We start from the raw sequence: 47,041 nt of genomic DNA on the forward strand, positions 1-47,041 counted from the left end.
ATCTTTGCTGGGCACTAGTCTGTGTCGGGATATTCGTTCAAAATTGGGCTTCGATTCATATTTTGGGGGCCATGCACATTAGCTTTGAGGGAATGTACGTAACGATATTAGCCTTGTTCGAATATTATTTGGTTCGCCCACTGGCGGTTCGATAGAAATTAAGAAGGAAAAATTCTAACTTGTTTGGAACGAATCTTCTTTCTTTTCACACGGTCAACAGATCATCAAACCAAAGGTTTTCACGCAATAAGTTCGCGTCAGAGATGTCGCGTTTCATAATCATTCATCGGTCTGGCTTGAGAGTTCATCTAACTCCTGTTTGATGTTTTTCCTGGCTTGTTTTTCATATTTCTCGTAAAAGTAATCTGTTTTGTAAATTCTATCCATCGTTAAAAAGTAATGGAGCACTTTCATGCGGCCGGCTTTATAATCGCCATCAGAATAGATGGAATACTCTTTTCTAATATTCTGGCAATAGTCGGAGTAAACGATTGAGTTCTCTCCTAAAATAGATAAGTCCGCATCCAAAAATAGCTTTGTATCGGAATTATCGCTATTCGAATGCCCCTTCGTAGCTACAATTTGAGAAGAACATAGCCGTAAGCTATCCTCCGGATAATGAATGGAACGAAGTCTTGCTTCCGCAAGCTCAGCGCTTTTTTCTTCATTGTCAGTAGCGGACACGTCATAAACAATATCATGATATACGATTGAAAATAGGACCGTGTCCCAATCTTGGATCTGACTTTTTACCTGGGAAAGATTGTTTGTTAAGTTTTCAATATGACTTAGATTATGATAAAACCGATTTGGTTCCGAATAGTGTTGTACTACTTCCTGCCAAATAGTTTCAATCAGTTGTTCCTGCTTTTCATACTTTTGCACAGTCTCTAGAAACTTTTGTCTAAGCATATTTTCTTTTGTTCAGCCTTCGTTCTTTACCCTAGGCATCTACCAACGTTCACTCCAATTCCATGTTTGCCATTGTCCGCCGAAGCAAGTTTGAAATTCCACTGGTGTACGATCTTCCGTAGAAGCATTGCGTGAACTAACACATAGAGGCAGTAGATAGGCTGGTGTTGGACCCGGACCTGCGATAGCACCTGTTCTTTGAATTGCAAACTTTTGGAAGGAATTCGTCTCGCTGCAAGCCTGAACCGTAAACTGGACTCCGTTTTCACCGGTCCCGGCATCCAAGCAGAGTCCGTCTCTGTAGTAGATAAGACCCTGAGGATAAATGACCCATTTCTGCGCCACAGTCCCATTGCAAATATACAATTGGACGGGAGTTCCGGGGTCTGTTCTGGCTCCTTCCACATCCAAACATTTTCCACCAGGGCCTTTAATCACAGCTGGGAAAAGTTTTTCCAAATAAGCAGTCCGTTTCCAGTAGGAGTCAAATACAAAAGTCTCAATCGGATAAGGACTTTCGGATCGTATCTTGCTTTCAATCCAGTTGAGTTCCCTTTCCACTAAGTTTCCAGACATGATATTGCTGGTTTCATTCCTGCCATAATGCACAGCGAAAACCATCGGGAGAAAATCAACATTCTCGCCTACGCTGCGATAAAAAAAGTAAGGAGATCCTGAATCGCCATCACAGGTATGAGAGTTGGAGTATCCTTCCCCTCTAATCATGTTACCATTTAAATAGTTAAGTAGATGAGCTGTGGAGAAACGCTTTATACCGCTTGTTCCTGCCTCGCAAGGAATATCTGAACCGGAATCTGATCCTAGTCCATAACCCGAAAAGTAGTAAAAATTAGATTCATTCCGATTACGCCAGTAAGCTCTCTGGTCAGCAAAGATCTGCCCTTTTGGGAAATAAGGAGAGAGTAGTGGACCTCTCAACTGAATCAAAGCCAAATCTTTTTGCGAGGTACTGGGATTATAGTTTGGGTGAATAAAGTAGTCAGCTGGATTTACATGAATCTCTACATTCGATCCACCGAATGGTGTATAAGAAACCCAAATTGTGTCGGTACCAGCGGTGACACAATGGGCGGCGGTCAAAATCCAGTGCTCTGCGATCAGAGTTCCGGAGCAAGGGCCACGTCCTGATGCTTGGAATTTTACGACAAAGGGCCAAAGACCGTTTCTCTCGGGTACTCCATTTACAATATGATTTGCGCCCTCTTCAGGCAGATAAAAGTGCGGAGCAGACTTTGGTGTTTGTGCGAGAGCTAATATCTCGGAATTCAATTCACCAGATTTTGAATTGTTGCAATCGAAAGACAAGCAGGTGAGGACAACCACTAATAAACACTTCCATATATTTGTTTTTTTTCTCATAGGCAACTCCTTGCACGGTTTCTCGTTATGAATTCAATAGGATCTTGTCATTTAACAAAATGTTAGGTGATGATTTGAGCGAAAAAAAGATGGAAGCCATTAGCTATTAGTTAATTAGATATACTCGTTGTTAGGACAGCTGCTTCGGTGGACAAGGAACGGATCCGTAGGAACAAAACACGCAGCAATCTCCAGGTTTTGGTTTTAGCAAGCTGCCGCAATGTTCACACTTGTAAAAATACTGACAAGCGTCCAGAGGCATGATTTCCTCTTTTTGAAAGTTGCATTTCGGGCAAGTGAGAATGGAAGCTGTAATTAGGTTCATCGCTCGATTCCGGTTTCTTTTATGGAACTTTGGGATCCAGGAGTTCTTAGTTTGCTAAGAGGTTTCTTCAAAGATATACCTGACATCTTATCACATTGAACGAATGATTCGACCAGAGAAATCTGGGCTAAAAAGATGTCGGAAAATTGAGCAAGTAAAATATAGTGCTCATCTCTGTAGGAGCTCCTACAGCCTCTCCGCTCGTATTCGGCTTGCCAAAAGATCGGATCTATGGCATGCGCGACTTCGGAGGGCCGCTCGAGGGGGCCCGCCTTCCCACCACCATCCCCCCACCCACGAAGGGCGGGGCCCTTCAAGACCCGATTCCACTTGACCGCACGGCCACTTGTGAAAAAATAGTGCAAAATCTATTCTTCTGCTCGCCGCAATCACGCAGACGGGCTTTTAACCATAGGAGAACCTTTTGAGAAACTACGAGATAACTACAATTACGCGCGCAAACGCGAAAGAAAGTGCAAAAAATGAGGTAACAGACCTCTTTAATAAGCACTCAATCAGCGTTACTGCGGAAGAAGACTGGGGCCAAAAGAAGCTCTGGCATCCTATCCATCACCAGGATTACGGTGTCTTTACTCATTTTAAAGTAAATGCCGATCCAACTGCCATCGACAAAGTGGAGCACGAGTTCAAACTCAATCAGAATGTTCTTCGCTCCATGATCGTTCGACTCAATGGCTAACGATATCAATCGGGTGACCCTAGTAGGTCGCTTAACCAGAGATCCTGAATTTAAGACCGTGAACGGTACGTCTCTGGTAAACTTTTCCCTGGCGAATGGTAGAACCTTCGTTTCAGGTGGAGACAAGAAAGAAGAAACTCATTTCTTCGATTGCGAAGCCTGGGGAAAAGGAGCGGATATTATCCAGCAATATTGCAAAAAAGGCAAACAGCTGATCATTGAAGGTCGGTTGAAGCAGGATACTTGGGAAACCATGGACGGCAAAAAAGCCTCTCGCATCCGTATCGTCGTGGAGAACTTTCAGATGATCGGAAGCAAAGACGGAGGAGGGAGCGATTCGAATTACGGATCAAGCTCTTCTTCTAGCGGATCTTCTTATGCACATTCTCAAGAAGAAGTGGGAAGTTCCGGAATGGACGACGATATACCCTTTTAATTAGGAAACGAAACTATGGCAGAGAACGAAATCCAAGAAGAAACAGGAAGACCAGAAGCTTCCGCAGAAATGCAAGGCATGGATGAAACCGGTCGTGCACCGAAAAAGCAGAACAAATACAAAAAGAAAGTTTGTCGCTTTACTGCAGACCCGGAACTTGCAAAACAAATAAATTACAAAAACATTGAGTTATTGGAAAGATTCATCACGAATCGTGGGAAAATCATTCCAAGAAGAATCACAGGTACTTCTGCAAAATACCAAAGAATTCTTGCTCGTGAAATTCGTAAGGCTCGGAGCATCGGCCTCCTTCCTTTCAAAGTGAACTAAGGAGACTACGAATGAAGGTTATTTTACAAAAAGACGTATCCAACCTAGGCGACGCCGGAGATATCAAGGAAGTTGCGGACGGATTTGCTCGTAATTTCCTTTTCCCAAAAAGATTGGCAGTTCGCGCGAGCGAAGGAAGCACCAAGATGGCTGTTCACCAGAAAAAGCTGGCTGAACTGAAAAAGGAAAAGCGTCAGAAAGCAATGGAATCCGTATCAGGAAATCTGAACGGAAAAGAATTCAGCATTCTTGTTAAGACCGGTGGCGGGGACAAACTCTTCGGAGCAGTAACCCCAATGGACGTGGCTTCACTTTTGAAAAAAGAAGGCTACGAAGTCGAGAAGCGTAAGATCGAGTTTCCAGAACCGATTCGCTCCCTCGGTACTTATAAGTTGAAAATCCGCCTTGCAGAAGGAATCCTTCCCACCATCACGATCCACGTGAAAAAAGAGGAAGGTGTCGTAGCCGAAGGTTAATTTACCTTTAGGTCTGAATGCAAGCCGACTCTCTTTTCGAATTGGAATCCGAGAAGTCTTTCTTAGGATTCCTACTACTAAAGGGAGCGGACAATCTGATAGATATTCCTCTGGAAGCAGAGGATTTCTATCACGATACCAACCGAAGAATCTACAAAGCAATCGCAGATCTAGTAGATAAGCGAGTTGCTGTCGACCCAGTCTCCGTTCTAAATTATCTAAAAGAAAATTCCCTCCTTAAAGATCCAGAGAAGGAATATGAATATATTTATTCTCTGTACAGAGATACTGTAGTCTCTCATCCACTGCATTATTATTCGGAGAGGATTCGTAGACTTTCCGAAAGAAGAAAATACTCCAAGCTTTTACTTCAGGCTTTGGACCTGATCCAAAAAGAACCCGGAGAAAACGAATCCGTCTTTAACCAGATCGAAAGAAGTCTTACCGAGGTTTCTCGCGCCGTAGACGTAAAAGGATTATTACCTGTAGCGCACGATAAGGCTGCGCTCTCTGAATATATTAAGGATATCATGCAAAGTCGGGGGCAGATCAAAGGTCTCCGCACGAATTTTACCCAGTTTGACGAAATGACTTCCGGTCTGAAAGAATACGAGCTGATGGTTCTCGCTGCTCGACCTGGAAACGGTAAAACCACTCTAGCGATGAATATCGCTTCGAACGTAGCTTTGATTCATAACAAACCTGTGGTGATCTTTTCTTTGGAGATGAGCCGGATGGAGCTCCTACTGAAGCTAGTTTGTTCGACTGCCCAAGTGGAATCTAGCAAACTCAAAAGATCCGAAGTCACAAAATCCGATGCACCGAAATTATTGGATGCAATTGTAAAAGTCACCTCGGCTCCGATTTACATAGATGATTCCGGTGCGCTGACTGTGGACGACTTTAAAGGGCGGATTCGAAAGCTTTTGACCACAGAGTCTTTAGGTCTCATCATTGTAGACTATCTACAGCTAATGAGTGATCCGAAGAGTAGGGACCAAGGAAGGCAGAACGAAGTAGCATCGATTTCTAGAACCTTAAAACAGATTGCAAAAGAGGCAAAATGTCCTGTGATCGCTTTGTCTCAGATGAATCGATCTATTGAGCAGAGGTCTCGGGACCAAAGACCGCAGCTCGCGGACTTAAGGGAATCGGGAGCTATCGAACAGGACGCAGACATAGTAACTTTTATTTATCGAGGAGAAAGGGGAAAGGACGACGAAGAAGATCCACGCATGAAAGGAATGGCGGAGATCATCGTAGCGAAAAATCGTTCAGGACCGACCGGTTCTTTTTCCCTTGCCTTCCGACCGGAGCTGAGCAGATTTGATAACGTATAATTCACCGACAGGTAATATAGGAACGGAAACTTCTTTGAAAGATTGGATTCAGGAAAATTACAAAAATAGATCCTGGGCGGGAGAGCTCACGGAGTCCATGGAAGGTAAGGTCGTAAATTTGTACGGCTGGTCTTTCCGTTTCCGAGACCAAGGCGGGGTCATCTTCGTTGATTTGAGGGACAGAACGGGCATCCTACAAGTAGTTCTAAGAAAGGAAATACTTGGCGATGATTTTCATTTAGCTGAAAAGATCCGCTCAGAGTATGTAATCGCTGTTAGTGGAACTCTGAAAAAGAGAGATGCGGAGAGCATCAACCCAAAGATGCCTACGGGCAAAATTGAAGTAGTTGTTGATAAATTAGAAATTTTGAATATAGCAAAGACTCCTCCTTTTGCGTTGGACGAATTCGAAGAAATCTCGGAAGAGAATCGATTGAAATACCGCTATCTCGACTTTCGAAGGGACGAGCTAAAAGATAGAATGGTAAAGCGTCATGAATTCGTGTTCGCGATTCGCAATTATCTAAACTCCAGAAAGTTTTTAGAAATCGAAACTCCGATACTAAATAAATCCACTCCGGAAGGAGCGAGGGATTTTCTTGTTCCATCAAGATTGAACCCGAATTCCTTTTATGCTCTTCCCCAATCTCCTCAGATATTTAAGCAAATCTTAATGGTTGGAGGAGTGGAGAGATATTTTCAAATCGTAAAGTGTTTTAGAGACGAAGACCTCAGAGCGGATCGTCAACCGGAGTTCACCCAGTTGGATATGGAATTCTCCTTTGTCTCGCAAGAAGAGATACTTTCCGAGATCGAAGGTTTATTTTCAAAGATATTCAAGGATGTTTTTGGAGTCTCCCTTCATGCTCCTTTCCAAAGAATTACCTACAAGCAAGCGATGGAAGAATACGGATCCGATAAACCGGATTTGCGCTTTGGGATGAAGCTCGTCAATGTTTCGGAAATCGTGAAAGATTCTGATTTCCAAGTTTTTTCTGCTGCGGTAGCGAGCGGCGGAGTGGTCAAGGCGATCTGCGTACCCGGCGGATCAATCATTTCGAGAAAGGAAATAGAAGACCTGACTGCTTGGCTTAACAGAGATTATAAAGCGAAGGGCCTCGCCTACATGAAACATGGCGCAGACGGGTTAGAGTCCACGATCACGAAGCGTTTTAGTAAAGAGCAACTAGAGAAAATCGCAAAAGCAGCGGGCTCTAAAGAGGGAGATATGTTGTTTTTCGGCGCGGACGAAGCCGCGATCGTGCACCATTCTCTTGGCGCGCTTCGACTCAGGTTGTCGGAAAGGTTTGACAAACCTCCTGAAAATAGCTTTCATATTTCCTGGGTTGTAGACTTCCCGATGTTCGAATGGAATAAGGATGCAAAGAGATGGGATTCTCTTCACCATCCGTTTACTTCTCCTTCGGACGAAAGTCTGGAAATTTTTTCTAGTCCGGAAAAACTTTCCAGCAATGCAGGAACTGCATTGGCAAAAGCCTACGATCTAGTGTTAAACGGAGTGGAAATCGGCGGTGGTTCGATAAGAATCCATTCCAAAGAAGTGCAGAATACTGTGTTCTCCGTGCTTGGGATTGGAAACGAAGAAGCGATGGAAAAATTCGGATTCCTTTTGGAAGCATTGGAATACGGTGCTCCTCCTCATGGTGGAATTGCGTTTGGCGTGGACCGAATTCTGATGCTAATGACTGGTGGAAAATCGATACGAGATGTGATCGCTTTCCCTAAGACTCAGAAAGGTGTTTGCCTCATGAGCGAATGTCCATCGGAAGTGGATGAAAAGCAGCTCCAAGAATTGAAACTAAGATTAGTAAAGGTATAACACCATTAGGAAAGAACAGTTTATTTTCGAAAGCCAGGACTTGTATCGGAAAATCTGCGGGATTAACGATAACGGAGTAAGAGTCCTGGAAAAGCAGTTGGAGATCGGCCTGATCCCCAGGGGAAACGGATTTCAAGTCGAAGGAAATTCTCAAAAGGTCGATTTTGCATTAGATTTTTTTAAACTACTGGAGACAAATTACAGGGATAGACCTGACAGGGATCTGACGGATTCTTTCGATTTCAGCTATCTACTGAAGCAAGCTACCAGGGAAAGAAAAAAGGATGATCGCTCCAACGAGCCGTTTAAGCCGACAGAAAAGATTCTTACTACATATCGTGGAAAGCATCTTTATCCCCGGACAAAAAATCAGGATAAATACATTCAATCTTTCTTAAATAACCTGATCACTTTCGGGGTTGGTCCGGCCGGAACAGGTAAAACTTTTCTTTCAGTCGCGACAGCTTGCAGATTTTTGCAAAATGGGGTCATTGATAGAATCGTGTTGACCAGGCCGGCAGTCGAGGCTGGCGAAAATCTCGGCTTTTTGCCAGGAGATTTGAATCAGAAAGTGGACCCGTATCTTCGTCCGGTCTATGACGCCTTGAACGAATGCATCGGTTTCGAAAAAACCCAAGAATATATCGCGCTTACCAAAATAGAAATCGCGCCGGTAGCATTTATGAGAGGTAGAACTCTTTCTAATAGTTTTATTATATTAGACGAAGCCCAAAACTGTACATTATCTCAACTTAAAATGATCATGACCAGATTGGGTCGCAACTCAAGAATGTGCATTTCTGGAGATGTAACTCAAATAGACCTGGAGCATGGGCGCTCCGGCTTTGATCGAGTCGTAAATTTGTTCCGAAATACCGAAGGAATAGGTTTGGTTTTCTTTGGAAAAGAGGATATAACAAGGCATCCTCTGGTAGAGACCATCGTCCGGAAGTTCGAGGAGTTATAAAACTTATGTTTCCTTTCGGTTCCTTCTTGGAAAACGGAATGGCCTGGATTACCGACACTCTTACGAAGGTTCGGCCGATTTCCTTTGTCCGAAAGTTCCAAGTAACTCTGACGATCATTACACTTCTTGTAGTGACTTGGATGCTCGCGATCCCTTTCTTCGGGCAGGATAAAATAGATCTATCTCCTGAAGGTGCGTATTCAGAGGGAAAAACTTCGGTCGAGAAAATCATCTCTACGAAAGATATCGTCTACGAGGACGAAGAGAAGACAAAGGCCAAGAAGCTGCAAGCTTATCAATCTGCTCCTTTCTATTTCGACAGAGATTATACGATTCTAACGGACACGATTCGACCTGTTCTGCAGGAAGATATGGAACAGTACAGAAATTTCCGTGCGAGTGGAGAGGGAAAAGGGCCAGGCGAATTGGTGGCCCTGATACCGCGTTGGAAAAATAGATCTAAAGAGGATTTGGAACTCCTACTCAAGGCTCCGTCTCGGGGGAGAGTAAAGGACCTGGTCCAACAATACTCCAACCTAGTCGTTTCTTCTTTTTGTGTACTCAGGGATGTTCCACCTGATTACTCTTCAATCCGTACCGGAGAAACAAGGGTCAGGAATTCTGGGATCGGAGCAAATAAGGAGCCGGTTTCTAGCTTAGAAGGGGGTCTGATCATCCCTCGGATGTACTTGTATAGAGATAATGCCACTGTACTCCTGTTGAATCAAATCGCTTCTGATAAATTGCCATCGACCGATCCTGCTCTTAGGACAGTGATTCAGAAGTTGGCTCTTACTTACGTATATTCCAATCCGGCTTGTTCCTACAATGATTCAGAAACAAAGATTCAGAAACAAGTGGCTATGGACCGAGCTGAGCCGATCAACAGTAGGATTACTGCAGGAGAAGTGATAGTAAAATCGGGAGAAATCATCACTCCGGAGATTTACAAAAAACTGGCCATCGTAAATAGATACGCTACTCGGGCAAATATCGCATCCATATTTTCCATTTTAGTAATACAGTCGATTTTCGTTATCATAGTTTATGCTTTCTTAAAGAAGTATAATCCTAAACGTTTGAACGATGTTTCGAGTAACGTGATCGTGTTTACTCTGATTTGGGCGTTAGTTCTTTGGGCTTATGCAGCTTCCAAGGTGTTTTATAATTTCGAAAATCGTTACGATGCGATCTTCTATTTCACTTTGGTGGTACCGGTCGGAATGGTCTGCCTACTGCTCGCGATGATATATGACGAGCAGCTCTCCATTGCTATCGGGTTTTATCTGTCCTTCTTTATTTTCGCGGCCTCGAGATACAATCCGACTTCGTTTATCCTTGCCTTTGTAGTTACGATTGTTGCGGCCACTTTCGGACGAAACATGAGAAAGAGGATCGATTTTATTAAAGCTGGTTTGTATATCGCTGCGGTAGAGATGTTGATTTCTTCTTCTGGATATCTGTTCGATTCTAGATATTATTGGGTGACTGTTCCTTCTGGTTCGGTGTTAAGAGATCTTTGGGAATCTAATATATTCAAATTGTATCTGCTCTGTCTAGTGAACGGCTTTGTTGCTTCCACATTGACACAGCTATTACTTCCGATTTACGAATACGTATTCAATATACCGACTCGTTTCAAGTTGATGGAGCTTGCGGACACAGGTCATCCGCTTTTGCAGGATTTATTGACCAAGGCACCATCGACATATACCCATACGTTTTTAGTTGCGGCGATGTCGGAAAGGGCCGCACAAAATTTAGGATTAGATTGGTTGCTGACTAGAGTCGGAGTATATTTTCACGATATCGGAAAAATTCCGAACGCAGGATTTTTTGTGGAAAACCAGCATTTAATCCCTAAGAAAGAAAATATAGATAAGAACAATCCTTCCAAGGCTGCAAAAATAGTCATCGATCACGTGTTAGATGGAATAGAGATGGCAAAGAGAGCCAGGTTACCTCGGGAAGTGATAGATTTTATTCCGGAGCATCACGGAACTTCAACGATGGCATTCTTTTATCATAAAGCATTATCCGAACTATCTCCTTCTCAAAAAAAGAAGCTGAGGAAAGAAGACTTTCAGTACCCAGGACCTAAACCTCAAAGAAAGGAAACCGCGATCGTAATGCTCGCAGATAGTTTGGAAGCAGCGAGTCGTTCGCTGGAAGATGTCTCTCCCGAATCTTTGGACGCATTGATCACCAAGATCGTAAATAGTAAACTCGCCGAGAACCAATTGGATGATTGTGGATTGACCCTAGGAGATCTAGAGATAGTCAAGGCTTCCTTTAAAGAAGTTCTACAGTCTAGCTTGCATTCTCGTCCTAAATATCCTAAGCCGGAGGATACAAAAGCCTTGGAAGAGAAAAAGAAGTCGGCGTTGATCAAGGCGGCAGAAAGAGAGAGGACCAGTCTGGCTTGATCGATCTAACCTACGACGTACCGCAATATGTGCTCCCTTTCTGGATGGAAGAGAGTCGTCTCATTGAACGGATCGAAAAGCTCACAACATTCGCGTTTCGTAATAAAGTCTGTTTCTTATCCGTGATGATTGTGGATGACCAAACAATTGCGGAAATCAATCGAGTTCGTCGCGGAAAAAACAAACCTACTGATGTGCTTTCTTTCCCGCTTTATTTTGATCAAGAACCTTGGATACTTCCACCGGTACCGGGAATAGAGAAGGGCAATCGCAGAAAACGGAGCTCCAATCCAAAACTGGGCGAAAGAGCAGTCGCCAAATGGGGATTATACGAGACTGGATTTTCACCCGAACGAAGCGGGAAAGATGCTAGACCAGAATTAAACGAATCTTTTTCTAGAACGAATAAATCCGAAGATAACGCTTCCTCACCGGAGGGAACTCGAAAAGAGCACGAGAATCTTAACTGGCGCGAGGAGGTTTCGAAGCAAAGCATCTCGGCTTCAGAACAAACCTTCTCGCTCGGTGAAATTGTGATTTCTTGGGAAACTACCGTCGCTCAAGCGAAATTTGTAGGTCACTCCGAAGAGGAGGAATTTTTCCGACTTTTAGTGCACGGGTTCTTACATTTGTTAGGCTACGATCACGAAAGAGGTGCGTCTGACGAAATGCTGATGAAGGAAATGGAAGATCTGTGTCTAACTCTAGTTCTGGGTCCTTAAAGAAAAATACGGGAATCGTAATGGAATCCAGAGTCGTTGGAGAAGGAGACGCTTTCATTCGAATCCTTCCTTCCGAAGGAGAAGTCGCAAGTTTTAAGATCAAAGGAATTAAGAAAAGTAAAACTAGACCGATCGCCGCCGTGGAACCGGGATCCTTGGTATCCATCGATTACTATTACGTACAAGGAAAAGACACGTTCAATGTGAAAGAGATAGGCTTGATCCAAAGATTCGATCAGGCGAAACAGGGATATAGTGGGACTGTCCTGGTATCCTATCTCGTGGAACTGGTTTCTTCCTTTTTGACTCAGGGGGGCGCTCATCCACAAGAATATAAACTTTTGCTCGCAGCATTGAAAGAACTAGACCAAGACGGTTTTCGGCCTGTCTTTTTACCTTTCTTTAAATTAAAATTATTGTATGCAGGCGGTTTTCTGTCAAAAGAACTGCAATGCTCGATTTGCGGTAAGGCTTTGGACGAAATGCATTCCTGCAGCCTTGAGGAAGATCAGCTAGAAATCGTATGCGGAGAATGCAAGACACCTCAGAAAAACAGGATCGGATTGGTTCGATTTGTGGAAACTTGTCTAAACAGAAGATACCGAGATTTGAAAGATGGACAGATTTCCCTTGAACTCCTCAGGGACGCGGATAGGCTGAGTAACAAGGCATTGAAACCTTTACTCGGAAAAAAATTGAAATCGGAAAGTTTGTTATACGAAGTCATGGGGGAAAAGTTTGGACAAATTCTTTAAGACCTGCTTTTTGCTGCTCTACGCGATCGGACTTGTATTCGCGATCGTATTGGAACAGCGTTGGGGAAAGAAGGACCTCCCACAAAAACCTGTATTCGGGGCCGAATCTAAAACTTGTGGAACTGTTGATTGTATATTGAGAGAAAAGATTGTGGTCTTCAGGTCCTTGGATGCTAGTTGGAAGATCGCTATAAGAAAAGGTCTACTTCCTGCTTGGGGAAAACAAGAATAAGGACTTCGAAATACAGGGCAAAGATTCAAAACCAAGAATGAAAGAAACGGAAACGATTAAATATACCGTATTGACCGCTTTGAGAGCGGCCATTGAAGATTATTGTAAAAAAGAAAAACCTGACTTGGATCCTAGTTCGCTGAAGATTCGAATCGAATATTCGCGCGAAGAATCATTTGGAGATTATTCTACTTCTTTCGCCCTGGAAAATTCCAAGCTTCTCGGAAAAAAACCGATGGAATCCGCCCAATCTCTGGTTGGGCTACTGCAATCAAAAACGGATCTTTTTGAAAAGGTGGACTGCACTCCTCCAGGATTTGTGAACTTTAGAATTTCACCAAAGTATCTGATCCAGGTATTGGAGAAAACGGTTCTAAAAGGGGAATCGTTTCCTCAAGTCGCCGATCCTTTGAAAATCAATCTAGAGTTTGTCAGCGCAAATCCGACCGGTCCATTAAACATAGTATCCGCAAGAGCAGCAGCCACCGGAGATGCACTCGCGAATTTACTGAAAGCAGTCGGACACAAAGTAGAAAAGGAATTCTATGTAAACGACTACGGGAACCAAGTATTTTTACTCGGAGTATCGACTCTGGTCAGGATTCGGGAAAAATTAGGTGAATCGTTTAGCGTCCAGGAAAATGAAGATGGAACTTCGATAGATCTATTGCTCGAAAAAAATACGATTCCTTCGGAAGGTTATAGAGGAGAGTATTTAAAGGAAATTGCAAATACTCTGTTGGATGATTCTAAGACTTCGCTCGAGATTCAAGATTTGCTAAAGGAAAAAAAATACAAAGAACTCGCGGAGAAATGTTCCAAGTGGGCCGTTGAGTCTAACCTGAAATGGCAAAGAAAAGATCTGGATCTGTTCGGAGTCGGCTTTGATCGCTTTTATAGTGAAACTACACTACACGATGCCGGAAAGGTCGTCGGAGTATTAGAAGATCTTAAAAAATCAAAAAAGATCTTGGAAGAAGACGGAAAGCTACTTTTTAAATCCGAAGAATACGGAGACGATAAAAATAGGGTCGTAATGAGAGAAGACGGGCGTCCTACCTATCTGCTTTCTGATATTGCCTACCACCAAGACAAGATACACAGAGGATACGACAAAATCGTGGATATCTGGGGCCCTGATCACCACGGTTATATCGCGCGCTTGTCCGGTGCTGTGCAAGCATTAGGTTTTCCTAAAGAAAGTTTTCAAGTGATTATCGCCCAACAAGTCAATCTGCTCATGGCCGGACAAAAAGTGAAAATGAGCAAGCGTGCCGGAGAATTTCAGACCATGGAGGATCTACTCGGATTCCTCGGTAAAAGCGGCAAAGATGTAGGAAGATACTTTTTTGTAATGAGGTCCTTGGATTCTCCTTTGGATTTCGATCTGGATCTCGCTAAAGATGAATCGGAAAAAAATCCGGTCTTTTATCTTCAATATGCACACGCAAGGGTGTGTTCCATTTTTAGGGAAGTAGGGGACCAATCGAGCGCTTCCGCTTTAGAGAAGTTGGAGCTTACAGAAGAAAGAAAAAGACTCCTATTTTGGTTGGCGAGATTTCCAGAGGAGGTCCTCGACGCAGCGAATAGCCTCGAAGCACATCGCTTGACGAACTACTTGCAGAATCTTGCAAGAAGTTTTACTCAATTCTATATCGCAAAGAATAATAGATTAAAAGATTCTGATACGGAAACGAGACTGGCTTTAGCTCGGATTTGCCAATCCGTAAAGGAAGTTCTATTTTTGGGACTACAACTCTTGGGTGTAACCGCGCCGGAACGGATGGAAAAAACATGAGTTCCAATCCTCGGATCACAGTCGTTTCCACGGGATCCGAACTGACGAGTGGTCGAAGTTACGACACGAATTCTGCCTGGATCGCAAACGAATTATTTGGCCTAGGATTTTCTGTAGAAAAGTTTATCGTATTGCCGGATGATCCGGTTTTGATTCGGAAAGAATTGGAGTCCTGCTTTGCGGGTGCAAGCGCGGAGAATCCCGTACTCATCGTTATGACGGGCGGACTCGGTCCTACTGAAGATGATTTCACTTTAGAAATTGTTTGCGAGTTGACGGATTCGGTTCCGGTTAGAGACGAAAAAGCATATTCCAGATTACAAGCTCTCTATCGACTTAGAGGAAGAAGCTTTGAAGAGGCGTTGACGACCGCGATTCGACAAGTATCGATTCCTTCCAAAGCAAAAGTTTTGGAGAACAAGGTCGGGATTGCCCCCGGTTTTTGGTCTGAGGTTCGACCTGGAGCCTACCTTGCCTGCATGCCAGGAGTTCCTGCTGAAATGACGGAAATGTTCCGGAAGGAACTCTCTCCAAAAATATCGGAGACTTTTCGATCCCAGGAATTAACTTCAGATTTTAGATTTATCTGGGGAATGAGTGAATCTCTATTTCAAAGCGAATTCATTTCAAACAGTTCTATGATTAAGGAAGGTAAAGCGATATGGGGAGTGGCCGCTAAAAGGGGATACATTCGGGTCACATACCAATCGCCTAACCGTGATATTGTTTCTCAGCTGATTTCGGAGACTGAGGGAAAATACAAAGAACTTTGCACCGGAGATGTTTTCGAAGAATTACCTGCGTTGCTTCTAAAGCATAAACTGACTTTGGGAACTGCGGAAAGTTGCACAGGAGGATTGGTCGCAAAGCTTTTAACGGATCGGGCTGGTTCGTCTGACTACTTTATGGGATCCGTTGTCTCTTATTCGAATTCATTAAAGGAAGCGATCTTAGGAGTAAAATCTTCTAGCCTGGAGAGCTTCGGTGCAGTCAGCGAAGAAGTAGCTAAGGAAATGGCCGAAAACGCGGTCAATGTATTGGGCACGGATTTAGCGATCAGTCTCACTGGGATAGCAGGGCCTGGAGGAGGAACTCAGACCAAAAAAGTCGGTACTTTATACATTGGTGTCCACATAAAAGGAAAGGGGACCACGGTCAGAGGCTTGTATTTTCCGTTTTCTAGAGAGAGTTTTCGGGATGCGGCTGCTACGACTGCTTTGTATTTATTGTATGATCGCTTGAGGAAGGAAGTATGATCGCTAAAATCATCGGGTTAAGCCTTTTCTTCTTAATCAATTTTTATTGTTTTTTGGGAAATCCGTATGAGCCAGCAAGAGGGATTCAAAAAACTTGGGCCTGGAACAAAGAGTCCACCTTGGGAATGTTCGTCGATCCTAGAGTTTCTTTTGAGCCGGAAAGTATATTAAATGGTTATAAATTAAAGAATTCGTATATTAGAATACCGGAGGGAAGCGCGATTTCGATCGACGACTCTAATCGAATCGAGTATCCTTTGATTTCCAAGGGATACCTATCTTATAGAAAGATCGGAGAAACTGTAGAATTTTATTCCCAGGCCGGAGAGGTTTTGTGGACAAAGCAATTTAGCAGTTATCCTAGGATTCATCCCGAAGGAAATCTTATACTGTTTTTGGCTGGGGATAATAACCAGGTCTTGGTTTCCGATCTGAACGGCAATCTGTTAGGCGCCCAGAAATTGGACGGAAGATACTTAACGGATATTGCATATTCTTTGAAAAGCGGCGAAAACAAGGGTGGGGCAGCAGTATTGTTTGCCGGAGGGGAATTGTTCCTTTTGGACGGGAGCGGTAATCTATTGTTTTCTGGAAAGTTAGGTCTAAAGGAGCCGGTATTTGCAAAGAGTCTAGGGCTTTCAAAGAATGGAGAAAGATTAGCAGTCCATTTTTTGAAAGGAAATCGGGACTTCATTCGAGTTTATGATAAGAACGGAAGTGAAATCTCGGAGTGGAACTTAGGACGTGTCTTGCCTCATAAGATCTATCTTTCGGTTTCTGCCGAAGGAGAGGTAATGGTAGGCTTTCCTGATAAATTGTGCCTCTATGACGATAACGGGAAAATAAAATTCGAAAAGAAAAGATCCAAGTCCGGTGGAGTGTACCAAACGGTATTTCATTCAGGGAACTATTTTGTAGGGGAAGTAGATAACGTTTTCTATTTCCTTGATGGAGACGGGGTCTTGCTCGATTCTGAAACTTTCCCGGCTTCCGAAAAGCCAATGAGATTTTTTCATGCACCGGAAAAGAGCGGTGCATTTTTAGAAAGTTCAAAAGAGATCATTCTTTTCCGGGAATTGGACCGAAACTAGTATCTCTCACTTGCCATAACATTTCTTTTTGTTGATATTAGTCAAATCTACCGAAAGACGGGAAAGCCGGCTTTTGAGTTGCTTCTCTGGGCTCGCTGCCGGAATTTGAAGGTAGGGATGGCTATAGTCAAATAAGATGCAAGAAGAAAAGAAATTTAAGAAATTAGAATATGTTTGCCCGATGCATCCCGAAATTCGGAAGGACCAGCCGGGAGATTGTCCGATTTGCGGGATGACCTTAGTTCCTCATGGTAGGGAAGAATCTACGTTAGAACAAGAAGACTCTCAAATCAGGTCCCTCTTTTTCAAGTTCTTATGGTCTACAATTTTTACGATTCCGGTGTTTCTTTTAGCAACATTAGAGATGATGTCTCCTCACTCCAATCTAGTTTTTGGCTACGGGGATTGGGTTCAACTGGTATTTGCCTCAATCGTATTCTGGGGGCCCGGCTTCTTTTTAACTCAAAAGGGATTCGTTTCTTTCCTTAGAAGAAATCTGAACATGTATAGTTTGATTATGATTGGAGTAGGTTCCGCCTACCTCTTTTCTGTGATCTCTTTCTTTTTTTCCGGGTACTTTCCGGATTCTCTAAAATCCCACGGAAAGGTCGCACTCTACTTCGAAGCAGCTTCCGTCATATTGACTCTGGTAATTCTCGGGGAATTCCTACAGGCTCGCGCGCAAAGAAGAACTGGTGGTGCGATCCAAGCATTACTGGGGCTTTCTCCAAAAACTGCACACCTGATCAAAGACGGTTCCGAGAAAGAGATACCAATCGAGGAAATTCGAGTCGGAGACAGACTGAGAGTAAAACCTGGAGAGAAAGTACCAATAGACGGGGTGATCGAAGAAGGCTCTAGTTATGTAGAAGAATCGATGCTCACAGGAGAACCGGTGCCGGTAAAAAGAGAAATCGGGGACAGGGTTTTCGGAGCCACTATTAACCAAACCGGAAGCTTTGTGCTTCGAGCGGATAAGGTAGGATCTGAAACCGCTTTATCACAGATTATTCATATGGTCGAGGAAGCTCAGAGAAGTCGAGCGCCTATCCAAGGTTTGGCGGACAGGGTTGCAGGTTGGTTAGTTCCTGTAGTGATTTTGATCGCGGTGATTACTTTCTTTTCCTGGTTTTTCTTCGGTCCTGATCCTTCTCTCTCTTATGCAATTTTGAATTCTCTATCGGTGTTAATCATCGCGTGCCCTTGCGCTCTTGGACTTGCTACTCCAATATCGGTTATGGTCGGAGTGGGGATCGGAGCTCAAAATGGGATCTTGATTCGAAACGCAGAGGCCCTGGAAAAGACTGAGAAAGGTACGATTCTTTTTACGGATAAAACCGGAACCTTGACGGAAGGTAGACCGGGAGTAACGGATATTTTTCCTGAGGAGGAAGAAATACTAAGAGTAGCCTGTTCATTGGAGTCCAGGAGCGAGCACCCGATCGCAAAGGCAATTGTTCGAAAAGCATATGAATCTAAATTACAAATTCCTGAATTAACCGAGTTTGCCTCTTTAACCGGAAACGGAGTCAAAGGAAAAATCGGATCCGAAGAAGTGTTTATAGGAAAAAAGACCGGATGGAAGATCGCAACCTTTCCTAAAAACATTGAGGAGAAAGAAAACGAATTTCTCGCTCAAGGAAAGACAGTCATTTGGGTCGCAAACCAAGAAAAATGGCTGGGTATCATCGCGGTCACAGATCCGATCAAACAGACTACCCCAAAAGCAGTTTCTAATATCCAGTCTTTCGGAATTCGAATTGTGATGCTAACCGGAGATTCCAAAGTATCTGCGGAAAAAGTAGGATCTCAGATCGGAATTACAGAAATCTCTTCCGAGTTGAGTCCGGAAGGGAAAAGACAAATCGTTAAGAACGCCAAAGGACCGAAGGAAGTCCTACTCGTTGCTGGGGACGGAATTAACGATGCTCCTGCATTATCTCTGGCCGATGTAGGAATTGCGATGGGTTCAGGAACCGAGATCGCGATCCAAAGTGCATCTATTACTTTAGTGAAAGGTGATCTTTTGGGGATTTCCAAGGCGATTCAACTCAGCAAAGAAACGATGAAAAACATTCGTTGGAATCTTTTCTTTTCCTTCGCTTACAACTTTCTAGGGATCCCGATCGCTGCCGGTTTATTGTATCCTTTTTTCGGGATATTACTTTCTCCTATGATCGCGGGAGCAGCTATGAGCTTAAGTTCCTTTTCCGTAGTCATGAATGCTTTGAGACTTAGAAATGCAAAACTCTGAAAGACTATGGCATATGCTTGGGGAATAGAACGACTGGTTTACCAGGCTTACTCTTTTTCTTGACGTTTTTGAAACTAGGTCGTCTAACAGTATAAGGATATGGTTTCCACATTTCAAAAAGGGGTTAGCATCGTTACGGCATTGGGATTCGCCGTATTCATAGGTTGCACCACTTTTGGCGGCAAAATAGAGACCTGTCCGATCGGAGTCTCCATCGGGATTTCTGAGAATACCGCTTCCTCCGCGGAAAACTTGCCTCCTTGTCACAAATCGAATCCGGAAGAATCCAGCCAAAAAACTCCGGAAAAGTCGGACTCTTGCTGCACCAAGACCGCAGATTCGATTTTATCCACCGAAATTTCCAAGGTTTCGCACCAGATCGATTCAGTTACTTTAGAAAATCTTTCGGTATTCGAAGCGACTGCGAATAGAGACCTAGTCGTTAATCAAAGAAATTTAATATTCCAATCCGAAATACAATTTTCGCGATCTAAAAACCTTCCTACCAATATCCTATTACAAGTATTTTTAATTTAGAAAAGATTCATTTTTTCCCAACGAATTAAGGAGAAATTATGAATCGTATAGCCATATTTTGTGGTTTTATCTCTATCCTCCTGGTCTTTCCAGTACAGGCGGAAACAAAGAAATTAGAAGAAATACTTCAAATTCTTGCTCAAGAACATCCGGAATCGAGATCCTTAGCCGGGTTATCGCACGCGCATAAGTCCCATTCTGATGCGTCGGGGATTTTGCCTGATCCGAAGATCGGTTTCGCGTATCGCAATTTTCCGGTACGGAACGGACCTTCGCTAAGTGATAAGGCCCCGGACACTCCGACGATGACCGGTATCGAGCTTTCTGTATCCCAGGAGTTTCCCTTTCCAGGGAAACTAGGAACCGAAAAGAGAATCTCGAAGATCATGGAGAACGAAGCCAATCTTTCCTACTTGGTGGGAGTCAATCGCTTGTTAGGTGATTTTTTGATCAGACTGAATCGGATCAAAAGAGCGGAAAAGAAAAGGCAGATCAACAATAGAATTGTAGAACTTTTAGGGGCACAGAGGTCCATTTCCGAATCTTATTATTCCTCCGGAGGGATTCCACTTACCGGTGCCATCAAAGCATCGATTGCAAAGACCGAAGCGATGGAAAGAGAGACCGAGCTGGCTACAGTTCAGAGAGACTTGTCTGCTCAATTAAAATATTATGAAATTCCAAATCAATTGTCCGTATCGGAATTGAGTAATTTGGATCTAGATCGTTTTTTTGAGGAGAGCTTCCTCAAGTTGAACAATATAGCCGTTAATACTTCCGGTTATTCTATCGAAGAAACACCGGACTATAAGATTGGGATAGCAGAAGAAAAGAGGCTCACTGAGCAAGCAAAACTGGCCAAATACTCGATCGCTCCGCAAACTGAGGTCTTCTTTTCCTACATGAAGCGCAGGTCTCAGACATTTGCGATCGATAAAGGTCCGCTTCAGTACGGCCCGATGGACGTGACTGAATACAGAGGAGATTTGTTTAGTTTTGGAGTCAATATGCGCGTTCCTGTTTGGTCCGCTTTGAACTGGAGTTCGGTTACTGGAGAGTCTGAGCATTTTGCGGCTGCGGGGAAAGATTCCGCGGAAAAAGTAAAAGCACAGATCTCTTCGGAGCTCCAGCGCAATCTAGAACTGCTCCGAGGAATTTCCAACCAGATACAAATCGTGGAAAAGAAATTGATTCCGGAAATGGAAAGGGCGGTACGAGTCAGTTCTACCCTATATGCTCCTGGAAAAGCAAGTATTCAGGATACATTAATGGCGCAAGCAGAGGTATGGAACGCAAAAATTCGCCTAGAAGATCTCAAAGAAAAGAAGAACGAAACGATAATCACTACGCTTAAATTGCTTAGTTTGATTTATGAGGCATCAGAAGTGCCGGCACACCAAAAACACGAAAATGGAGAACAAAAATGAGAAAATTTTTAACTATATTTGCACTTTGTAATATTCTAACGATCCAAAACATGTTTGCTCATGAGGGAAAAGAAACTTTTGTACTTAGAGAAGTGGCGAGGATACACTCAGAGCTTTATGAAGGAAAGACTGGAAAAATCGACACTGCAAAGCTAGTGCAATTGCTCAAGGGAGAAGCGGATCGCAAAAAGGATACAGAGTATTTTAAAAAGGCGATTCCTTTTGCGGAAAAATTGGGTTCTACTACGAACGAAGCTGAGAAAAGGGAGCTTTTTCACAAATTGTCTGTAGAGCTGATTCCAGTAGTTGGACACCACGATAAATCCGGAGTCTCTGTATTTTATTGCCCTATGGCCAAGAAGAAGTGGATTGCCTTGGGCAAGGAAGTGCGCAACCCATACGATCCTAAAATGAAGCAATGCGGGGAAGTGGTCCATGAATAGTCGGAGGGATTCTCGGATTCACTTTTGGATTTCGAGTTGGAATATGTTTAGGTCTACTCGAAGTCTCGTCCTGCTTCTTTTGCTTTTCTCTATTGCTCTAACGAGCTGCGGCAAAAAGAAGGATATTTACTACTGCCCAATGCATCCAACATACACCTCGGATCGTCCAGGAACATGCCCGATTTGTAATATGGACCTGGTCAAAAAAGAAGAGGGTAGCGATCATTCTTCTCATTCTGTTCAGAGCATCGAGAGTTCTACGGGCCATGATTTTCACTCAGATCATGGACAGGGAGTGGACGAGAAAACTTCGGATACTCAGTCTCCAGAGATTATACTCTCCGAGGAAAAGCAGCAATCGATTGGAATTAAGACTGATCTGGTTGGTCACAGAAATCTGGTCAAAAAAATTAGCGCATATTCCAATGTGGCTTACGATCCGGAATTATTTGCTGCCTTGAACGAATACAAGGAAGCGATCCGTACTGTGGATTTGATTTCTTCTGACTCTGGTGCTTCGAATGTGGTAAGGAGCCTTCAATTAAGACTTCGTCAATTAGGTTTATCTACTGAACAAATAAGAGTATGGACCTCCGGACAAAGAGATCCATCTGAACTCATTCTAGGCGGAAAGTCTGGAAGGGCTCACATATATTCTCAGATTTATGAATCTGATTTTGCGATCGTGAAAGTTGGACTTCCTATTCGGTTTAAAACTGATGTTTATCCCGACAAAGAGTTTCAGGGTAAAATCAAGAGTATCGATGTGATTCTAGACAAGAATAGCCGTACATTAAGACTTAGAAGCGAGGTTTCGGATCCGAAGCAACTTTTAAAGCCTCAAATGTTTGGAGAGTCCACGATCGAGGTGTCTCTGCCTTCTGTACTTTCTCTTCCTTCCTCGGCGATCTTAGACACTGGAAAGCAAAAGATCGCTTACGTTCAAACTGGACCGGATAGATTTAAGGCGGTTTCTATAAAAACCGGAAAGAATATTGATTCATGGACGGAAGTGGTCTCAGGCCTCGAAGAAGGTCAGAGAGTGGTGACCGAATCCACCTTCTTGATCGATTCGGAAGCGAAGATTCGTTTCGGATCCCAGGCACATAATCACTGAGTTCAAAAGGAATTAGAAAAATATGATTCGTTCCATCATTCGCTTTTCGGCCGAGAACAAATTCTTGGTAATTCTTATGACGGTTATCGTTTTAGTGGCTTCGTACATCTCTATGAAGACGATTCCTTTGGATGCGATTCCGGATCTTTCGGATACTCAAGTAATCGTTTACTCTCGTTGGGACAGAAGTCCGGATATTATCGAGGACCAAGTGACTTACCCGATTGTCACATCTCTTTTGGGAGCTCCAAAGATTAAGGTGGTCCGGGGATTTTCGGATTTTGGTTTCTCTTACGTCTATGTCATCTTTCAGGATGGCACAGATATTTATTGGGCGAGATCTAGAGTCTTGGAATATCTCTCTAGAATACAGCCTTTATTACCCCAGGGCGTAAAGACCGAACTGGGACCCGACGCGAGCGCGGTCGGTTGGGTATTTCAATATGCATTAGTGGACACATCTGGGAATAATTCCTTAGCAGATCTCAGGACTTATCAGGATTTTCATCTTAGATATCTTTTAAACGCAGTACCCGGGGTATCCGAGGTCGCTGGAATAGGCGGATTCAAACGCCAATATCAGATTACGATTCATCCAAATGCATTAAGATCTTATAATATAGGATTTGAAACGGTTATACAAAAAATCAGGGAAAGCAATCAAGAGACCGGCGGTAGACTGTTAGAAATCTCAGGAGCGGAATACATGGTTAGGGGAAGGGGATATCTTTCCTCCCTGCAGGATATTGAAAATATTCCTTTGGCAACAGATCTGAATGGAACTCCGATCCTTTTGAGAAACGTAGCTTCTGTCCAGTTCGGACCTGATATTAGAAGGGGAATCGCAGACTTAGACGGAGAAGGAGATGTAGTCGGAGGGACCATTGTGATGAGACAGGGGGAGAACGCCTTGTCAGTCATAGATCGGGTCAAAGCTAAACTCGGCGAAATCAAAAGAAATCTGCCTACCGGAGCCGAAATAGTAACCACTTACGATAGGTCTGAACTGATCAATCATGCGATAACAAATCTAAAGTTTAAGCTGATCGAAGAAATGATCATCGTTTCCTGCGTGATCCTGATTTTCCTCTGGCACTTTCCTTCCGCGATCATTCCGATCTTAACAATCCCGATTTCTGTAATCATAGCCTTTATTCCAATGAATTTATTGGATATTAACGCAAACATAATGTCTTTGGCGGGCATGGCAATATCGATCGGCGTCTTGGTCGATGGAGCAATTGTGGAGGTGGAAAATGCTTATAAGAAATTGGAAGAATGGGAGGCAGGCGGAAGAATAGGTAACTACCACGCGATTCGGCTTGAGGCGTTATTGGAAGTAGGTCCCTCGGTCTTTTTCTCTTTGCTCATCATAGCTGTGGCATTTTTTCCAATCTTTACACTCGTAGACCAAGAAGGAAGGCTTTTTCGTCCATTAGCTTTTTCTAAAAACATAGCGATGGCGGTTGCTGCATTGCTTGCAATTACCGTGGATCCAGCAGTACGGATGTTATTTACGAGAATGGAACCTTTCCGTTTGAAAAACGAAGTGGTCTCTAAAATCGCCACCACCTTGTTAGTCGGAAAATATTATCCTGAGGAAAAGCATCCTGTAAGTAAACTATTATTCAAATTGTATGAACCGGCCTGCCGTTGGGTTCTGCATCGACCAAAAATGATTATCCTCTCCGCGGCATCTCTTGTGGTTCTATCGATCCCGGTGTATTTCAGCTTGGGTTCGGAATTTATGCCTCAACTTTATGAGGAATCATTTCTGTACATGCCAACGACATTGCCTGGAATTTCTGTCGCGGAAGCCGAGAAGTTGATGGTCGCGATGGATAAAAAACTAAAATCATTTCCGGAAGTAAAACGAGTCTTCGGAAAGTCCGGTAGATCCGATACCGCAACTGATTCTGCTCCATTCTCCATGATGGAAACAGTGGTACTCCTTAAGCCCAAGGACGAGTGGAGAAAAGGAGAGCGCTTCTATTCTAATTGGCCGAGAATCTTCCAACTGCCTTTTCTTCCGTTTGTTCCGGATAGGATCAGTAAAGAAGAACTCGTAGAAATCATGAATCGCGAAATGCAATTTCCGGGAGCTACCAATGCTTGGACCATGCCGATCAAAACTAGAATCGACATGCTGAGCACAGGGATGAGAACTCCGATTGGAATCAAGATACTAGGTTCCTCGCTCGAGGAAATAGAGTCACTCGGGATCAAAATCGAATCTCTTCTGAAAGGTGACAAAGAAGTTAGAAGCGTATTTGCAGAAAGGACCGCAGGAGGATATTTTCTAGACCTGGAACTTAGAAGGGAAAGATTAGCAAGATATAATATTTCGATCGAAACCGCTCAACAGATTATTGTGGCCGCGATAGGAGGGGAACCAATCACCCAAACGATCGAAGGCAGAGAAAGATTTTCGGTGAACGTGCGTTATCCTCGAGAGCTCAGAGATTCTGTGGAAAAGATAAAGTCAATTCTGGTACCGACCCAGGAATTTGGTCATATTCCGATCTCTGAAATCGCAGAAATCAAAACGAAAACCGGACCGTCAATGATACGAGATGAAAACGGATTCTTGGCTGGTTATGTTTATGTAGATCCATCGACCTCGGACATCGGAGGTTTTGTGGATAGGGCCAAGAAAGTAGTGTCAGACTCCATAGATTTGCCGGCCGGGTATTCGATTGTTTGGAGTGGACAGTATGAGAATATGCTTCGAGTCCGCGATCGTATGAAATACATTTTACCGCTTACGATTTTTATTATATTCCTACTCTTATATCTCAATACAAAATCGTATGCAAAAACCATAATAGTCCTTCTTGCTGTTCCATTTTCTCTGATAGGTGCGATCGTGTTGCTGTATGTTTTAGGGTATCATATCTCCGTTGCGGTCTGGGTCGGAATGATTGCCTTGATGGGACTGGATGCGGAGACCGGAGTTTTTATGCTGCTTTATTTGGATCTGGCGTATGAGGATGCGATCAAAAAAAGACGCAGCCTGAATCAGGAGGAGCTAATAGAAACGATTATACACGGTGCAGTGCATAGGATTCGACCTAAAATAATGACCGTCTTAGCTGCGATGCTCGGGCTACTTCCAATCATGTGGTCAGATAGTACCGGCGCAGATGTAATGAAGAGAATTGCCGCGCCCATGGTGGGAGGTTTGTTCACGAGTTTTATTTTAGAGTTACTTGTGTATCCTCCGATTTACATGCTCTGGAAGCAGGGAAGGTTCAATTTTTTTAGATTTCCCCAAAGAAATACTGGGTCGTCCGCAACAGATTGGAAGGTTTACGGGTCCACAAGTATAGAAGAACCGAAAGGAGATTTTTATAATGAGGACAAGTCGCATGCGAATGATGTAGGAGTTCCGAAAACTTCCGGAAAGGTAAAACGAAAACAATCGAAGAATATTGCTAAAATGTAAATTATGAAATTAGGGGGAAATGAAATGATCCGAAAAGGTGGAACAGTATTTTTAGCGGGAATACTATTACTTTCGAGTATTTACTTATTTGCACAAGATGGAGGAAATAATCCTCCAGCCGGTGGTACCAGTGGCCAAGAAGGCCGCGGCGGAGAAAACGGACAACCCCCGAGACGTGATGGAGGAAGCGGACAACAAGGAGAGGGACGTGATCACCACCCGGGAGGAGGAGGTCACAGCGGAGGAAATCATGGCGGACATGGAGGTGGTCATGGCGGACACGGAGGTGGAAGATAATAAAAACTAGAATTACTAAATCTTAAAATTCCGGGGAGCGATGGAAACGTCCTTTTCTATTTCTCTGGTGTTACTTCTTAATTCCGAGGATCCCATAATGCCAAGGTTTTAATTGCCTAAGTTTCGGATTGGAAATTTGAAATCCGGCATTTTCTATCCTATCCAGAAGTTCTTTAGGTTTCGGTCGAATTTCCATTTTGGGACCCCTCGGTGTATTAACATCATACATCCAGTGAATTGCTCCTAACTTTCCATTCGGTTTTAGAATTCTGTAAGATTCGCTTAGTATTTCCTCTGGTGATTCGTGATGTAAAATATTGAATAACATTACATATTCCGCGCTGCTTTCGGGGAGTCCAGTTCCTTCTGCAATAAAATCACGAACCAGAAATTCGATATTCGTCAATCGCTCTTCCGAGGCCCTTTTGGAAGAAAATTGTATCATCTCCTCATCAATATCCAATGCGAGAATCTTGCCTCCGATTTTTTTAGCAACGGGAAGCGTGAAGGTTCCGTAGCCCGAGCCGAATTCCACCAAAAACGAGAGGTTCGAATCGATTTCCATTTTATCCAAGATGAGCTCTATGTCGAAAAGACTTTCCCAGTATCTGAATTCAGGCATTCCACTGTCTCGGACCTTCATATCTAAATTCAAAAAACGCTTGAAATATTCTGTCAATCAAATAAATGTTTGAATATTAGACCGTTTGTGATGAAAGGAAGAGAATACAAATCTTTAGTCTTTAAGGAATTATCCGGAATCGGAAAGGCTCTAGGGGACCCCAAGAGAATCGAAATACTCGATTTGATTAGCCAGGCATCCAAGAGTGTGGAGTCGATCGCTCAGGACTCGGGAGCAAGCGTTGCGACTGCCTCTCATCATTTACAGATCCTTAAGGAAGTTCACCTCGCAAGAAACCAGAAACTGGGAAAATACGTGTACTACGAAGCGAGCGAAGCCGGAGTCAGGCTATTAGATTGCCTTGGACAAATCGGTGAATCCTTGAGCGCGGAAATCGCTCTCGCGACTCGAACTTTTTTTGAAGAGATAGATTCTTTAGAGGCATTCGATTACGAATCCCTGCAAAAAGAAGTTAGAGGCCGAAAGCTCATGCTCATCGATGTAAGGCCTTTGCACGAGTACGAGGTTGGACATTTTCCAGGAGCCATCTCTATTCCGCTCAAGGAGCTGGAAAAAAATTTGGAGAAGCTACCAAGAAGTAAACATGTTGTGGCCTATTGCAGAGGTAAATATTGCGTTCTATCCAAAGAGGCGGTGCAGATTCTCAGTAAGCACGGATTCAAAGCTAAAAGATTGGAAAAGGGAATTCTGGAGTTCAAGGCTGGGGGCCATAAACTCGAAATCGGGGGAAAATAGAAATGGCTAGAATAGTGATTGTTGGAGCAGGTATCGCAGGACTTTCCGCGGCGGATGAGTTGCGGAAAAATATATCTAAAAAACATGAAATAATAATATTAGAAAAGGAAAAAGAATACACGTTTCAACCATCCATTCCTTGGATATTAAACACTAGTCGTAATCCTATTCGGATCAAAAAGGCATACAAACGCTCCAGACTAAAGGGTGTGGTTTTCGAAAACAAGGAGGTAATGAGTATCGATTTTTTGGCGAAAACCATTCGCACGGACAGAGGAGAGATTACCTATGACTACCTTGTGCTTACTCCTGGAGCCAAGTATGCACCTGAAAGACTCTCGGGATTCAAGGAATGCGCATCGAATCTCTATGATCCGATTCAAGCAGAAGAGATTTCTAAGAAAGCACTCGATTGGGGTGGAAAAAAAATAACAATACTTGTCGGAGCTCTTCCTTACAAATGTCCCGCGGCTCCTTATGAGTCAGCGATGATATTGCAAGATTACATTTTTGAAAAGACCGGAAGGAAACCTAGGATTGAAATCATCACCCCTGAGAATTTGCCCATGCCGGTTGCCGGAGAAGAGATTGGCAGTAGTGTGGTTTCTCTTCTCGATTCGAAAGGAATCAAATTTTTTGGAAATTCCAAGGCACTTTCCATCGACCCATGGAGTCGACAGATCGTCTTCGAAAATTCAAAAAAGAAAGAATTCGATGTTCTTTTGGGAATACCGCCTCATGTGCTTCCTGAGTTCTTGCAGGGTAGCCCGATCCAAGGCGCGAACGGATGGATCGAGGTGGATGCGAAAACCCTCCATACGAAACTGAAGAATGTCTATGCCGGAGGAGACGTCGTAGGAATTCAAATCTCGAATGGAAGATTATTGCCTAAGGCGGGTGTTTTTGCAAGAGAGCAGGGAAGGATTATTGCAAAAAATATAATGCACTCTTTCTCCGGGGAATGGATCACGGATGAATTCAGGGGATTCGGTGCTTGCTTTTTGGAAACCGGAGGAGGAAAGGCCGGATTTGCAAGCGGTAAGTTTGTAGGCCCGAATGTGATCGTAGAAATGAAAAAGCCTTCGATTTTTTGGCACTGGGCAAAAATGATTTTTGAAAAATGGTGGCTGTACAAATACTTTAAAGCCGGTCATTCTGGAGCTTAGGTAGCAAAAATCTTAGACAGTGTTTCTTTCAAGCATCAGAAATGCGCTGATCTAACTAAGTAAGTTTCAGCTTAAACCTCATAAATCGACAGAGACTTGTAGCCCTTATTGGTCTGCTTGTCCATCAGTGCGATGATTTCTGTCCTTCTACCTTTTTCTATATTAAAGATCAGTTGATCCGAAATTTCCCTACAGATATAAAGTCCGCGGCCATGAGAATCGGCCAAGCCTGAGGGAAACCCGCTAGGCTCATTCACCGTTATATGTCTATCCAATCTCTTTAAGATTTCTTTTCGATTTAGAGAACCAAAATGATCTCTTACGACTATGATGATGGAATTCTCGGAAATTCCATATCCGATTTCAAAATAGTCCGATTCGGCGAGCTGGATATTTTCCATCGGAACAAGCAGATCTCTAGATGGTAATTCGTACTGGTATTTGGAATTTCCTTTGGAGTCTCTGGGCGCTCGGATCATCGCGTTGGAAGTTAACTCCTCCAAAATCTGATGCACAGCGTTCGGGGCTCCTTTCTCAATCAAATACTTAGCGATGCGATTGCAAAAATAATTTCTTTCTTCATCGGAACTGATTTTGCGATATACGATTCCGTTTTCAGGAGGAACACTAAAGCCTTGGTCATCCGATTGCTGTATTTTGAATTGGTGTCCAAAATACTTTTCCACTCCGAAGATATCCTTAGTAAGAAGTTTATACACCATGACCGGGATCAGGTTGATATCTAAGAAAGAATACTTAGGTATGATATTCCAAATATCATGTTCGTAGGCAAAATTGATATAGTCGTTGATGTTGTAGGCAGTCATCAACGAATAGAGAGTGTGAGGATAATCGTGTTGAATAGTCTTGATTAGATCTAACCCGGATTTGCCAGGCATACGGATGTCCGTGATTACCAAGTCTATCGATTCGCTCTTCAGAATTTTGATCGCCTCGTCGTAATTTTCGGCGTCGAATACCAGATAATCTTTAATTAAAATATCTTTAATTGCTTCCCGAATCGAATGTATGTCTTCGACCACTAGGATTTTATGCTTGGACAAATCTTATCCTCCTTTATTTTGCTCGATCGGCAAAGATACCCTGAATCTCGTTTTTCGCTCGAAGGATTTTACCGTCAGTTCTCCGCTATGTTCTCTTACGATGGAATGGCAAATGGAAAGTCCTAGTCCGGTTCCGATTCCGGATTTATTTTTGGTAAAGAAAGGAGAAAATATCTTGTCCAACATTGTCTCCGGGATTCCGCCTGCCGTATCCTCTATGAATATGTGTACCATATTTTTGGTGCGTCTGACTTCTACTCGGATACTTCCTTCACCGTAATCGTATGCCTGTAGAGAGTTTTTGAACAGATTGATAAACAATCTTTCGATCTTTACCGGATTAAACTGAAAATAAAGACCTGGCTCGCAAAGTATTTCCCACTGTATATTTTTCGAAAGTACAGGATATACCCAGGTCACTGATTCCTTCGCCTTGATAAGGGTTTCGTACAGGTCTGCAGAAGTAGTAACCAGTTTGTCCGGCTTTGCAAAGCTAATGATATCTGAGACAATCATCGCAGCTCTAGTCAGATCCTCCTTGATCATCTCCAGTCGTTTTTTGAAAAATTCAGTATCTAACGAAGATAGATTGCTCATCAGGTTTTGCAGAGTTAAGCTCATGCCAGTTAGAGGATTGTTTAACTCGTGCGCTACTCCGGAGATGAAGATACCCAAGGAAGCTAAGTTTCGGATCCTGAGATTCTCCTCTTCCTTTTCTTTGATTCGAGTGATATTACTGATCTTTTCCACAACCGAGACAATACTTCCATCTTTTTCGATCGGGTAAAAGTCCAGATAAAGAGTTTCCTTTTCATCGTGAGCTACGTGAAAGATTTCTCTGCTGACCTCTGAGCCTTTCGTTTCAAAATCCCGATCAAAATTCTCTTCGTTGTCCTGGTGTTCCCTCATCGGACAATAAGGACATACAGCAGTTCGGTTGTACAAAGCATCATAGCACTTCCTACCCAAGATGGATTGGAAGTCCGTTTCATTCGCAAATTCCAAGGTCGCGCGGTTTACCCTTCTGATTCTGAAGCTCGGATCAATCAGAACCAGAGACTCAGTAATTCCATCGAGTATTGCTTGGAGTTCCTCCGCGCGTTCCTGGAGGTTTTCCATCAAGGATGCCATGCAGGTTCAATATTCTAGGGAATCTTTGAAAGTTTGCAGTAATTTTTTTTGATTTTTGACCGAATGTTGGTTCTGCATTTCTTGGAGTCGAAGGATATGAACAAAGAAATCTTCCAGCAATTTTAGATAGAATTCCTTCTTAAACTCAGAGCGTTCCCGGTTGACTCCCTCGTCGGGAAGATAGGTCAAGGGGTATTCTGCCTCCCTTCCGTTTCGATCCGCGTAGATGAGTAAATCGTCCACATTGGAGTCCAGGGGAGTGTCATCTGTCATTCTTACGACAGTGTTCTCTTCTGAATGATAATTAGAGGTTTTGATTTCCGAGGTCACCTTAGAAAGCGTGGCTCCATTAAACTCAAGTATAATAGATTTTTCCTCGGCTCTTTGGATTCCGTTTCCACCCGGGGTTTCTATCACAGAGAATTTAGTGACCTTGACTCCTTTTCGGTTAGGGTAGCTTCCAATCCAAGTGACCAGGGTTCCCAAGGGAAGGCTTTCCATTCTTTCGTACTTTAGAAGTTCCTTACCTACGGAGAGACCCTCGTAGACCTTGAGGATTCTCTGATTCACGATCTGGGAAGTGCTTGGTTCTTTTTCTTGCGGTTTTGTCTGAGTGTAAAGGGAAGAAGTGTTTGAGAGAAGAAACAGGGCTACTAATAAAAGCAGCCCAGTACCCAAGGAAGGAAGATTGTATTTCTTAAGGTTGGGTTCCGCCAGTGGATCCTGGATTTTTCGGATCCGAATTTGTGGGTTGGACTGCATCTGTGCCTCCAGGGTTCTCTGCTCCAGTAGGTGCGGAGACCTCAGGAGTGATAGGCAGAGGAGTCGTATTGTATCCACTATTTTTGGCAAAAAGGAAAGAAAGAATCAGGGAAAGTGCCAAAAAAAGAACTGCGGTAACTCGAGTCGCCTTTGTCAGCACGTCTGCGGTAGAGCTTCCAAAAACGGATTGGCTCGCGCCTCCTCCGAGTACTCCCCCCATGCCGCCTTTTCCAGTTTGGATTAGCACAAGTAGGATCAAAAATAAACTGACGAAGATAAATAGAACTAGAATGGTTCCGGTGATAAATCCCATGAGTACGTTTCCTGTTATTAAAAGAGGGTTCTTTTTTAAGCGAGACCGCTTATTTGATCCAAGCTACGTTTGGCTTGCCTACTGACAATTAAAATAAGCCAGCGTAACTTCCGATTTTCTGACTGGCGCCGCCCACCAATCCTCCATCTATGTCCGGCTCCGAAAGAAGTTCTTTGATATTGTCTGGCTTTACCGATCCTCCATATAGGATCGGAGTGGAATTCGCGATTTCTATCCCATTTTGGAAAAGTCCGGCAATTTCCTTTCGGATAAATGCGTGAGCTTCCTGTGCCTGTTTAGGAGTAGCCACTTTACCGGTTCCGATTGCCCAGACCGGTTCGTACGCGACCCAGATTCTGGAGAAATGATGGCTGTGGATACTCTTCAAACCTTCCTTGATTTGAGAGCCGAGTATTTCGAAAGTTTTTCCAGCCTCTCTTTCCGAAAGAGTTTCTCCTACGCAGTACACTGCAGTGAATCCATTCTGAACCAAAAAAGAAATCTTACGATTACAGAAATCGCTAGATTCAGCCAGGAACTGTCTTCGTTCGGAGTGCCCGACTAATGCGTGAGAGATTCCGAGTTCGGACAGCTGGTCCGGACTTGTTTCTCCAGTCATTGCAGTCAAACCGGAAGGGTAAATATTCTGGGCTCCTACCTGCACTCCCGAGCCCTCCAAGATTCTACTAACAGCCGCTAGATGAATCGAAGAGGGAAAAATCACGGCCTGTTTTCCTTTTGCGATCCCCGGGATTTGGTCTCGAATTCCCTTTGCTAATTCGATAGCCTCTTTTTCCGAAAGATTCATTTTCCAGTTACCGGCGATGATTTTAGGACGCATTCGATATATCTCCCTTTTTCAAGTTTGTAACGGATTCAGAAAGTCTAATGTATGACTATTTTTCCTGGTTGAGAAGTGCCTGTACCCCCGGAAGTTTTTTTCCTTCCAAGAATTCCAACGAAGCACCTCCACCTGTAGAAACGTGGGTAATTTTACTTTCCACTCCAGCCTTATTGATCGCGGCGATCGAGTCTCCTCCGCCTACGACTGTTTTTGCTTTGGATTTTGCTACCGCTTTTGCGATCGCCATCGTACCTTCTGCGAACTTATCGAATTCGAAAACTCCCATAGGTCCGTTCCATACGATGGTCGCTGCGTTTTTAATTACTTTTTCGTAATTAGAAATCGTTTTGGGGCCGATATCCATTCCCATCCAACCGTCCAAGATTCCCATCTTATCCACTGTCTTGGATTTTGCATGAGGATCGAATTTATCTCCGATCACATGGTCTACAGGAAGTTGTATGTCTACTCCAGCGACTCCCGCTTTTTCGATGAGCTGAAATGCATCTACTTCGAAATCCTTTTCTACAAGAGAGTTCCCTACTGGAACCGCTCTGGATTTTAGGAAGGTATAAGCCATTCCGCCGCCGATCAGTAGATGATCCACTTTATCTATAAGATTCTTTAATACTTGGATTTTGGAAGAAACCTTTGAACCACCGATAATTGCCACAAAAGGTTTTGCAGGTCTGGAAAGTAGACCGGAAAGTTGGGTGATCTCCTGGTACATTAGCAATCCTGCATACGATGGAAGTAAATGAGCAATCCCTTCCGTAGATGCGTGGGCTCTGTGTGCAGCTCCAAACGCGTCGTTTACATACACGTCTGCGAGCGAAGCTAGCTTTTTACAAAAGCCGGCTTCGTTTTCCTCTTCTTCCTTGTGAAACCGCAGGTTCTCTATGACTAAGATTTCTCCGTTTTGTAGCTCTTTGGAAAGTTTGACGACTGAGTCTCCGACCACTTCTTTAGAAAAGGTTACTTTTGCTTTTACCATTTCCTGGAATGTCTTCACCACAGGTTCTATCGAAAATTGCGGATCCGGTTTTCCCTTTGGTCTTCCCAAGTGGCTCGCGATCACTAGACGAGCTCCTTTTTTGAGTAGAAGCTCTATCGTAGGTAAAGTCTTTTCGATCCTGGTTTTGTCCGTGACAGTTCCATTCTCAATCGGAACATTGAAATCCACTCGCAGAAAAACTCTTTTTCCTGCGAGGTCTGCGTTCTCTAATCTAGGAAGTTGCATCGATCAGCCTTTTTTTGCCATATAAAGAATCAGATCCAGCACTCTGTTTGAGTAACCCATCTCGTTGTCGTACCAGGAAACTAATTTAAAGAAGCGTGAATTTAGCTCGATACAAGCATCCGCATCAAAAATGGAAGAGAGAGTAGAACTCAAGAAATCATTCGAAACTACCATTTCTTCTGTGTATCCTAAGATTCCTTTCATCGGACCTTCAGAAGCCGCTTTCATTTTTGCACAGATTTCTTTGAGAGAAGTTTCTTTTGAAGTTCTGACGGTAAGGTCTACTACAGAAACATCAGGAGTAGGAACTCGGAAGGACATTCCGGTCAGTTTTCCGTTTACTTCCGGAATACAAAGACCTACTGCTTTTGCAGCACCGGTAGAAGCAGGAATGATATTCTGCATAGCACCTCTTCCGCCTCTCCAGTCTTTTTTGGAAGGCCCGTCTACAGTAGGCTGCGTAGCAGTAGTGGCATGGATCGTAGTCATTAATCCTTCTTCTACTCCGAAATTATCTAATACCACTTTTACAATCGGTGCTAAGCAGTTTGTAGTACAGGATGCATTGGAAACTACATGATCCGTGCTAGGGTTGTACTTCTCGTTGTTGACCCCCATCACGAAAGTTGGGATGTCCTTGTCTTTGGCTGGTGCCGAGATTACTACTTTTTTGGCTCCTGCCTTGATGTGTTTTTCTGCTCCGACTCGGTCGGTAAACAAACCAGTGGATTCGATTACATAGTCTACTTTCAGATCTTTCCACGGAAGCTTCTCTGGATCTCTTTCAGAAACGCAGAGCACTTTTTTTCCATCTACGATCAGTTCTTTTTCAGTATGTTCTACTGTGCCATTGAAGCGACCATGAGTTGAATCATATTTTAGAAGATAGCCGAGGTTATCAGGAGTTACTAAATCGTTGATAGCTACAAATTCGATATTGGGATTTTTGATGCCTGAACGGAAAACCAGTCGTCCGATCCGTCCGAAACCGTTGATAGCGATTCTAATCATGTTCTTATTTTATTCCTTAGAAAGTTCGTGGCGTTTGCAGGGCGGAATTGCCCTTTAGAAACAAGTTTTTAGGACAAAACCATCCTGAAAATCTGTTTTTTGCAGAATTTTTACAGAAGAAGACTGAGAAACAGCAACTTTCCCTCTTGACTCCATACTTCGCTTACTCATTTTCATTGGGAAGCGGATGCCTTTTTATCTTCGTAAAATTTATAGATCCAATCTTTTTCATTCACTCTGTATCGGAGCAGTCGGCGCGATTCTCCTCGTGCTTATGGGTCATCACCCGAACGACGACGCATATATTACTTTCCGCCACTCTCGGAATTTTGCAGAAACAGGTTTGCTTTCTTGGAATACGATCCCGCCTTACGAAATGGGATCGACCTCTCCATTTCTGGCGTTTGTGCTCGGAGCTTTGGGTTTTGTCTTCGGTTCCGATTCTATTCCGGAACTATCTCTGTATTTGAATGCGTTTTTGCTGCTTCCTTTTTCGGCCCTGATTTACGCGATTGTTAAGTTGCTGGTTTCCGATCGGTTGGTCGCGCTCTGTTCGACTGCTTTGGTTTGTTGGAATTCCTACAATATTCGAATTTACAGCCAAGGCTTCGAGGCATTGCTCTTTTCTCTGGTTTTCCTGGGATCTATCTATTTTCTCTATATTAGAAAGTACGAATTCGGATTTCTTCTTGCCGGGATTGCGCCCTTGGTCAGGCCTGAGGGAATTTTTCTAGTTCCGGTTCTATTTTATTTTCTTGTCCGAAGAAAAAAACTTCCGCTCCAAATTCTTTACTATTTGGTCATTCCGGCGCTCTATTCGATCTATGCGATCTTTGTGTACGGGCAGATTGTTCCGCAATCCGTACTTGCCAAAAAAGCATTCTTTGAGCTGGGCCTGAATTCTGTAGGAGAACCTTCCGAAATAAAGCCCGATTTAAAAATCGCTTGGATCCATTTGGCAGGAATCTGGGATATATTGCTGAAGCCAATTTTATTGATCAACGGCGAGGCAGGAGTTCGGCTTTTAGGATATCCAAATCGACTCGGTAACTTTTTTCTTTCTAAAGGAAACCAACTTCTATATTCGATCCTATTTCTCTATTTAATCGCCATCTATTATTTTCTAAAGAAGGAAGGATGGAGAGGCTTTGAAAAACTATCCTTTCTTTCGTATCCCTTCTTTTTCGTATTCTTTTTGCTATATTCGGTCAGAGTAGAGTTTTGGTATGTGCCGCTCGCGAACAGTTCCATATTGTTACTATTCTGCATCGGACCGATCGTTTTCGTTCGTCTTGGTTCTGTTTGGTGGGAAAGAATTAGAAACGCAAAAACCCTAAGAACTGTCTATCGAGTCATTTTTCTATTCGTATTCCTGCTTTTTGCGGATAAGAACTTGTACGTTCTAAACAAAGGCACTCATCCGTATGATGAACTCAGAGGGCCGATCTATGTTCCTGCCTATCGGGATAAGGACGAGTTCGAAAGATATTTAGGTTATAGAAAGGCAGCTTTTTTATTGGAAGGCGATGTACAGGGCAGAGTATTTACGAACGAGGTAGGAGTGTTCGGCTATTACAGCAAAAATCCAGTGATCGATTCCTTTGGCCTGTGCAGCAGAGAAGTAATCGATGCGTATAGAGAGGAAAAGAAAAAAGGAAGAACTCCGGATTTGTGGGAATCCTATTCGGTAATCTCGTATCTTCGCCCAGAGTATGTGATGGGTGGGATGGTCACTCCAGAAAAAATGTCTAAGTTAAGTAATCCAAGATACGAACTGGTCCAAGAGGTAGGGTATACTGCCTTTGGAAAACCAATCCGAATTTTTAGAAAATCTTCCCGATAATCTTTTCGAAAGCAATCGGACCAAAATCTCGCGAATCGACGCACTCGTCTCGATTGTCGCATAAAACAAAATATTTTCTGTCTTCGATTTGCACCGAGGCAAACTGATCCCTTCTCGAAAAAGATGCAGGAAATGGATTTCGTTTATCGGTAAATCCTAATTCGTAAGGGAGCTTTCCTTCGTTTTCCGGAATTCCGTTTCGGAATAAGGTTTTGTCCTTCATGTAGAGTGTATCGCCCGGTTTTCCTACGATTCTCGCCAAGACTACTTTAGAGGTCTGTGTAGGATGCTCGAGTAAAATGATATCGCCTAAGAACAGAGAAGAGGGCTTGATCCAGCGAAGAATGGTCTTGCGCTCTCCTTTTTTGAGCCCGGGTTCCATTTCATTGGTTTCTAATTTATACGGAAATAGAATCCAAGCGCGGATCGAAAATGCGATGAGAAAACCGATGGAGAGAGAGACTCCAAGAATCTTGGCCCATTTTTTATGGTCGAATTTTTTATCTTTTTCTCCGTTTCCTTTCGGGATAGAGTACATACTCCTATGCTCCAGAAAAGCCTCAGAGGGTCAAAAGGAATTTCGGCTTGAGACAGGTCCGGCCCGAGGGAGAATGGGATGCAAAAGTATTTCGGAGGAATCTATCGATGAAAGAACCAAATCTAAAAATCGGCTCGATTTTGGAATATATGGGAAAGATTCCCGAAATTCATGACAGCGTATTTTTGGCTCCGGGCTCTCAGGTGGTGGGAGATGTAAAAATCGGGAAAGATTCCTCGATTTGGTTTCAGACTTTGATTCGGGGAGATGTGAATTATATTCGTATCGGCGAGAATGTGAATATCCAAGATATGACAGTGGTGCACGTCGCGAGAGATGTATATCCAGTGGAAATCGGAAACAATGTCTCGATCGGACACAGAGCGGTCATCCATGGTTGCATCTTGAAGGATAACTCTTTTGTAGGAATGGGAGCCACTTTGATGGATGGCGTGGAACTGGGAGAATACGCATTCGTGGCCGCCGGTTCCCTTGTAACCCCGGGCAAAAAAATTCCTCCAGGAACTTTGGCGATGGGATCTCCTGCGAAAGTAGTCCGGGAAATCACGGAAAAAGAAAGGGAAATGATCACCCGAACCACCATGAATTATATCAAATACAAAAATAACTACCTTTCCGATCCGTATTACAAGCGTTAGGAGATTTTCTTTTTCATGGCAGAATCGAATCTGGAGGGAGCCAATTTACCTGGAGTATATCTGAGAGGAACGGGAGTCATAGGTTGGCCTCTTGCCTCGCTGTTATTGCTACTACAAGGAAAATTCGGAGGATTTAAGGTATTCATAGAGCCCTACAAACTTTCCAGATCCGAGGTCCCGCAAATATTGTCTTTAGCCGAAAAGGGCGGAATCTTGGTGGACGACGGATCAAATCAGGTCGCAGAACATTTTCCTAACTTTGTCAAAAAATCCGAGGCCCTCAAAGAATGCAAGGTGCTCTGCGATTCTTCTCCGCCCGGAGTCGCCGAAAAGAGATTCGAGGAATATAATACATCTGAATATTCGAATATAATACTATTCGTAGCTCAGGGAAGCGAACATACTTTTGGACCTCAGTTCCTTTATCCTGAAAACGCGAACATACTCGAAAAAGAGCTTCCCAGGTTCATACATATCAGCACTTGCAACACTCATACGTTGGCCGGGATTCTCAGACCTTTTGCGCGAGGAAACGAAATCTCTCCTGAATTCAAAATCACAGATTTGCCGGAGCTTATAGAAGAAGCGGATTTTTTTGTACTGCGAAGAGATGCTGATATGGCAAAAAATGATCCTCACGTAACCGGACCGATCCTCGTTTTGCCGGAGTCAGAGAATGGAACCCATCACGCAAGATTGTTAAACGAAGTATACCATACGATTGGATTTTCCCTAAAGCTTTCATCTTCTTCGGTAACGATCAATTCTCCTTACATGCATTTGATTCGGTTCAAGGTGAAATTAAGAAAGGCGATTAAAAAGGAGGATCTGTTGCATCGAATCTCCAATGATCCTTATCTATCGACTACGAATTTAGTCTCTACTAACTCGATCTTTTCTTCGGGAAGAGACAGAGGATTGTACGGTAGAATTTTTGCGCATGCAGTGTTCCCCTTAGGCGCGTTAGAAGTACAGGGAAAAGAGGTGAGGGGATACGCCGCGACTCCTGGAGATTCTAACGTTCATATTTCTACGGTGTTTGCAGTGTATCAAGGTTTAGGTTTATCTTTTAGTCCTGCGGTCGAAGCTTTACTGATGGGATTAGTACTCCAAGAACTTTGACGGGACTATGAGTTCGATCAAGTTCTTGGTTATGGAAAGAATTTATAGTTTGCTCCGATTCGGAAGAGTTTCGAAAAAATCTGGATTTATCTATAGGATACTAAAGCTTGGTCGGAAAGTTTCGGGGTTTTTGCCAGTTTCCTTTGCGATTCGAAAAAGGAAGTAGAAAGCCCCGTACAAAATGGTCCATTTTGAACTCTGCAAGAAAAAAATACAACTTTGCCTTTTGGCTTCCACTCCTTGTATTTTTAGTCTTTTTCCTATTAGATAAATTATTGCTGATCCCTCGGGTTCGGCTGATAGCGACCGAATACCAGCCTGCATCGAGTGCGGTGAAAGAGATTGCAGAAGACTGGGAGCCGAAAAGCTCGAAATTGGTTCAGGGTGAGAAAGTATTTTGGGCCTTCGGGACTTCTAGATCCAGAAACTTCGATTTGTTTCCAAATCCGGAATATACTAAAAAAGATCCCTTCCTAAATCATTGGGAAAAAGAAAGTTTAAAAAATTGGGAAGGGGTCGGCGTTGCTGTGAATGCGGCTACGATGCAACTTTTGCATATTCGATTGCTTCAGATTTTGGATCGCGGAATCCAGCCTGAATTAGTATTTTTCGAAATCTCTCCGATGAGTTTTAATTCCAATCACGCATATAACGATTATTTTAAGCAGGATGTCGTTCCGTTCCATCTTCTATGGAAGCATAGAAGCGATCTAGGATACAAGCCACTGGTAGATTGGCTCCTTCCTGTCTTATTTTCCAGTTATAGATTCAAATTTTCTCCGAGGACCGCCTGGAGAACGATTACCGGAAATAGGATCCAGGGAGAAGTGGATTTTCTGGATGCATTAGAGAAAAATAATTCTGCTTCCAAAGACGCCTTATCCAAGGCGGATCGACCATCGATAGAAAGCCCGAAATTTGAAGATGACAAAAATCCGACTTTTAGCCTAGGAGAAAAGTACGGTCTCTGGTACGAGTACTTTACCAAATCGGAAGAAAAGAAATACTTTGCAAACTATCGAGTAGACCCCGAGCAAGTAGAATATTTAGAAAAGACGATCCGGCTCTTGCAATCCAGGAAAATAAAGACCATATATTGGAGACCGAAAATACATTCAGAATTTTTAAAATTAGAAAATCGAACCGAGATACAAAAGCAATTGGAGCTGAGCGTGTACCCATTATTCAAAAAGTATGGAATTCGGTTGGTCGATGCAAATCAGGTCTCTATGGCTTGCGATTATTTTAAGGACGCAAGTCATCTTTCGGCAAGATGTTATACTTCTCTTACTGCAAAACTGTTGGAAAACGGACTATGAATTTTCTGAATCAAAAGCGAAGGAAAGGTTAAGAATTGTTATTCAATAGCTTTGCGTTCCTGGCTTTTTTCCCGAGCGTATACATCCTCTATTGGGTGTTCCCCCATCGTTTCCGCAGGGAAGTTCTGATTCTTGCCTCCTTTATCTTTTACGGATATTGGAGCAAAATCTTTTTGATCCACTTTCTGTTGATCGTGCTCCTAAATTATGCCTACTACTATTACTTAGAGGCAAGAGGTGACAGACGCAAGTTGGCTTGGATCGTTCTCGCAAACCTAGCGAATTTGTTTCTGTTCAAGTATTACGGTTTCTTTCGTACGATTCTACAAGATTTATCTTTTTCTGTCGAAGGAATGGAAACTCTGGAATCCATTCTTCCGCTTGCGATCAGTTTTTATACGTTTCAGTTGATTGCGTTTCAAGTAGATGTACACAGAGGTACATTTTCGCAAAAAGTAAATCTTCCTGATTTCTTACTGTTCATATTCTTTTTTCCGCAATTGATTGCAGGACCGATTCTTCGTGCGAAGGATTTCCTACAAAGAATTTCGATTCCGAAAGTTCCGCGGATACTTTTTTCCGAAATCGGAATCGTATGGATCCTGATCGGTGTCATAAAAAAGGTACTGATCGCAGACCAAATTTCTCCTTTGATCGATCCGATTTATTCAGATCCGCAGAAATATTCCATAGGTGGACATTGGTTCGCTTTTTACGGGTTCGCGTTTCAGATTTATTGCGACTTCTCCGGATACACAGATATTGCGAGGGGATGCGCGCTCTTACTCGGTTACAAACTTCCTCCGAACTTTCTCGCACCTTATTTTGCCGGATCCTTGAGAGAATTCTGGAGGAGGTGGCATATTACATTGTCCACTTGGCTAAGGGATTATCTCTATATTCCTCTTGGAGGGAATCGCAGAGGAACCACAAGAACTTCTTTGAACCTATGTATTACCATGTTGCTCGGGGGAATCTGGCACGGAGCAAATTATACTTTTGTAATATGGGGATTATGGCACGGATTTCTGTTGTGGATGGAGAGACTCTGGGAAAATACTAAATTCGGAAAACTAAATATACCCAAATGGGTGAGAATTCCAATCGTATTCCACCTCGTATGCATCGGATGGGTTTTCTTTCGCGCGGATTCTCTCCAACTTGCGCTTGTCTTTTTGAAGGGAATGGCGGTCGGAATCGGCGAGACTCCTAAATATCCCTGGGGCTTTTCGATTCTGATCCTTTCCTTTATTGCAGTACATGTGATCGAGTACGGAAAAATGAATCCAACGAAACGTAGGATTCTATTTAGAATTCTGTTGCCTGTTGCTGCTTGCGTCGTTGGATTCATCACTGCGGGCTCAGTCTCCGGAGAAAGGTCCTTCATCTATTTCCAATTTTAAGAAAACAGAGGAAGTATGTGTGCCGCAGATTCGTTCTCAAAAAAAATCTATCATTCTTCCTTTTTTTCTTGCCCAGCTTTGATATATTGAAAGAATCGTCTAATATAGTAGCGAAAGGCTCCTATTTAGAGGAAGGAACTCCCCTATGAAGGCAAATAATATCCTAGAGACAATCGGAAATACTCCGCACGTGAAGATAAACCGTCTCTATAATTCAAAATCCCAAGTGTTTGTAAAATTGGAGCGCGCGAATCCGGGTGGTTCCATCAAGGATAGAATCGCTCTTTCCATGATTGAAGACGCAGAGCGCTCTGGAAAATTAACGAAAGACAGCGTAATTATCGAGCCAACTTCCGGAAATACCGGGATCGGACTCGCGATGGTAGCTGCAGTAAAGGGATACAGACTGGTTCTGGTTATGCCTGAGTCTATGAGTATTGAACGTCGCAGAATTATGGCTGCTTACGGAGCGGAGTTCGATCTGACTCCTCGTGAAAAAGGAATGCCTGGTGCGATCGAAAGAGCCAAACAATTGGTCGCTGAAAATCCAAAAGCTTGGATGCCTCAACAATTCGAGAACGAAGCAAATATTCAAATTCATATCGATACCACAGCACAGGAAATTCTCAAAGATTTTCCGAATGGTGTGGATGTAGTAATTACCGGAGTAGGTACTGGCGGGCATATCACCGCAGTCGCAAAAGTACTGAAGGCTAAATTTCCGAATACGAAAGTATATGCGGTAGAACCGGAAGCATCTCCTGTTCTTTCCGGAGGAAAGCCTGGACCTCACCCAATCCAAGGGATAGGCGCCGGTTTTATTCCTAAGAACTGCCACACAGAGCTACTCGACGGAATTATCCAAGTCTCTAAAGACGAAGCATTCCAATATGCTCTTCGTGCCGCAAAAGAAGAAGGAATTTTTATCGGGGTTTCCTCTGGTGCAGCTTTGGCAGCAGTTGCTAAGAAATTGCCGGAAATTCCAGAAGGTTCCACGATTCTGACCTTCAACTACGATACCGGAGAACGCTATCTGTCTATCGACGGATTGTTCCCTGTTCCGTCTAACGGCTAATTAGCGAGACTCGTAAAGACTCTAGAAGGTCTCTCTGACTTTGGAGAGGCATTCTATAATAGAAACCGGATGAACATTCATCCGGTTTTTTTATTTCTTCTTGAAGAAATCCCGGATTTGAGGAGGTCTCGGTAGTTTGCCGGTTAGCGCGCAATACAATCCGACTCCGATAAATGCGAATCCAGCCACCGGAAGTTTTATATACATCTCGCTGTATTCTTGCCAAAATAACCAAGAGATGATGAGAATGATTACCCCCAAACCGACCAAGGCGAGTCCGATTCCTCTGAAAATTTTCCTGGTGATCGGTTGGTCGTAATCCAATTCTCCTTTTAGGATTTGCTGCATTTGTTCTTTATCGAAAGAGCTGGGCGGATCTTTTACAAAAGGTTGCAGAATCAAAATCCCTGCCAAGGCTACAAGCAAACAAGAGAGCAGAGTGAGCACAAATACAACCAGGTTTAATCGCAAGGGGGAGTTGAACCAAGAATACAACCAGCCTTTCCAAAGAGCGAACAGCCCTCTGTTTGTTGTCCACCAAATCACTGGTAAAATCATGGAGGAGGCGAGAGCGAGAAAGCCTACTATTTGGAAAACTATTCTCGGAATAAATCTCATTGATCTAAGAATCCACCTTCTATCCGAATTTGCAAGAAGTGCTGCTTGATTTTAGGGAATCCAACCTTTCAGTAAAGAAGATTTGATTACGAATCAAAGTACATTTTGACTTTTTGCAAAGCCTTTCTGAGGTTACGGCAATTCCTGTCTTATGAAAGCGCAGGTTTCAGATATAAGAAAATGGAAGTACCTAAAGTTTTTATGAGTGAAAAAGATAATATTTACAAGCTTCTTCCTTTCTACCTATGGATTTAATTGTATATAAAACTAAATATTTCAAAAATTGCTCATATCAAAAAAGTAGTTTAAGAATTTATGAACTACTCAAATCTTGATGTAAAGGAAGCTAATGTTCGGTAGATATAAAATTTTAGATCAAATTGAAAAACTGGATCCGGAAAAGGATGCGCAGAGAATTGTATTCCTCTCCGGGAGCTATGAATTTCCCAAAGACATTGAAATCTCTTTGGCGATTGCTTTTTTCAGAACTTTCGCGATTCCGTCTATCGCAAAGATTTTAGATAAAACAAAGCAGTTCGAAAACTTCGGACAAAAGAGATACGACGATACAACTCTGATCTTGGGAGAGTTTTTAGAGAACGGATTGGATAGCGAAAGAGGAAAGCAATCGATTCGTAGGCTGAACCAGATACACGATAAGTATCCGATCAAAAACGAGGACTATGTATACACTCTGAGTACGTTCGTTTTTGAACCTGGTCGCTGGAATGAGAAATATGGATGGAGAAGGGCGACCAGAAAAGAATTGTTGGCGAACTATTACTTTTGGAAGAAAGTAGGTGGCTTGATGGGAATCAAGAAAATCCCTTCGAGCTACGAATCCTTGGAAGATTTCAATCGAGAGTTCGAAAGGAAAAATTTCAAAAGAACTCCGGAGAGCGAAAAATTAGGAAAGGCTACTTTAGAAATACTCGCAGGAAGACTGCCCAAGATTCCAGGGATAAAACGAATCGTGTTCCAAGTATTGTTCTCTTTGATGGAGGATGATTTGCGAGATGCTATGGGTTTTCCAAAACCAAATCCACTTCTGAAAAAGCTTACTGTTTTTGCGCTTTTCGCCAGAGCCTGGATTTTGAGAACCATATGGCCGCCTAGAAGAAAGCCATTCTTGGTAACTAAGAGAAAGAACCCTACGTATCCGGATGGATATTTGATTGAATCTTTGGGTCCGAATTGAAAGATGAAAAGGCGGTTCAATTCTAGAACCGTCTATTCATGTCCAAACTACTGATTGTAGAATCTCCCACAAAAGTACGAACTCTCAGTACCTATCTCGGAAAAGAATTTCTAGTACTTCCTACCTTTGGCCATTTGATGGATCTTCCCAAAGGTCGGCTAGGCATAGATGTAGAGAAAGATTTTGCCTTGGAGTACGAGTACCTCCCTGGAAAAAAGAAAGTAATCTCCGCCATCCTGAAAGCGGCGAAAAATTCGGAGCTGACTTATTTAGGAACGGATCCGGATCGGGAAGGCGAATTTATTGCAGCATTGCTCGCTGAGAAAATCGGCAAATCTTCCGTCGTAAAAAGGGTAAAGTTCAGAGAGATCAGTAAATCTGCAATTTTAGAAGCATTAGAAAACCCTGATAAGCTAGACGATGCGCTTGTAGAATCCCAAAAGGCCCGCCGAATTCTGGATCGATTGATCGGGTATAAAGTGAGTCCTTTTCTTTGGAAATGGATTCGCTCGGGACTCTCCGCGGGTAGAGTGCAATCCGTGGCTCTGAAATGGATTTGCGAGAGAGAACAGGAAATACGAGAGTTTGTGCAGGAAGTCTCCTGGGAAGTTTGTGCAGATGTAAGATTTTCCGCGGAAAAAGAGGACATGGTTCGCTTCCATCGGTCTCAAGGAGATTTTCCAACCGAGCGAGAAGCACGCGAATTCTTAGACTCTATATTAGAAAAAAAGAATCAACTTGCTGTCTTGAGCAGAAAGGAAAATGAAGCTAAGACTCTTCCACCTCCTCCATTTACCACCGCGAGTATGCAACAAGAGGCATTTAGACTTTTGAGGTTTCCTGCGGCAAAAACCTTGAAACTCGCGCAAGCACTCTACGAAGGAGTGGATATCGGTTTCGGGAAGAGACAGGGTTTGATCACTTATATGAGAACGGATTCGACCAGACTTTCTTCCAAATCGATTTCAGAAATCCAGGAACAAATCCTGGATCGGTTCGGCAGAGAATTTATATCTAATTTGGGTCCTAGAAAAACGAAAGCCAGGGGAAAAATACAGGACGCGCACGAAGCGATTCGACCGGTCGATCCTCGGATCTCTCCGGAACAGATCTACCGACTTTCCGATCGTTCTATCTCCAAGGATGCAAAAAGTTTGTACGAAATCATCTGGAAGAGAAGCATCGCTTCGCAAATGATTCCGGAAACCTGGAAGAGAATCCAATTCAAGGCTAAGACACAAGATATAGATTGGGAAGGTGAAATCAAAGGAACGATTTTGCCTGGATACAAGATCCTGTATGGAGGAACTCCCCGGAATTTTCCGCTTTGGAAGGTGGGAGATTTACTTTCTCCGGAGAACTGGGATGTAATTTCCAAAACTACTGAGCCTCCTCCTAGATACACCGAAGCGAGCATCGTGGCCAGACTCGAAAAAGATGGGATCGGGCGACCCTCCACATTTGCTACGATTCTAGAAACTCTGTACAAAAGAAAATACTGCGAAAGAGAAAAGTCTTCGATCTTGGCAACTCCTCTAGGGGAGAAAGTGAACTCATTTTTGCAGAATGCTTTTTCAGACTTGTTCCGAGAAAAATTCACTTCAGAGATGGAGTCCAGACTTGATGCGATCGCAGAAGGAAAGGAATCAGAAAAGAAATTGCTGCAAGAGTTTTATGTAGCTCTAGAAAAAACATTAAAAAATACGAATGTAAGACAGGTGATAACTCAGGTAAAATCAGAGAAAAAGAAAGTCGGCTACGGAGTTTGTCCTATTTGCGGAAAGGGAGAAAAGGTATTGAAAAGTTCCAAGAAAAAGAAGTATTTTATCTGCTCCAGATTTCCGGAATGCG

Annotated in this window: 45 protein-coding genes and 1 pseudogene (1 of these 46 only partly in view); 33 read left to right on the forward strand and 13 right to left on the reverse strand. The window is 43.2% G+C overall.

Going from position 1 to position 47,041, the window contains the following annotated elements:
• Positions 1 to 155, forward strand: partial view of a hypothetical protein gene (locus CH373_RS12520; RefSeq protein WP_125169936.1) — the end only. Its footprint begins 253 nt before the window's first position; only the last 155 of its 408 coding nucleotides appear in the window; its start codon lies off the left edge, out of view; its stop codon occupies positions 153 to 155.
• A gap of 124 nt (positions 156 to 279) precedes the next feature.
• Here CH373_RS12520 and CH373_RS12525 read toward each other — a convergent pair whose 3' ends face one another.
• The 3 genes from CH373_RS12525 to CH373_RS18885 form a co-directional block, all read right to left on the reverse strand.
• On the reverse strand, positions 280 to 912 hold the full coding sequence (locus tag CH373_RS12525; RefSeq protein WP_100713199.1) for an HD domain-containing protein: 633 nt from the start codon (positions 910 to 912) through the stop codon (positions 280 to 282).
• Between the two features lie 39 nt (positions 913 to 951).
• Positions 952 to 2,292 (reverse strand): trypsin-like serine protease, encoded by a 1,341-nt coding sequence (locus CH373_RS18575; protein WP_100713198.1) that lies wholly within the window; start codon positions 2,290 to 2,292, stop codon positions 952 to 954.
• 130 nt (positions 2,293 to 2,422) lie between these two features.
• Complete coding sequence (locus CH373_RS18885) at positions 2,423 to 2,617, reverse strand: GDCCVxC domain-containing (seleno)protein (protein ID WP_100713197.1); 195 nt, start codon at positions 2,615 to 2,617, stop codon at positions 2,423 to 2,425.
• A gap of 424 nt (positions 2,618 to 3,041) precedes the next feature.
• Here CH373_RS18885 and rpsF point away from each other — a divergent pair, with 424 nt between their 5' ends.
• The 22 genes and pseudogenes from rpsF (at position 3,042) to CH373_RS12645 (ending at position 26,506) form a co-directional block, all read left to right on the forward strand.
• Positions 3,042 to 3,317 (forward strand): 30S ribosomal protein S6, encoded by a 276-nt coding sequence (gene rpsF, locus CH373_RS12545; protein ID WP_100713195.1) that lies wholly within the window; start codon positions 3,042 to 3,044, stop codon positions 3,315 to 3,317.
• Entirely contained in the window at positions 3,310 to 3,753 is a 444-nt protein-coding gene (locus CH373_RS12550; protein ID WP_100713194.1) for a single-stranded DNA-binding protein, read from the forward strand. Before rpsF ends, CH373_RS12550 begins: the two co-directional genes overlap by 8 nt.
• Before the next feature lie 15 nt (positions 3,754 to 3,768).
• Positions 3,769 to 4,083, forward strand: coding sequence for a 30S ribosomal protein S18 (gene rpsR, locus CH373_RS12555; protein ID WP_100713193.1), 315 nt, complete (start codon positions 3,769 to 3,771; stop codon positions 4,081 to 4,083).
• Between the two features lie 11 nt (positions 4,084 to 4,094).
• Positions 4,095 to 4,559, forward strand: coding sequence for a 50S ribosomal protein L9 (gene rplI / locus CH373_RS12560; protein ID WP_100713192.1), 465 nt, complete (start codon positions 4,095 to 4,097; stop codon positions 4,557 to 4,559).
• A 17-nt stretch (positions 4,560 to 4,576) separates the two neighbouring features.
• Complete coding sequence (gene dnaB / locus CH373_RS12565; RefSeq protein ID WP_100713191.1) at positions 4,577 to 5,899, forward strand: replicative DNA helicase; 1,323 nt, start codon at positions 4,577 to 4,579, stop codon at positions 5,897 to 5,899.
• 34 nt (positions 5,900 to 5,933) lie between these two features.
• A complete protein-coding gene (gene aspS / locus CH373_RS12570; protein ID WP_100713190.1) occupies positions 5,934 to 7,739 on the forward strand; it encodes an aspartate--tRNA ligase in 1,806 nt (601 codons plus the stop codon).
• Between the two features lie 4 nt (positions 7,740 to 7,743).
• Complete coding sequence (locus CH373_RS12575) at positions 7,744 to 8,706, forward strand: PhoH family protein (protein ID WP_100713189.1); 963 nt, start codon at positions 7,744 to 7,746, stop codon at positions 8,704 to 8,706.
• 5 nt (positions 8,707 to 8,711) lie between these two features.
• Positions 8,712 to 11,132 (forward strand): HD family phosphohydrolase, encoded by a 2,421-nt coding sequence (locus CH373_RS12580; RefSeq protein ID WP_100713188.1) that lies wholly within the window; start codon positions 8,712 to 8,714, stop codon positions 11,130 to 11,132.
• 44 nt (positions 11,133 to 11,176) lie between these two features.
• A pseudogene (locus CH373_RS18980) lies at positions 11,177 to 11,275 on the forward strand (hypothetical protein); the annotation flags it as partial.
• Positions 11,258 to 11,854, forward strand: a complete 597-nt coding sequence (gene ybeY, locus CH373_RS12585; RefSeq protein WP_480174969.1) for an rRNA maturation RNase YbeY — start codon at positions 11,258 to 11,260, stop codon at positions 11,852 to 11,854. The pseudogene CH373_RS18980 and the gene ybeY, both read left to right, overlap by 18 nt.
• Complete coding sequence (gene recO / locus CH373_RS12590) at positions 11,827 to 12,609, forward strand: DNA repair protein RecO (protein ID WP_100713186.1); 783 nt, start codon at positions 11,827 to 11,829, stop codon at positions 12,607 to 12,609. The genes ybeY and recO overlap by 28 nt, the downstream gene beginning before the upstream one ends.
• The gene (locus tag CH373_RS12595) at positions 12,593 to 12,841 is read left to right on the forward strand and encodes a hypothetical protein (protein ID WP_100713185.1); all 249 of its coding nucleotides are present in this window, start codon (positions 12,593 to 12,595) and stop codon (positions 12,839 to 12,841) included. The genes recO and CH373_RS12595 overlap by 17 nt, the downstream gene beginning before the upstream one ends.
• 37 nt (positions 12,842 to 12,878) lie before the next feature.
• Positions 12,879 to 14,639, forward strand: coding sequence for an arginine--tRNA ligase (argS, locus tag CH373_RS12600; protein WP_100713184.1), 1,761 nt, complete (start codon positions 12,879 to 12,881; stop codon positions 14,637 to 14,639).
• A complete protein-coding gene (locus CH373_RS12605) occupies positions 14,636 to 15,895 on the forward strand; it encodes a nicotinamide-nucleotide amidohydrolase family protein (protein ID WP_100713183.1) in 1,260 nt (419 codons plus the stop codon). The genes argS and CH373_RS12605 overlap by 4 nt, the downstream gene beginning before the upstream one ends.
• Positions 15,892 to 16,986 (forward strand): hypothetical protein, encoded by a 1,095-nt coding sequence (locus CH373_RS12610; protein WP_100713182.1) that lies wholly within the window; start codon positions 15,892 to 15,894, stop codon positions 16,984 to 16,986. Before CH373_RS12605 ends, CH373_RS12610 begins: the two co-directional genes overlap by 4 nt.
• Before the next feature lie 136 nt (positions 16,987 to 17,122).
• The gene (locus tag CH373_RS12615; protein ID WP_243393380.1) at positions 17,123 to 19,240 is read left to right on the forward strand and encodes a copper-transporting P-type ATPase; all 2,118 of its coding nucleotides are present in this window, start codon (positions 17,123 to 17,125) and stop codon (positions 19,238 to 19,240) included.
• 99 nt (positions 19,241 to 19,339) lie between these two features.
• Complete coding sequence (locus CH373_RS12620) at positions 19,340 to 19,777, forward strand: hypothetical protein (protein WP_100713181.1); 438 nt, start codon at positions 19,340 to 19,342, stop codon at positions 19,775 to 19,777.
• 38 nt (positions 19,778 to 19,815) lie between these two features.
• Positions 19,816 to 21,204 (forward strand): TolC family protein, encoded by a 1,389-nt coding sequence (locus tag CH373_RS12625; RefSeq protein ID WP_100713180.1) that lies wholly within the window; start codon positions 19,816 to 19,818, stop codon positions 21,202 to 21,204.
• The gene (locus CH373_RS12630) at positions 21,201 to 21,647 is read left to right on the forward strand and encodes an LIC13259/LIC11441 family protein (protein WP_100713179.1); all 447 of its coding nucleotides are present in this window, start codon (positions 21,201 to 21,203) and stop codon (positions 21,645 to 21,647) included. The genes CH373_RS12625 and CH373_RS12630 overlap by 4 nt, the downstream gene beginning before the upstream one ends.
• Positions 21,648 to 21,690: 43 nt before the next feature.
• Positions 21,691 to 22,764 (forward strand): heavy metal-binding domain-containing protein, encoded by a 1,074-nt coding sequence (locus CH373_RS12635; protein WP_100713339.1) that lies wholly within the window; start codon positions 21,691 to 21,693, stop codon positions 22,762 to 22,764.
• A 22-nt stretch (positions 22,765 to 22,786) separates the two neighbouring features.
• Positions 22,787 to 26,209, forward strand: coding sequence for an efflux RND transporter permease subunit (locus CH373_RS12640; protein ID WP_100713178.1), 3,423 nt, complete (start codon positions 22,787 to 22,789; stop codon positions 26,207 to 26,209).
• Positions 26,210 to 26,233: 24 nt separating this feature from the next.
• A complete protein-coding gene (locus tag CH373_RS12645) occupies positions 26,234 to 26,506 on the forward strand; it encodes a hypothetical protein (RefSeq protein WP_125169934.1) in 273 nt (90 codons plus the stop codon).
• A gap of 70 nt (positions 26,507 to 26,576) precedes the next feature.
• Here CH373_RS12645 and CH373_RS12650 read toward each other — a convergent pair whose 3' ends face one another.
• Positions 26,577 to 27,149, reverse strand: coding sequence for a class I SAM-dependent methyltransferase (locus CH373_RS12650; RefSeq protein ID WP_100713176.1), 573 nt, complete (start codon positions 27,147 to 27,149; stop codon positions 26,577 to 26,579).
• A gap of 48 nt (positions 27,150 to 27,197) precedes the next feature.
• Between CH373_RS12650 and CH373_RS12655 the strand changes: the two genes are divergently transcribed.
• Positions 27,198 to 27,884: an ArsR/SmtB family transcription factor gene (locus tag CH373_RS12655; RefSeq protein ID WP_125169933.1), complete on the forward strand. Its 687-nt coding sequence runs from the start codon at positions 27,198 to 27,200 to the stop codon at positions 27,882 to 27,884.
• A gap of 2 nt (positions 27,885 to 27,886) precedes the next feature.
• The gene (locus tag CH373_RS12660; protein WP_100713174.1) at positions 27,887 to 29,050 is read left to right on the forward strand and encodes an NAD(P)/FAD-dependent oxidoreductase; all 1,164 of its coding nucleotides are present in this window, start codon (positions 27,887 to 27,889) and stop codon (positions 29,048 to 29,050) included.
• Positions 29,051 to 29,121: 71 nt separating this feature from the next.
• Here CH373_RS12660 and CH373_RS12665 read toward each other — a convergent pair whose 3' ends face one another.
• The 7 genes from CH373_RS12665 to gap all read right to left on the reverse strand — a co-directional run bounded on the left by CH373_RS12665 (position 29,122) and on the right by gap (position 35,415).
• Positions 29,122 to 30,114: a response regulator transcription factor gene (locus tag CH373_RS12665; RefSeq protein ID WP_100713173.1), complete on the reverse strand. Its 993-nt coding sequence runs from the start codon at positions 30,112 to 30,114 to the stop codon at positions 29,122 to 29,124.
• Positions 30,115 to 30,117: 3 nt separating this feature from the next.
• Positions 30,118 to 31,245 (reverse strand): LIC_12097 family sensor histidine kinase, encoded by a 1,128-nt coding sequence (locus tag CH373_RS12670; protein WP_100713172.1) that lies wholly within the window; start codon positions 31,243 to 31,245, stop codon positions 30,118 to 30,120.
• Positions 31,246 to 31,251: 6 nt separating this feature from the next.
• Positions 31,252 to 31,911, reverse strand: a complete 660-nt coding sequence (gene lenA, locus CH373_RS12675; RefSeq protein WP_165778830.1) for an endostatin-like outer membrane lipoprotein LenA — start codon at positions 31,909 to 31,911, stop codon at positions 31,252 to 31,254.
• Positions 31,912 to 31,942: 31 nt separating this feature from the next.
• Positions 31,943 to 32,320 carry a preprotein translocase subunit SecG gene (secG, locus tag CH373_RS12680; RefSeq protein WP_100713171.1) on the reverse strand — a complete coding sequence of 126 codons (378 nt, stop codon included), beginning with the start codon at positions 32,318 to 32,320 and terminating at the stop codon, positions 31,943 to 31,945.
• An 88-nt stretch (positions 32,321 to 32,408) separates the two neighbouring features.
• On the reverse strand, positions 32,409 to 33,161 hold the full coding sequence (gene tpiA, locus CH373_RS12685; RefSeq protein WP_100713170.1) for a triose-phosphate isomerase: 753 nt from the start codon (positions 33,159 to 33,161) through the stop codon (positions 32,409 to 32,411).
• Positions 33,162 to 33,216: 55 nt separating this feature from the next.
• Positions 33,217 to 34,404 (reverse strand): phosphoglycerate kinase, encoded by a 1,188-nt coding sequence (locus CH373_RS12690; RefSeq protein WP_100713169.1) that lies wholly within the window; start codon positions 34,402 to 34,404, stop codon positions 33,217 to 33,219.
• A gap of 3 nt (positions 34,405 to 34,407) precedes the next feature.
• Positions 34,408 to 35,415, reverse strand: a complete 1,008-nt coding sequence (gap, locus tag CH373_RS12695) for a type I glyceraldehyde-3-phosphate dehydrogenase (protein WP_100713168.1) — start codon at positions 35,413 to 35,415, stop codon at positions 34,408 to 34,410.
• 187 nt (positions 35,416 to 35,602) lie between these two features.
• On the opposite strand from gap, the gene CH373_RS12700 reads away from it, so the two are divergent.
• Positions 35,603 to 37,258 carry a hypothetical protein gene (locus CH373_RS12700; protein WP_100713167.1) on the forward strand — a complete coding sequence of 552 codons (1,656 nt, stop codon included), beginning with the start codon at positions 35,603 to 35,605 and terminating at the stop codon, positions 37,256 to 37,258.
• On the opposite strand, the gene lepB is transcribed toward CH373_RS12700, so the two are convergent.
• The gene (gene lepB, locus CH373_RS12705; RefSeq protein ID WP_100713166.1) at positions 37,239 to 37,796 is read right to left on the reverse strand and encodes a signal peptidase I; all 558 of its coding nucleotides are present in this window, start codon (positions 37,794 to 37,796) and stop codon (positions 37,239 to 37,241) included. The genes CH373_RS12700 and lepB overlap by 20 nt on opposite strands.
• Positions 37,797 to 37,903: 107 nt before the next feature.
• Between lepB and CH373_RS12710 the strand changes: the two genes are divergently transcribed.
• The 5 genes from CH373_RS12710 (at position 37,904) to cysK (ending at position 43,374) form a co-directional block, all read left to right on the forward strand.
• Positions 37,904 to 38,455 (forward strand): gamma carbonic anhydrase family protein, encoded by a 552-nt coding sequence (locus tag CH373_RS12710; RefSeq protein ID WP_100713337.1) that lies wholly within the window; start codon positions 37,904 to 37,906, stop codon positions 38,453 to 38,455.
• Between the two features lie 30 nt (positions 38,456 to 38,485).
• Positions 38,486 to 39,577, forward strand: a complete 1,092-nt coding sequence (locus tag CH373_RS12715; RefSeq protein ID WP_125169947.1) for a hypothetical protein — start codon at positions 38,486 to 38,488, stop codon at positions 39,575 to 39,577.
• 191 nt (positions 39,578 to 39,768) lie between these two features.
• The gene (locus CH373_RS12720; protein WP_165778829.1) at positions 39,769 to 40,896 is read left to right on the forward strand and encodes a DUF1574 family protein; all 1,128 of its coding nucleotides are present in this window, start codon (positions 39,769 to 39,771) and stop codon (positions 40,894 to 40,896) included.
• A gap of 173 nt (positions 40,897 to 41,069) precedes the next feature.
• Positions 41,070 to 42,299 (forward strand): MBOAT family O-acyltransferase, encoded by a 1,230-nt coding sequence (locus CH373_RS12725; RefSeq protein ID WP_243393382.1) that lies wholly within the window; start codon positions 41,070 to 41,072, stop codon positions 42,297 to 42,299.
• Positions 42,300 to 42,444: 145 nt separating this feature from the next.
• Positions 42,445 to 43,374 carry a cysteine synthase A gene (gene cysK / locus CH373_RS12730; RefSeq protein WP_100713162.1) on the forward strand — a complete coding sequence of 310 codons (930 nt, stop codon included), beginning with the start codon at positions 42,445 to 42,447 and terminating at the stop codon, positions 43,372 to 43,374.
• Between the two features lie 90 nt (positions 43,375 to 43,464).
• On the opposite strand, the gene CH373_RS12735 is transcribed toward cysK, so the two are convergent.
• Complete coding sequence (locus tag CH373_RS12735; RefSeq protein ID WP_100713161.1) at positions 43,465 to 43,992, reverse strand: hypothetical protein; 528 nt, start codon at positions 43,990 to 43,992, stop codon at positions 43,465 to 43,467.
• 349 nt (positions 43,993 to 44,341) lie between these two features.
• Between CH373_RS12735 and CH373_RS12740 the strand changes: the two genes are divergently transcribed.
• Together CH373_RS12740 and topA are read left to right on the forward strand one after the other, a co-directional pair.
• A complete protein-coding gene (locus tag CH373_RS12740) occupies positions 44,342 to 45,190 on the forward strand; it encodes an oxygenase MpaB family protein (RefSeq protein WP_100713160.1) in 849 nt (282 codons plus the stop codon).
• Positions 45,191 to 45,228: 38 nt separating this feature from the next.
• The coding region (topA, locus tag CH373_RS12745; RefSeq protein WP_100734097.1) for a type I DNA topoisomerase at positions 45,229 to 47,041 on the forward strand (1,813 nt) is incomplete at its 3' end.

This window comes from Leptospira perolatii (assembly GCF_002811875.1).
GTDB classification, from domain to species: domain Bacteria; phylum Spirochaetota; class Leptospiria; order Leptospirales; family Leptospiraceae; genus Leptospira_B; species Leptospira_B perolatii.

Coding starts and splice junctions, on each gene's coding strand:
- rplI (WP_100713192.1), top strand. CDS start 4,095: ATGAAGGTTATTTTACAAAAAGACGTATCCAACCTAGGCGACGCCGGA.
- ybeY (WP_480174969.1), top strand. CDS start 11,258: ATGATTGTGGATGACCAAACAATTGCGGAAATCAATCGAGTTCGTCGC.
- CH373_RS12630 (WP_100713179.1), top strand. CDS start 21,201: ATGAGAAAATTTTTAACTATATTTGCACTTTGTAATATTCTAACGATC.
- CH373_RS12605 (WP_100713183.1), top strand. CDS start 14,636: ATGAGTTCCAATCCTCGGATCACAGTCGTTTCCACGGGATCCGAACTG.
- CH373_RS12700 (WP_100713167.1), top strand. CDS start 35,603: ATGCCTTTTTATCTTCGTAAAATTTATAGATCCAATCTTTTTCATTCA.
- CH373_RS18885 (WP_100713197.1), bottom strand. CDS start 2,617: ATGAACCTAATTACAGCTTCCATTCTCACTTGCCCGAAATGCAACTTT.
- rpsR (WP_100713193.1), top strand. CDS start 3,769: ATGGCAGAGAACGAAATCCAAGAAGAAACAGGAAGACCAGAAGCTTCC.
- CH373_RS12620 (WP_100713181.1), top strand. CDS start 19,340: ATGGTTTCCACATTTCAAAAAGGGGTTAGCATCGTTACGGCATTGGGA.
- cysK (WP_100713162.1), top strand. CDS start 42,445: ATGAAGGCAAATAATATCCTAGAGACAATCGGAAATACTCCGCACGTG.
- CH373_RS12525 (WP_100713199.1), bottom strand. CDS start 912: ATGCTTAGACAAAAGTTTCTAGAGACTGTGCAAAAGTATGAAAAGCAG.
- CH373_RS12635 (WP_100713339.1), top strand. CDS start 21,691: ATGTTTAGGTCTACTCGAAGTCTCGTCCTGCTTCTTTTGCTTTTCTCT.
- CH373_RS12735 (WP_100713161.1), bottom strand. CDS start 43,992: ATGAGATTTATTCCGAGAATAGTTTTCCAAATAGTAGGCTTTCTCGCT.
- secG (WP_100713171.1), bottom strand. CDS start 32,320: ATGGGATTTATCACCGGAACCATTCTAGTTCTATTTATCTTCGTCAGT.
- dnaB (WP_100713191.1), top strand. CDS start 4,577: ATGCAAGCCGACTCTCTTTTCGAATTGGAATCCGAGAAGTCTTTCTTA.
- CH373_RS12645 (WP_125169934.1), top strand. CDS start 26,234: ATGATCCGAAAAGGTGGAACAGTATTTTTAGCGGGAATACTATTACTT.
- CH373_RS12670 (WP_100713172.1), bottom strand. CDS start 31,245: ATGGCATCCTTGATGGAAAACCTCCAGGAACGCGCGGAGGAACTCCAA.
- CH373_RS12650 (WP_100713176.1), bottom strand. CDS start 27,149: ATGAAGGTCCGAGACAGTGGAATGCCTGAATTCAGATACTGGGAAAGT.
- tpiA (WP_100713170.1), bottom strand. CDS start 33,161: ATGCGTCCTAAAATCATCGCCGGTAACTGGAAAATGAATCTTTCGGAA.
- CH373_RS12740 (WP_100713160.1), top strand. CDS start 44,342: ATGTTCGGTAGATATAAAATTTTAGATCAAATTGAAAAACTGGATCCG.
- CH373_RS12640 (WP_100713178.1), top strand. CDS start 22,787: ATGATTCGTTCCATCATTCGCTTTTCGGCCGAGAACAAATTCTTGGTA.
- gap (WP_100713168.1), bottom strand. CDS start 35,415: ATGATTAGAATCGCTATCAACGGTTTCGGACGGATCGGACGACTGGTT.
- CH373_RS12580 (WP_100713188.1), top strand. CDS start 8,712: ATGTTTCCTTTCGGTTCCTTCTTGGAAAACGGAATGGCCTGGATTACC.
- CH373_RS18575 (WP_100713198.1), bottom strand. CDS start 2,292: ATGAGAAAAAAAACAAATATATGGAAGTGTTTATTAGTGGTTGTCCTC.
- CH373_RS12610 (WP_100713182.1), top strand. CDS start 15,892: ATGATCGCTAAAATCATCGGGTTAAGCCTTTTCTTCTTAATCAATTTT.
- CH373_RS12550 (WP_100713194.1), top strand. CDS start 3,310: ATGGCTAACGATATCAATCGGGTGACCCTAGTAGGTCGCTTAACCAGA.
- CH373_RS12690 (WP_100713169.1), bottom strand. CDS start 34,404: ATGCAACTTCCTAGATTAGAGAACGCAGACCTCGCAGGAAAAAGAGTT.
- CH373_RS12615 (WP_243393380.1), top strand. CDS start 17,123: ATGCAAGAAGAAAAGAAATTTAAGAAATTAGAATATGTTTGCCCGATG.
- CH373_RS12710 (WP_100713337.1), top strand. CDS start 37,904: ATGAAAGAACCAAATCTAAAAATCGGCTCGATTTTGGAATATATGGGA.
- CH373_RS12625 (WP_100713180.1), top strand. CDS start 19,816: ATGAATCGTATAGCCATATTTTGTGGTTTTATCTCTATCCTCCTGGTC.
- lepB (WP_100713166.1), bottom strand. CDS start 37,796: ATGTACTCTATCCCGAAAGGAAACGGAGAAAAAGATAAAAAATTCGAC.
- argS (WP_100713184.1), top strand. CDS start 12,879: ATGAAAGAAACGGAAACGATTAAATATACCGTATTGACCGCTTTGAGA.
- CH373_RS12660 (WP_100713174.1), top strand. CDS start 27,887: ATGGCTAGAATAGTGATTGTTGGAGCAGGTATCGCAGGACTTTCCGCG.